Origin of the sequence: Kitasatospora sp. NPDC058444 (assembly GCF_042721415.1) — a bacterium.
Taxonomy (GTDB): Bacteria; Actinomycetota; Actinomycetes; order Streptomycetales; family Streptomycetaceae; genus Kitasatospora.
Map to the genome: position 1 here is coordinate 1 of NZ_JBHXLL010000010.1, position 52,525 is coordinate 52,525.

A 52,525-nucleotide genomic window follows, 5' to 3' on the forward strand; every position below is an offset into this window, starting at 1 on the left:
CCTCCGGGGCGGTCCCCCGGAGGAGCCCGGCCGCCCCGCGGCATGCGAAAGCCGAGCCCGGGACGCTGCCAACTCCCGGACTCGGCGGTAACGGTGACGAGCCGTCAGCAGACTACAGGCACATCCACCGTGGCCGGCACCTGGCCGCTCCAGAAGCCCTCGACGTCGAAGGAGACGTGCACGGTGGAACCGCAGGACACGGTGGCCGAGATGCCGTCGACCCGCACCGTGGACACCTGGAACACGGTGCGGCCGTTCACCGCGCCGAGCGAGGCGCCGCCGGCCACGTTGGCCGACAGGTGGGTCACCAGCTCCTTCGGCGCCGGCGGCCACGGGGTGCCCGGGGAGGGCGGGCCGGCCAGGCCGATCTTGCCGTAGATCGCGACGCTGTCACCGGTCACGTCGGCGCAGGCGTAGGTGGCCAGGCCGGCCTGGAGGCTGGAGTAGCCGCAGGTGGTGACGGTGGTGGCGGCCGGGGCCGGGGCCGCGGCGAACGCGGGAACGGGGGCCGAGAGCAGGGCGGCGGCACCGACGGCGCCGGCGGCGATCCGGGCTATCCGGTTCATGGGGTTCCTCCTTGAAGGGGGACGGGACGGACTGGGACAGGTGGTGTGGCACATATGACATTTCATAGGTCCACGACAGGAACTTTGCCATGCGATTCCTGTGTCCTGACCCCGGTTTACCCTTGGAAGCGAGGCCTCGACTGAAATCAGACCTTCAATGGCGCAATCACCCTGGACCGGCAGAACTTCCGCACCCGCGCGGGCAACGCCCACGTGGAGGCCGGGTGAACCGCATCCGAACCGTCCGGCCGGGCCCGCGTCCCCGACGGCCCGGGCGGACCCCGGCCGGCTCAGCCCAGCGCACCGCGCAGGGCGTCGACCCGGGCGACGGCCTCGGTGAAGGCGTGCCGGTCCAGGCGGCCGTCGTCCAGGGCGGCGGCCAGGGCCTCGGTGGCCTCCTGGGCCTGCCGGGGGTCGCGGGCGGAGCAGAGCAGCAGGTCCATCCCGGCGCCGGCGGCGGCCAGGGCGCGGTCGCCGGTGCCGCCGTACGGGGCGAGCGCCTCGGCCTCCATGGCGTCGGTGACGGTCACGCCGTCGAAGCCGAGCCGGCCGCGCAGCTCGCCCTGGATGATCGTGGGCGAGAACCCGGCCGGGTGGTCCGGGTCCAGCGCCGGGTAGACCGCCCACGAGGCCATCACCAGCCGTACGCCCGCCGCGATGGCCGCCCGGTACGGGGCCTCGCCCCGGGAGCGGAGCTGCGACAGCGGGACGTTCAGGGTGACGGGGCGCTCGTCGGTGTTCTCCCCCCGGGGCGCGGCACCGAGGCCGGGGAAGTGCTTGGCGGTCGCGGCCACGCCGAGGCCCTGCTGGGCGGCGAGGAAGGCACTGCCCGACTCCGCGACCTTGGCCGGGTCCTGGCTGTAGGAACGCTCGGAGTGGTCGATGAAGTTGTCCGGCTTGTCGTAGACGTCGAGCACCGGGGCGAGGTTGAGGTTCAGCCCGGCGTCGGCGAGGGTCCGCGCGGCGCCGGCCCCGGAGTCCGCGGCCGCGAAGACCGGGTCCGACGCCAACCCGACGCGGCGGGCGGAGAGTTCGGGCGCACCGGGCAGCCGGCGGACCTTGCCGCCCTCCTGGTCGGTCATCAGCAGCAGCGTGCGCGGGTGCGGCGCCTCGGCCGCTGCCTGCTTCAACTCCGCTACCGCCTGGGCGAGTTGCTCCGGACTGGTGACGTTCTCGCCGAACAGGATCACCCCGGCGGCCCGCCCCTCCCGGATCGTCCGGAGCACCTCGGCGGGCGGTGTCGGCCCGGAGTACGACAGCACGATCCGCCGCCCGGCGAGCGTCCGGGAGTCCTCCTGCTCCTGGCCGGCCATCGTCGTGTTCCTCTCGTTCGCCGTGCCCGGAGCGTCCGGGCCTCCCGGACCTCCCGGGGTTCCCTGAGCACCCGGAGTTCCCGGAGTGTTCGAAGCGCTCGGAGCGCCGTGCGGCCGGGCGGGCGAGCCGACCGGCACCGGGCCGAGCGCGATCCCCATGACGGCCAGCACCACCCCGAACTGGGCGAGACTTCGGAACGGGGCCATTCGGCCTCCCGGGTCGACAGGTGACTTCGGCATGTCAACGTACCCAGGGGTCCGGCGGGGCACTCCCCCGCACACCGGATTCATCCGATAGTCAGCCTTAATATCCTCAAGCCGACACCCCCGAACGCCGGACCAGTCGCCCCAGGACGGCGACCCCCTCCGCGATCTCCGCCGCCGAACCCGCCGCGTACCCGAGCACCAGGCCGGGCGGGTACGGAAGCCGGGCGTGCCAGGACAACGGCTGCACCTTGACCCCCTCGGCCAGGGCGGCGGCGGCCAGCTCGGTGTCGCCGCGGCCGGGTTCCTCCGGAAGCGTCAGCATCAGGTGAAGGCCCGCCGCCGCGCCGTGCACGGTGGCTCGCGGCAGGTGGGTGCGGATCGCGGCGATCATGGCGTCCCGGCGGCGCCGGTGGCGGCGGCGCAGCAGCCGCAGGTGGCGGTCGAGCTCGCCGGACTCCATCAGTCGGGCGAGGACCAGCTGGGGCAGCACCGGGTTGCCGAGATCCGCGAAGCGCTTGGCGTCCAGGACGGCCTCCCGCAGCCGGGCCGGGACCAGCAGCCACCCGGTGCGCAGCGCCGGAGCGAGCAGCTTGGAGATGCTGCCCGCGTAGCAGACCCGGTCCGGCAGGGCGGCGCGCAGGGCCGGGACGGGCGGACGGTCGTAGCGGTGCTCGGCGTCGTAGTCGTCCTCGATGACCAGGCCGCCCTCCTCCGCCCAGCGCAGCAGTTCGCGCCGCCGGTCGCCGCCGAGCACGACGCCGGTCGGGTACTGGTGGGCGGGAGTGAGCAGGACGGCCGGGGCGCCGGTGGCGCGCAGCGCGTCGGCCCGGATGCCCTCGGCGTCGACCGGGACCGGCGGGGTGGCGGAGAGCCAGTGGGCGAGGTGCTGCCGGGCGCCGAGCGAGCCCGGGTCCTCGACCGCGACCTCGTCGATGCCCGCCCGCCCGAGGGCGCGGCCGAGCAGCGCGAGCGCCTGGGCCGTGCCGGCGACGATCAGCACCTCGTCCGGATCGGCGCGGATGCCCCGGTTGCGGGCCAGCCAGTGGGCGACGGCCCGGCGCAGGGCCGGGGTGCCGCGCACGTCGCCGTAGCCGAGGTCGGACGCGGCGAGGCCGTCGAGGACGGCGCGTTCGGCGCGCAGCCAGGCGGTGCGGGGGAATGCCGCGAGGTCGGGCACGCCCGGGGTGAGGTCGATCCGGGCGGGGGTGCCGCGCAGCAGGTCGAAGACCTCGGGGGCGGGATCGGCCCGGAACAGCGCGGACGCCGGGCGGGGCGGTTCCGCCAGCGGTGCCACGGGCGCGTCCGCCGGTGCCGCGGGGGCCGCGACCACGACCGTGCCGCCCCGCCCGCGGCCGGCGACCTGCCCCTCCTCGGCAAGGCGCCGGTAGGCGTCGGTCACCACCCCGCGGGAGACACCGAGTTCGGCCGCCAGCACCCGGCCGGCGGGCAGCCGGGTGCCGACCGGGAGCCGCCCGTCGGCGACGGCCGCGCGCAGCCGGCCGGTCAGCCAGTCGGTGAGTCCGCCGGGCGGGGCGTCGGCGGTGTCGAGCTGCAGGAAGTCGGCGCCGGCCTCTTTGGACCGGTCGGGTTCCGTCACTTTGGACCTGTTCACCGGACCATAGTGGCGGCGAGGGTGGGGCCATGACCACGGAAACGCCCAGGCCCACGGAAACGCCCAGGCCCACGGAATCGGCCGCACCGGAGCACCCCGACGGCCACGACGACCACGAGGGCCACCACGACTACGTCCACGGCTACTCGCAGACCGAGGCGCGGCGCCTCGGCGACCAGGCCGACACCCTCGCCGAACTGCTGCACGCCGGCACCGCGTACCCGGCCGGCAGCCGGGTGCTGGAGGCGGGCTGCGGAGTGGGGGCGCAGACCGTGCACCTGTTGGCCGCCAACCCGGGGATCCGGCTGACGGCGGCGGACCTCTCGGCGGAGTCGCTGGACCGGGCCCGCGCCCGGGTCGCCGCGCAGGCGCCCGCCGCGGACGTCACCTGGCACCACGGCGACCTGCACCGACTGCCGTTCCCGGACGCCTCGTTCGACCACGTCTTCCTGTGCTTCGTGCTGGAGCACCTGCCTGACCCGGCGGCCGGGCTGGCGGCGCTGCGCCGGGTGCTGCGGCCGGGCGGGACGATCACCGTGGTCGAGGGCGACCACGGCTCGGCCTTCTTCCACCCCGAGGGCCCGGCGGCCCGGCGCACCATCGACCACCTGGTCCGACTGCAGGCACGGGCGGGCGGCGACGGCCTGCTCGGGCGCCGCCTCCACCCGCTGCTGACCGCGGCCGGCTTCGCCCGGGTGTCGGTCCGGCCGCGCACGGTCTACGCCGACGAGGCCCGCCCGGCGCTGGTGGAGGGCTTCACCCTGCGGACCTTCGTCGCGATGGTCGAGTCCGTCCGGAGCGAGGCGCTGGCCGCCGGGCTGACCACCCCGGAGGCCTTCGACCAGGGCATCGCGGAGCTGCGCCGCGCGGCCGGGCCGGGCGGGACCTTCCACTACGCCTTCTTCAAGGCGGTGGCGGTCAGGCCGTAGTCCTGACGCAAGGCCGCCTGGGTCGGGGCGGGGCGGGACGGTCTCCGACGGGCGCGGAGCCCGCGGGCGGGGTGGTGGACGGGGGTCTCGACCGCGCCCGCGGGAGCCGCCGACGCGGCGTCTCGGCGACCCACCGGCCACCGGCCCACCGGCGCGCCGACCTGCCGACCTGCCGGGCACAGGCGCGGACCGGACTACTCCGGGCTGTCCCCGAGGTCAGCCAGCAGGGTGCGCATCACCTCGACGAGCGCGGTCCGCTGCCCCTCGCCGAGGCCCGCCAGCATGCGGTGCTCGGTGGCGAGGTGGTCCGGCAGCGCGCGGTCGATCAGGGCGTGTCCCTCGGGGGTGAGGGCGACCTCGCGACTGCGGCCGTCCTGGTCGCTGCGGGTGCGGGTGACCAGGCCGCGGGCCTCCAGCCGGTCCAGGCGCTGGGTGATGGCGCCGGAGGTGACCATCGCGGACTGCATCAGTCCGGTGGGGGTGAGGCGGTACGGCGGGCCGCTGCGCTTGAGGGTGGCGAGGACGTCGAAGGAGGCGGCGTCCAGTCCGTGCTCGGCGAAGGTGCGGTTGAGTTCCGCGTCCACCAGCCGGTAGAGGCGTTTGAGCCGGCCGAACACCTCCATCGGGGAGACGTCCAGGTCGGGGCGCTCGGCGCCCCACTGCGCGACGATGCGGTCCACATGATCTGCCACGGGTTCAGGGTAGCGATCCCGACCAGATTCCTTAGCGATGAGGTAACTGTGAGCCACATCACTCACCCGATCCGGCGAAGAATGTCTTAGCGCTGAGATACATTGCCTTAGTGCTAAGAAATCGCCTCGCCCTCGTCCTGATGACGGCCCTCGCCCCGGCGGTCTGGGGCACGACCTACCTGGCCACCACCGAACTCCTGCCGCCCGGCCGCCCGCTGCTCGCCGCCGTCATCCGCTGCCTGCCCGCAGGGCTGCTCCTCGTCGCCCTCACCCGCCGCCTGCCGCAGGGCAGTTGGTGGTGGCGCTCGCTGATCCTCGGCGCCCTCAACATCGGGGTGTTCCAGGCGCTGCTCTTCATCGCCGCCTACCGTCTGCCCGGCGGCATCGCGGCCACCGTCGGTGCCGTCCAGCCACTGGTCACCGCCGGGCTCTCGGCCCTGGTCCTCGGCGACCGGCTCACCCTGCGCACCGTGCTGGCCGGCATCGCGGGCGTCGCGGGCGTCAGCCTGCTGGTGCTGCGGGCCAATGCCGAGCTGGACGCCGTCGGGGTGCTCGCCGCGCTCGGCGGCGCCGTGGTGATGGCCGCCGGCATCGTCCTCTCCAAGCGCTGGGTCTCCCCCGCGCCGATGCTCGCCACCACCGGCTGGCAGCTCACCGCCGGCGGACTGCTGCTGGTACCGGTCACGCTGCTCACCGAGGGCGCGCCACCGTCCCACTACACCCTCGCCAATGTGCTCGGCTACACCTACCTCTGCCTGATCGGCGCGGCCGTCACCTATGCGCTCTGGTTCCGGGGGCTCCGCGAGCTGCCGCCGACCTCGGTCTCCTTCCTCTCACTGCTCAGCCCGGTGGTCGCCACCCTGCTCGGCTGGCTCGCGCTCGGCCAGGACCTCAGCCCGCTCCAGGCACTCGGCGCGCTGGTCGTGCTCGGCTCGCTGATCGCCGCCCAGACCCAACGGCCGCGCACCGCACCGGAGTCGGCGCCCGAAGCCGATCCGGCCGGCACCGCTCAGCCCGTCCGCACGGCCGTCTGACCCCGTCCCGCCACCACCGTTCACACCACCGTTCCCAGCACCACGAATTCCTCGGGGAGTACCACCATGCGCATCACCGTGTTCGGCGCCACCGGCAACGTCGGCAGCCGGGTCGTGGCCGAGGCCCTGGCCCGCGGCCACCAGGTCACCGCCGTCGTACGGGACCCGGCCAAGCCTCACGGACTGCCGTCCGCCGCCGACGTGGTCGTCGGCGACGCCCGCAACCCCGAGGACGTCGCCCGGATCGCGGCCGGACAGGACGTGGTGGTCACCGCCACCCGTCCGGTGCCCGGCAGCGAGCACGAGTTGGCCATCGCCACCAAGGGCCTGCTGGCCGGGATCGCCGGCACCGGCGTGCGGCTGCTGGCCGTCGGCGGCGCGGGCAGCCTGCTCGTCCCTGGCGGCGGCGGAACCACCCTGGTCGACAGCCCCGGGTTCCCCGACGAGATCCGGCCGATCGCCCTGGCCTGCGGCGAGCAGCTCGATCACTACCGCGCCGCGGGCCCGGACGTCGACTGGACGTACCTGAGCCCGGCCGCACTGCTGGAGCCCGGCGTGCGCACCGGACGGTACCGGACCGGCCGCGACGAGTTGCTGGTCGACGCCGAGGGCGACTCGGCGATCTCCATGGAGGACCTCTCCGTCGCGCTCCTCGACGAGGTCGAGCGGCCCGCTCACCGCGGGGCCCGCTTCACCGCCGCCTACTGAGCGCCTGGCCGCCTGGCTACCCGGTCGCCGGCCACCTCCGCCACCCGGTCACCTGGTCACCCGGTCACCCGGTCACCCGGTCACCTGGAGCCGCCATCCCGGCGGGGGTGTACCCAGCACCACCCCGAAGACGGCAGTGGGGATGATCGATCATCAGCCCGGAGCCGGACAGGATCGTTCCCGTGACCAAAACCGCAGCCCCCGGCACCACCTCGAGCACCGCCCACGCCGGCTCAGCCCCGCAGGAAGCAGCCGCGGCGGCCGGGCGCGCACCCCGCGCCCGGCACGCCCGCCGCGCCCGCCGCGCCGCCCTGGCCGTCGCCGCCGCCGTCCTGGCCGGCCTGGCCGCGCCCACCACCGCGGGCGCGGCCACCGGCCGCGACCCGGGCGACGCCGACCCCGTGCCCGCCCGCTACACCCACCAGACCCTCGACTGGCAGCCCTGCGCCAAGAAGCCCGCCCTGGACTGCGCCACCATGACCGCCCCGCGCGACTGGCACCACGCCGGCGTCGGGGCCGATCTGACCATCGCCGTCTCCCGGCACCGCGCCACCGACCCGGCCTCGCGCAAGGGCACCCTGCTGATGGCGGCCGGCGGACCCGGCGGCACCGGCCTGCTGCGCCCGGCCAATCTGGCCGGCGGCGCCCCGGCGGTCGCCGCCGCGTACGACATCGTCGGCTTCGACCAGCGCGGGGTCGGCGAGAGCACCAAGGCGGTCTGCCAGACCCAGGAGGAGTTCCAGGACTTCCTGGCCGGCGACTACCGCGATCAGTCACCCGCCGCGGTCGACCGAGTCATCGCCAACTCCAGGAAGCTGGCAGCCAGTTGCCAGGAGCGCAGCGGCGATCTGATCCCCTACCTCACCACCGAGCAGACCGCCCACGACATCGACCTCTTCCGCGGCCTGCTCGGCGAGCGCAAGCTCAGCTACTACGGCCCCTCCTACGCCTCGATGATCGGCGCCTACTACGCGACGCTCTTCCCGCACCGGGTCGAACGGATGGTGCTGGACAGCAACATCGGCTTCGACGGCACCTGGGAGACCTTCGAGCTGGGACAGCCGATGAGCTTCCAGCGCCGCTTCGACGAGGACTTCGTGCCCTGGCTCGCGGCCCGGGACGCCACCTACCACTGGGGCTCGACGCCGGAGCAGGTGCGGGCGCACTGGGAGCAGCGGCGTGCCGCGCTGCACGACTCCCCGATCGTCGAGGGCTCGGTGACGATCGGCCCGAACCAGCTGGACAGCCTCGCCATGTCGGCGATCTACCGGGCGTCCGACTTCCCGGACCTGGCCCGGATCCTGGCCGCCGTCGACAACTGGCCGAGCGTCGACCCGGCGACCAGGACGGCGGCCGCGCAGGCCTTCGCCGGCTACCTCAGCCCGCAGTTCCTCGCCGAGTACTTCGCGGTGACCTGCAACGACACCCCGTGGACCAGGGACCTGGACGTCTGGATCGAGCGCGGCGCCGAGAACACCGCCCGCTGGCCGCTGGCCGGCGCCCGGACGCTCGCCTTCAGCGCGGTCTGCGCCTCGTGGCCGGTCGCCCCGGCGCCCGAGGTCAAGGTGACCGGCGCCCGTCTGCCGGCCACGCTGATGCTCAACTCGGTGCACGATCCGGCGACGTACTACGAGGCGGCGCTCGGCGCCCATCGCGCGCTGCGCGGCTCCAGGCTGGTCACCGTCACCGGGAACGGCGACCACGGCCAGTACCCCACGTCCAACACCTGCGTCAGCGGGGTGGTCGAGCGCTACCTGCTGGACGACAAGGCACCCGCTCGCGACCTCACCTGCCCGTCTCCGCAGGCGGGTTGACCGACCCCTTCGGTCAACTCCCGCTCCGGGCCCGGAGCCTGGTCCGGAGCCAGGAGAATCCGACGGCCAGCCCGACGAAGCCCCCGACGGCGAGCTTGATCCCGGCCTTGGCGACGATCCAGCCGATCCCCGGCGCGGACCAGCCCAGCCAGTGGAACACCGCCAGCAGCACCGCGGCGCCGCAGAGCGCCACGAGCACGGTGATCGCGACGGCCGCGGCCCGCGGGAGCTCCCGCGGGCCGTCGGCGTGCTCCCCCGCAGGCGTCTCGTCCGCGCCGGCGGTCGGACCGTTCACCACGTCGTTCGTACCCCCCTCAGTCATGGGGGCGATCATACGGCGTCAGCGGCGGGCGTGGTGGGTGTCGCCGAGGTGCTCGCCGGTCTCTCCGTCGGCGAAGCTGACGGCCAGGGTGACGCGGTACTCGTGGACGTCCTCCCGGTGGCCCGGCACCCGCGCCCACGCCAGCGAGTGCACCTCGGCCTCGGGGGCCTGCCGACACCAGGCGGCGGCCTCCTCCAGGGCGGTGGCGGCCGACCGCCCGGTGCACACCACCGCGGTGTACGCGGCGACCGCGACGTCCCCACCGGAGCGGCGGGTGCGCGACACCGCCCGGACGGCCGCGGCGGCCTGGGTCAGGTCACGGGCCAGGTCGTCCACCACCCGAGGGGGCGCCGGCAGGACGACCGCCCCCTCGGCGAGGGTCTCCGGCAGGTTGGCGCTCACGGTCTGGACCTCCATCCGCATCATCACGCGGCACAGCATGCAGGGCGGTGATTCCTGGCATGCCCATTTTCACCAGAACGTCACCCGTCCAGGGCGTAGTCGGTGCCATCATCTGGCGCCCCTGCGCCCGGCCTGGTAGGGGGCGCCACCCCCAGCCGCCGACGTTCCGGCAGGTCAGGAGGGTGGACGACGGGCGGCGCCGGGGAGCCCGAAACACCGCGCACGCACCACCCCTGTGCTCCGAACCGCCGGTTCGGCGCCGGGGTGCGCCCGTCCCACCGCCGTTGTCCTCTCAGTCAACTTCTCGTACCGACAGGCGAGTTGGTTCCGGACGACAGTCGGGGAAGCGGCATTCGACGAAGGCTCCGAAACGGCACGGGGCCCGGCCGCACCCCCACTGAGGTGCCGAGTTAACCCCTCGGGGGGCTCCGGTCCGCCTCCCGGTCACCCTGTCCCTGTCAGATCGTCGTGATACTAATCGTCCCGGCGGCGGGCCTGGTCCACAGCTGGACGGGCACGATGACGACAGCTCAACCGTTCCGGGAGGGTCCGGGCGGCAACGGGGAGGGGTAGCGGATGACGGTGCGGATCGGCAAGGCCAGGGGCGGGCGGAAGCTCCGGATCGGCAAGCGGCTCACGGGCACGGCGGCGGCCTTCGTCGCGCTCGCCGCGCTGACCGGCTCCCAGGTGACGGGCATCGGGCTCGCCCCGGTCGCGGTCGCCGACGCCGGTGCGGCCGGTGGCGCCGACGGCCAGGACGTCGGCCGCTCGCTTCCCGGAGGCCCCTCAACCGACCTTCCCGGCACCTTCGGCACCGGCGTTCCGGCCGACGGCGGCGGCACCGTCCAGCTCCCGCAGCCGCCCGGCTCGCTGCCCGGCCTGCCCTCGGCCGGTCCGTTCGCGGCCACCGGGCCCGCGCTGCCCGCCACCGTCCTCGCCGCCTACCACCGGGCCGAGGCCTCGCTGGCGCAGCGCTCGCCGGGCTGCCACCTGCCCTGGCAGCTGCTCGCCGCGATCGGCCAGGTCGAGTCCGGCCAGGCCAACGGCGGTCAGGTGGACGCCGCGGGCACGACCCTGACGCCGATTCTCGGCCCGGCGCTGGACGGCAACGGCTTCGCCGCGATAGCCGACACCGACGGCGGCCGCTACGACGGCGACTCCCGCTGGGACCGCGCCGTCGGGCCGATGCAGTTCATCCCCTCCACCTGGGCCTCCTGGGGCGCGGACGCCAACGGCGACGGCAAGGCCGACCCGAACAACGTCTTCGACGCCACCGAGACCGCCGGCCGTTACCTCTGCGCGGGCGGCCGCGACCTCGCCGACCCGGCGCAGCTCGACCGGGCGGTGCTCAGCTACAACAACTCGGGCGAGTACCTGCGGACGGTGCGCAACTGGATGGCGCACTACGGCAGCGGCACGGTGACCAGCGTCCCGAACCGCCCCGGATCCCCGGCGTCGCCCGTCGCGCCGTCCACGCCGAACCTGCCGGGTGCCCCGAGCCTCCCGGGCGGCGGTGGCGCGACCACGACGCCGCCCACCGCGGAGCCGCAGCCGACCACCCCGGTCACGCCGACCCCGGACCAGTCGCCGAGCCCCCAGCCGACGACGACCCCGAGCGCCACCGCCACGCCCACGCCCGGCGGTTCGACCTCGCCCTCCGCGACGCCGACGACCACCCCGAGCGGCGGCACCTCCCCGACGGCGACCCCGACCGGCACGCCCACGGGCACCCCGACCGGTACGCCCACCGCCTGCCCGGACCCGACGGCCACGCCCACCGGCACGCCCACCCCGACGGGCTCGCCGTCCCCGACGGCCACGCCCACCGGCACCCCGACGGCGACGCCCCTCCCGGGCTGCCCCACCCCCACCCCGACCGCGACGCAGACCCCGGGGGCGGCGCCCAGCACCATCCCCAGCCCGGCGTTCTCGCCGTCGGCGGCCCCGACGAAGTGAGCTGAGGGGCGCGGTTCCCTCCCCGGAACCGCGCCCCACCGCTTGTCACGGCCCTCCGCCGTCCCACGGGCCCGACTTTTCACGGGCCCCAACTCTTCGCGGGCGCCGACTCTTCACGGGCGCCGACTCTTCGCGGCCGCTACGGCGCCTGGGCCGCGCGGTGCTCGCGCCAGCGGCCCAGCATCCCGTGCAGTTCGTCGATCATGAACTCGAAGAAGGCGGCGCTCTCCGCCAGCCGCTCCCCCGCCACCGTGCCGGCGCCGACGGTGGCCTCGCCGTCCCGCAGCACCCGGATCCAGCGCAGCATGTTCTCGTCACGCCGGGTCAGCGACTCGAACCAGACGTCGTCGAGCACCCGGTAGCGGTCCCGCCGGGAACCGGGCTCGCGCTCCTTGGCGACCAGGCCGACCTGGATGAGGTAGCGCATCGCGCCGGAGACGGCCGCCGGGCTGATCCGCAGCCGCTGGGAGAGCTCGGCGGAGGTGAGCACCCCGCTCTCCTCCGCCATCAGGCAGGAGAAGATCCGGGACGGCATCCGGCCCATGCCCGCGACCACCAGCTCCGCGGCGAAGCGCTCGACGAAGTCCGACACCGGCGTGTCCTCGCGCTGCTCCTCGGGCTTCCCCGGCCCCTTCGTTCCCCGCACCACCCTGAGCCCCTTTCCGATGATCACTCATGATCACTCACCCGTGGTCGAACTTTAAACGCTTCCCAATCTTCACGCTTTTCTGAAACTACGGTAGCTTCACAAGCATGACCAAGGCCATCACCCTGTCCGGCCTGCGCAAGACCTTCGGCCGGACCACCGCCCTGGACGGCCTCGACCTGACCGTCGAGGCCGGCGAGGTCCACGGCTTCCTCGGGCCCAACGGCTCCGGGAAGTCCACGACCATCCGCGTCCTGCTCGGCCTGCTGCGCGCCGACGGCGGCAGCGCCCGGATGCTCGGCAAGGACCCGTGGCACGACGCCGTCGAGCTGCACCGCCGCCTCGCCTACGTGCCCGGCGACGTCGAGCTCTGGCCCAACCTCACCGGGGGCGAGGCCATCGACCTGCTCTCCCGGCTGCGCGGCCGGCCCGACCGCCACCGCCGCGACGAGCTGATCGAGCGCTTCGACCTCGACCCGACCAAGAAGGGCCGCAGCTACTCCAAGGGCAACCGGCAGAAGGTCGCCATCGTCGCCGCGCTCGCCTCCGACGCCGAACTGCTGCTGCTCGACGAGCCGACCTCCGGCCTCGACCCGCTGATGGAGGTGGTCTTCCAGGACGTCGTGCGCCAGGCCAAGCGGGAGGGCCGCACCGTCCTGCTCTCCAGTCACATCCTGGACGAGGTGGAGAAGCTGGGCGACCGGGTCAGCATCATCCGGCACGGCAGGGTCGTGCAGAGCGGCACCCTCGACGAGCTGCGCCACCTCACCCGCACCACCGTCGAGGCCCGGACCCTTCGCCCGGTCACCGGACTGGAGGCGCTGACCGGCGTGCACGGCCTGCACACCGAAGGCGACCTGGTCCGGTTCTCCGTGGACGGCGCCCAACTCGACGCCGCCGTGCGGCTCCTGAGCGCGGCCGGACTGCGCGCCCTGCTCAGCCACCCGCCCACGCTGGAGGAGCTCATGCTGCGCCACTACGGCGACGAGCTGGCCGCCAACGGGCACCGCGTCGACGGCGAGGCCCTGCGATGACCGCCACCGCCGCCGGACCGGCCGCCGGCCGCACCGCCGCACCCCGCCGCCCGGCGACCCGGACCACCCTGGCCGGCACCGCCGCGCTGCTCCGCTTCGCCCTGCGCCGCGACCGGCTGCGGCTGTCCGCCTGGGTGCTCGGCCTCTGGCTGACCACCCTGGCCAGCGCGAACAGCGTCCACACCGTCTACCCGAGCGCCGCCGACCGCGCCGCCATCGCCCACGGCTCGGCCAACCCGGCGATGCTCGCGATGAGCGGACCGGCCCACTACCTGACCGACTACACCTGGGGCGCCATGCTCAGCCACCGGCTGCTCGGCCTGCTGGCCGTCCTGGCCGGGCTGCTGAGCATCCTGACCGTCACCCGGCACACCCGGGCCGAGGAGGAGAGCGGCCGCGCCGAACTGCTCCGCTCCGCCGCCGTCGGCCGGCACGCCCCGCTCGCCGCCGCCCTGGCCACCGCCGCTGTCGCCGACCTCGCGCTCGGCCTACTGCTCGCGGCCGGCCTGCCCGCCCTCGGCATCCCCGGCCTCACCGCCGCCGGATCCGCGCTGTACGGCGCCGCGACCGCCCTCGCCGGGCTGCTGTTCGCCGCGGTGGCCGCGGTCACCGTCCAGCTCAGCGCGCACGCCCGGACCGCGTCCGGGCTCGCCCTCGCCGTGCTCGGCGGCGCCTACGCGCTGCGCGCCGCCGGGGACGCCGGCTCGGGCGCGCTCTCCTGGGCCTCCCCGATCGGCTGGCTCCAGCGCAGCTACCCCTTCGTCGACGACCGCTGGTGGCCGCTGCTGCCCGCGCTCGCCCTGACCGCCGCGACCGCCGCCGCCGGGTTCGCGCTCAGCGGCCGCCGGGACCACGGCGCCGGCCTGCGCGCCGCCCGTCCCGGCCCGCCCACCGGCAGCCCGGCCCTGGGCACCCCGTTCGGTCTCGCGCTGCGCCTGCACCGCGGCCTGCTCGGCGGCTTCGCGGTCGCCCTGCTGCTGGTCGGCGCGATGTACGGCTCGCTGCTCGGCGACGCCGAATCGATGCTGGGCGACGTCGACCGGATCCGGGAGGCGCTGGACCGGCTCGGCGGGCAGACCCTCGCCGACTCCTACGCCGCGCTGACCATGCTGGTGGTCGCCGTGGTCGGCGGCGTGTACGCGGTGCTGGCCACGCTGCGCCCGCGCGGCGAGGAGAGCGCCGGACGGGCGGTGCCGGTGCTGGCCACCGGCGTGTCACGGTCCGCCTGGCTCGGCGGGCACCTGGCGGCGGCCCTGCTCGGCTCTACCGCCGTCCTGCTCGCGGCGGGCGTGGGCTTCGGCCTGGCCGGGGCGCTGTCCAGCGGCGACGCGGGCGCGTTCCCGCGGCTGACCGGCGCGGCACTGGCCTTCGCGCCCGCCCAGTGGGTGACGGTGGGTTTCGCCGCCGCGGTGTACGGCTGGCTGCCCCGGGCCATGCCGCTGGCCTGGCTGGTGCCCGGGTACGCGTTCGTGATCGGCTACCTGGGCCCGCTGCTCGGCCTCCCCGCGGGCCTGGAGCGGCTCTCCCCGTACGGGCAGGTGCCCCGGCTCCCGGCGGCCGCGATGGACTGGACGCCGCTCGCCGTGCTCACCCTGGTCGCGGCCGCCCTGATCGTCCTGGCCCTGGCCGGGTTCCGGCGCCGCGACGTCGACTGACGCCGGGACGCCGGAGTGGTGGGGCACCGAAGCGCGGGAGCGCCGGACCCCGTCGCGGGTGGTCAGAGGTGCTTGACCAGCTCCGGCATCAGGTCCTGGAAGGTCCGCCCGCTGGCCGGCTGGCCGATCGCGGCCATCTGCCAGCCGGTCGCCGTGCGCTGCACCTTCGCCATGATCTGCGCGGTGTACGGGCCGCCGCCGGTGAGCGTGTAGCGCGCCAGCTCGACGCCGGTGGTCTCGTCCACGAGCCGGCAGAAGGCCGCCTCGACCTCCTGGAAGGTCTGCCCGGTGAAGGAGTTGACGGTGAAGAGGATCTGGTCGACCTCGGCGGAGACGGTGGCCAGGTCGACCGTGATCGACTCGTCGTCGGTCGCGTCGCCCGCGCCGCCGACCAGGTTGTCCCCGCTGTGCCGCACCGAACCGTCGTTGCTGTTGAGGTGCTGGAAGAACACCACGTCCACCGGCCGCCCCTGGGCGAACAGCACCGCGGAGGCGTCCAGGTCGATCTCCCGGCCGGCGGCGAGCAGCTTGGCGAAGAAGCCCTTGCGCTCCGCCGCCTTCCAGCCGAGGCCCATCCGGACGAGGCTCAGTTGCCCGCCCCCCGGCTTCTCCAGGCTGATCTTCTGCCCCTTGGCCAGCGAAACGCTCATCGCGTCCTCCTCGTTCTGCCACCGCCCGTGCCGCGAATCTACAGCACTGTAGAGAATTTATGATCATCGACGGTGTCCTGCGAGCACCTCTACCCCGTATTGCCCCGGGCCTCACCCCGACAACGGTCCGCACACTGAGGGAACCGGCGGTCCGACGTCTGGCGTAGCCGCGGGCCGCGACCGGCCGACCGGGGCGGCGCACCGTCTAGGGTCGGCCCCGCAACGCTCACGACTCGCAGTGCTCACGACCGTTCCCGGGCCGTGCCGACGCGCGCCGGCCCGCTCTCGCTGGGGGGACCACCATGCCCGAGCAGCACGAAGGAACCGAACAGCACGCAACGCCGCGGCGGCCGGAGGGATCCCGCCTCGGCCGCCGCCGACTGCTCCGGGCCGGCCTCGGCGCCGGCGGCGCGCTGGCCACCGTCCGACTGCTGCCCGGCGGCGCGGCCTGGGCCGCCGCCGCACCGGACACCGACCACGGCACCGCGCAGTACGACGGCCTCTGGCCCTCGTCCACGCGGGCCGCCGGGCTGCGCGCCACCGCCGCCCAGACCTGGCCGGACTGGACCCGCTACGCCCGCATCGCCGACGGCACCTTCAACGAGCCCGCCGACATGCAGAGCGCCGTGGACGCGCTCAAGGCGCAGGAGGTCAGCGTCATCGAGCTGGACACCCTGCTCTCCGACTGGCTCACCGACGCCCAGTTCGCCGCCCACATGGCCGAGGTGAAGACGTTCACCGGCCTGGCCCACGCCGCCGGCCTCAAGGTCGTCATGTACTACCCGTCGCTGGAGCTGATCTCCCCCGGCGGCGAGAAGGGCCGCTCCTTCTACAAGAACGACCAGGGCAAGAACTGGGTCCAGCGCGACCTCGCCGGAAAGCCCAACGTGTTCTACGGCAGCGTGGTGGTCTGGGTCGACCCGGGCGACGAGAGCGTCTGGCTCAGCCCCAACTCGCCCTGGCGGGACTACTACCTCAACCGGATCAAGGGCGTGGCCGCGACCGGCGTGGACGGCATCTGGCCGGACGTCCCGATCTACTTCGACGGCGTGCTCTCCTGGTGCGACGCCTCCACCTGGGGCGCGGCCGCGTTCAAGGCCGACACCGGCCTCGCCCTGCCCAAGGCCGCGAACTTCGCCGACCCGGTCTTCCGCCGCTACGTCGAGTGGCGCCACCGCAACCTGCTCCGGTTCCAGCTGGACATCGCCGACGCGGGCCGCTCGGTCAACCCCGACCTGGTCACCTTCGTCGAGACCGTGTCGATGGACTACCGCTACGCCACCTCGATCGGCCTGGACGGCGGCTACCTGCGACAGGCCCCCGGCGCCGTCAGCCAGGTCTGGGAGGTGGACATCCTCGGCAACTACGACGGCATGCGGCACGCCACCGCCTCGGACTGGGTCTGCCTGATCTCCATGTACAAGTACGCCCGCGCCGCCAGCGGCACCAAGCCGGCCTGGGCGTTCTCCTACGGCTGGCAGGCCGACGACGCCTCGCTGGTGATGTCCCAGCTGATCGCGGCCGGCTGCAACCCGTACGAGGTGAAGACCCCGTTCAAGAACGACACCGTGGACGCCGCGATGCGCACCCGGATGTACCGCTTCGTGCGCACCAACCAGACGAAGCTCTACGACCCGGTCTCGATCGCGCGGGTCGGCGTCTACCACTCCGCCCCGTCCCGGGACTACGTGGGCCCCGGCGAGGGCAACGGGATGTACGTCAACGCCACGGCCCCGGCCGGGATCACCGACTGGTGGGGCGGCGACGACCCCGGGATGAGCTGCGCCTCGCTCTCCTGGCTCGGCGAGTTCCGGGGCACCGTCAAGGCGCTGGTCTACGCCCACGTCCCCTTCGACACCGTGCCCAGCCCCGGCCTGACCGCCGACGACCTGGCCCGGTTCAAGGTCCTCCTGCTGCCCAACCTCCAGGCGGTCTCGGACACCGAGGCGGCGCTGCTGCGCGGCTTCGTCTCGGCCGGCGGGACGATCGTGATCACCGGCCCGGCACCCACCGCGCTCGACGAACTGGGCGGCCAGCGAACCGAGTTCGCACTCTCCGACGTGCTGGGCCTGCGCAAGGCCGACCCGCTGCCCGCAACGAAGACGAACTCCTACGGCAGCGGCAGCTGTTGGTACGTCAAGACCCTGCCCGGGCTGAGCTACCTCACCAAGACCGACCAGGCCTCGGCGGACCAACTGCTCACCGCTGTCCGGCAGTCCGCCCCGCCGGAGGTCACCCTGGCCGGGGACCGCCGGATCTTCCTGGACGCCCGGCGGCTCGGCGCCGACACCGTCGTCCACCTGGTGAACTTCACCAACTTCGGCGACACCCCGGCCGCTTTCCGCAGCGCGCCCGCCAACTGCACGCTCTCCTGGGCCCTTCCGGCCGGGGCGAGCGTCTCCGCCGTCACCGTCGCCAGTCCGGACGGCACCGACCCGGCGCCCAAGGCGGTCCCGTACACCGTCACCGGCGGAACGGTCAGCGTGCCGCTGACCGTCGCGCAGTACTCGGTGGTGACGATCAGCGCCGGCTAGCGGCGGCCAGGCGGGGCGCCGGGATGCGCCAGAGGGCGGCGGGAGCGGACTCGCCGCCCGGGGCGGACTCGAAGGCGATCCACCGCCCGTCCGGGGACCAGCTCGGCGCGCCGTCGTAGGCGCCGTCGTCGCCGGTCACCCGGACGGGGGTGCCGCCGGCCGCCTCCAGCACGAAGACCTGGGCGTGCGGCAGCTCGCCCAGGGTGGAGGAGAAGACCAGGAAGCGGCCGTCCGGGGACCAGCTCGGGTCGGTGTGCTCGCCCGGCGCCCCGGTGACCTGCCGCGGCCTGCCGCCGTCCGCGTCCACCGTCCACAGCGACCAGTCCTCACGGCCAGCGCCGCGGCGCTGGAAAACGATCCGGTCGCCCGTCGGGGACCAGTTCGGCTGCCGGTTGTCGGTGCCGGTACCCCGGCCGTCCACCAGCAGGACGGGAGCACCGCCGCTGCGGCGGACCTTCCAGAGCGAGTCCTGTTCGGCCGCGTCGCCCTGCGCGGCGGCGTGCTCCGGCTCCCAGCTCTGCTGGAAGACGATCCACTCGCCGTCCGGGGAGAAGCTCGGCTCGCTGTAGCCGCTGCCGTCGGCATGCCTGGTGACCCGCTCGGGGGCGCCGCCCGGCCGCATCAGCCAGATCTCGTCGTGTCCGGACTCCCGGTCGGTGGCGAAGGCGAAGGCATCGGCGGCGGCGTTCCAGCTGGTGCCCGGGAGGTTGACGGCCGCCCGGTCGGGGTCCGCCAGCACCGTGCGCGGGGCGCCGCCGTCCAGCGGCAGGATGCCGAGGGCGGCGTCGCCCTTGTTGTAGCCCCCGCTGAACTCGGTCAGCAGGAGGGAACGGCCGTCCGGGGCGAAGGCCGGGTTCTGCGCGCTGCGGCCGCCCCCGGCGCGGTAGAGCAACCGGGCGCCGTCGGCGCGGCGCTCGGCACCAGCCGAGGGCGCTTCGGCCTCGGGTGTGCTGGTCGACGGCGTGCTGGTCGGTGGCGGCCCGGTGGGCGACGTGCCGGTCGGTCCGGGCCCCGGCCGCTCCTGGTCGGCGGAGCCGGAGCCCGGGCCCGAACCACCGCATCCGGTCAGCAGCAGCGCGGCGGCGGCCAGGGCCACCGGGAGCATGCGAGTCCTCATGCCCCGCAGGCTAGTTGACGTCGCGTCAGCCGTCGTCCGCCGCCAGGCGGATCAGGCGCCGCCGACCGGCAGGTACCTCCCACCGGCAGGTGCCGCCGCGGCCGGCCCGCAGGCCGCGCGTCACCCGGCGCCGCGCTCCAGCCGCACCAGCGCGTCCACCGCGACCCGTCCCCCCGCGCCGGCGTCGCCGCCCTCGCCGCCCTTGTGTCCGGGCTCGCCGCCGACCGTGCGGTGCACCCGCTCGGCGCGGACGGAGCGCAGCCCGCGGTCGGCGAGGTCGGCCAGGACGTCCTCGGGAGTGAAGAGCACGGCCGGGTCCTGCGGGCCGCCGACGCCCTCGGTGAGGTTGCTCAGGTCGTGCCCGATGACCAGCAGGGTGCCGCCGGGGGCGAGCGCGTCGGCGGCCCGGCGCAGCGCGGCCCGGCGGTCCGGGGCCGGGATCTGCAGGTAGGCGACCAGGACGAGGTCGTAGCCGGCGGCGGGGGCCTCGAAGGAGCGGGCGTCGCCGTGGCGCCAGGTGAGCCGGTCGGCGACCTCGTCGGGCAGTTCGGCGGTGAGCCGTTCGGCGCGTTCCAGGGCGACGGCGGAGAAGTCCAGTCCGGTGACGTCCCAGCCCTGGGCTGCCAGCCAGATGGCGTTGCGGCCTTCGCCGGCGGCCAGGTCGAGGGCGTGGCCGGGGGTGCGGCCGGTCAGTTCGCGGACCACCCACTGGTTGGGCGCGGCGCCCCACACCAGCTCGCTCGCGGCGTAGCGGTCGTCCCAGTCCTGGCTGTCCATCGCGCGTCCTCCGTTCGACGGGCCTGCTCGTACCGGCCAACCTACCGGCCCGCCGCCGGGCCGGCCGCCGCTCCCCCGGGGCCGGAGGCGGCCCTGCGGGGGCGGTCGTGCGGGCGGCGGCTCCGACGTGCCGGAGGCCGTCCAGCGGGCGGACACCCTTGACGGCGAATATTGGTCCAGTCCAATCTGTTCAGTCGTGACGTGCACGGGTCGGCCGCCCGTCGTGTCCGCGCACCGCTCGTCAGCACGTGTCACCAGCCCGCGCGCCCCCACCGCGCCCGGGCCGGCTCCCTCGGCCCACCCGGGCCACCGCACCGCCGGAACCCCCCACACATCCGGAGGACCCACCGCATGCACGACCGCGTCATGCCCGCACGGCCCGCCCACCCCGCCGGGGAGCGCGCCGGCCGCCGGGCCGCCCACCGCAGAAGGGCCACCGCACTGGCCCTGGCCGCCACCCTGACCACCAGCGGCGCCGCCCTCGCCCTGACCTTCGGCTCCGCCTCGGCCTCCCCGGTCAACCTGCTGGCCAACGGCGACTTCGAGACCGGCACCCTGGCCGGCTGGACCTGCTCCAACGGATCGGTCGTCACCACCCCGGTGCACGGCGGGAGCCGCGCGCTCAGCGGCGCCGCCTCGGCCTCCGACACCGCGCAGTGCCAGCAGACCGTCGCCGTCCAGCCGAACACCACGTACACCCTGGCCGGCTGGGTCCAGGGCAGCTACGTCTACCTGGGCGCCACCGGCACCGGCGTCAACTCCTCGGCCTGGACCCCGGGTGGGACCGGCTGGAACCAGCTGAGCACCACCTTCACCACCGGTGCCACCACGAGCTCCGTCACCGTCTTCACCCACGGCTGGTACGGCACGGGCGCGTACTACGCGGACGACCTCACGCTGACCGGCCCGGCCGGCCCCACCGCGACCACCAGCCCTACGGCCACCACCAGCCCCACGGCCAGCGCCAGTCCGACCGCCACGGCCAGCCCGACGGCGACCGCGAGCCCCACCGCGACCGGCGGCCCGACCGCGACCAACAGCCCGACGGGCACCCCCACGACCACCACGCCGACCCCGACGGCCACCGCGAGCGGCCCGGCCGGGGACGGCAAGGTCACCACCCCGACCGGCTTCGCGGTCACCCGGACGACGTCCAACGCGGTGGTGCTCAGCTGGCAGCCCTCCACCCTCACCAGCGGGGACGGCGCGGTCGCCTACAAGGTGTGGTCCAACGGCCAGCTCGTCGCCACCTCGATGGGCACCTCCGTCGCGGTCAGCTCGCTGCTGCCGGGCCGGAGCTACACCTTCAGCGTCCAGGGCTACTCCGGCAGCCACGCCTCCGCCCAGTCCGCGCCGGTGAGCACCACGACCGCGGCCGCCCCCGCCCAACAGCCGGTCCGCTCGGCCTACTTCGACCAGTGGGGCGTCTACGAGAACGCGTACAACGCGAAGAACGTCGACACCAGTGGCGCGGCGGCCAAGCTGGACGTCATCCACTACGCGTTCGCCAACATCGACCCCACCAGGTTCACCTGCTTCCAGGCGGTGAAGGCCTCCGACTCGGCCAACGAGTCCAACCCGAACGCCGGTGACGGCGCGGGCGACGCCTACGCCGACTACCAGGCCGACTACAACGCCGGCACCAGCGTGGACGGCAGCGGCGACACCTGGGAGCAGCCGCTCAAGGGCAACTTCAACCAGCTCCGGCAGCTGAAGGCCAAGTACCCGAACCTGCGCTACACCATCTCGATCGGCGGCTGGACGTACTCCAAGTACTTCTCCGACGCGGCGGCCACCGACTCCTCCCGGAAGGCCTTCGTCTCCTCGTGCGTCGACATGTTCCTCAAGGGGAACCTGCCGACCGGCGTGGCCGGTGACGCCTCCGGCGGTCCGGCCTCGGCCGCGGGCCTCTTCGACGGCATCGACCTCGACTGGGAGTACCCGGGCTCGGCCGGCGGCCACACCGGCAACCACTACTCCGCGGCCGACAAGCAGAACTTCACCCTGCTGCTCAAGGAGTTCCGCACCCAGCTGGACGCCCTCGGCACCGCCCAGGGCAAGCGGTACCTGCTGACCGCCGCACTGCCCAGCGGCCAGGACAAGATCACCCAGCTGGAGACCGACAAGATCGGCGCCTACCTGGACTACGCCGACGTGATGTCCTACGACATGCACGGCGCGTGGGACGCCACCGGCCCGACCAACCACCAGGACCCGCTGCACGACAGCCCGGCCGACCCGACCACGCCGATCACCCCGGGCACCCGCAAGTACAACGTGGACACCACGCTCGCCGCGTACACCACCGGCCTGCCCGAGTACGGCATCCCCGGCGGCTTCCCGGCGAACAAGATCGTGCTGGGCATCCCGTTCTACTGGCGCGGCTGGACCGGAGTCCCGGCCGGCTCCGACTACGGCCTGTACCAGAGCGCGACCGGCCCGACGGCGAAGAAGCCGCTGAGCCAGGAGGCCGGTCTGGCCGCCTGGAAGGAGCTCAACCCGACCCCGGCCCAGACCCACTGGGACCCGGTCACCGAGAGCAGCTGGGTCTACGACGGCACCAACTTCTGGACCGGCGACACCCCGCAGGCCGTCCAGGCGCGCGGGGCCTACGCCAGGAGCAAGGGCCTGGGCGGGCTGTTCGCCTTCTCCCTGGAGAACGACGACGCCTCGGCCACGATGCTCAACGCGATGGACAGCAGCCTTCGCTGACGCCCCGTCGGCAAGGAGTGACGGCCCGCGCGGAGCTCCGCGCGGGCCGTTCGTGGCTCTGCCGTTCCGGCGAGCCGACTCTCCGTGGCTCAGCGCGACTCGGTGTGGCTCCGCGCGACTCGGCGTGGCTCAGCGCGGCGGCACCGGGTCCGTCCCGCCCGCGCCCGGGCGGCAGCGCAGCAGCCGTCCGGCCGTCAGCCGGGCCCCGCGCAGCGCGCCGTGCCGGTGCAGCGCCTGCACCGCGTAGGTCGAGCAGGACGGCGTGTACGGGCAGCAGGCCGGACGGCGGGGGCTGACCTCGGTGCGGTAGTAGCGCACCGCGCCGTACAGCACCCCGGCCGCGAACCCGCGCGGGGCGGGGGCCGACGGGTCGGCCGGCCGGCGCCCGCGCGCTCCGGTGAGGGCGAACCGGACGCCGGAGACCATCATCACCGGGATCAGGGCGATCAGGCAGGGATCGGCGAACTCGCAGCAGCCGTCGAGGCAGCAGTCGGCGCCCTCCCTCCGGAGGTGCTTGCGCCGCTGGGCCTTGGCGTGCTCCTCCGTCCGGTAGCGCTTCCGGTACTCCTCCCAGATCCGGCGCTGCTTCTTCCGCCGTAGCCGCTCCGAGGCGGGCAGCCACAGCCAGGCACGCTCCGGGCGGGCCGGCGGGAAGTGGGCGCCGAGATCCGGCGTCGGGTCGGACACTGCTGACGATCCCCTCGTTCTCTCCGCCGAGGCCGACCCCGACGATCCGGGCAAGATTATCCGAAGATCACCTGCCCGGATCCCGAGTGAAGCCGCCTGGGCGGAGCCCGGCCGCTCAGCCGCCGAGGTTGAGCGAGGGGAAGAGGTCCTCGAACGGCTGGGTGGTCACCGACACGCTCCGGGAGAACGGATTGTCGAAGTCCCAGATCATGAACAGCAGGAAGGCGATCAGCACGCTGAAGCAGAGCGCCAGGGTCAACTCCCGTGGCGTGCGCCGGATCTGCAGCGCGAACAGCATGCCGACGGTCACCACCGCACCACCGATCAGGCCGAGCCAGACCACCCCGGGCATCGTCGGCCCGGCGTTCTGCCCACGCGAGTTGCGGGCCTCCGAGGCCTGGCTGATCCGGTCCATGATCGGCTGGTAGGACTGCGACTCCAGGTCGGAGGCGGGCGCCCGGGTGGCGACGTCGTTCTGGAGCTTCTGGAGCAGCTGGTCGCCCTTCTCGGTGATCGCCCCGTTCTCCTTCATGTAGTCCCACTCGGTGTTCACCACGTACGTGACGTAGGCGTCCACGTCGGCCCGGACCTGGTCCCGGAACTCCACCGGGTAGACCACCGCGCGGTCGCTCACCTCGCGCAGCGACTGCGCCTCGCGGAACAGGTCGTCCTGTGCGGCACCGCGCGCCTCCCAGACACCCGCGATGGCGAGACCGAGGACGATCGCGTAGACCACCCCGATCATCATCGTGATGTACTCGATGACGTCCGGGGTCTCGTCGGTGCTCTCCTCGATCGGTCGGCGCTGCCTCAGCACCACCACCGCCACGACGACGGCACAGGCCGACGCCATGGCGATGATCAACGCCACCCACTCGGACATGGGAACTCCTCTCTCTGGCTTGGCTTGTGACGGAACGGAAAAAGTCGGGAGGGCGGCCACGGGCCGTGGGGACGGGCCCACCGCCGGGAAGGAACCGGGAGGGAACCGGTCGGCGGGCCCGTCAGGCGCCCGTCAGGACTTGTTCGCGCGGCCACCGCGACCTCGGCCGCCATGGCCCGGCCGCAGGGCCGCCGCCGCGATCACAGCGGGGACCATGATCATCAGCATCGTGGTGGTCATCGAGATGCCCTGGTGGTGCCGGGCCAGCGGCATGGGCTTCGTCGCCTGGACGCGGAACACCGGTTGTGCCGACGGGGTCGGCCACAGCGGGCTCGGACGCGCCGCGCTCGGCGAGGCCACGGGGCTGGGGGCCGCCGGGCTCGGGGCCGGCGGACTGGGCGCGGCCGGGCTCTGGGCCGCCGGCGCGGGAACCACTGGGGCCGGGGCGGGCGGAGCCGGCACCGGGGCAGGTGGCGGTGCGGGAGCGGGCGACGCCGGGGGCGCGGGTGAAGCGGGCGCCGGGGTGGGCGCCGGCGTCGGGCTGGGGGTCTGACTCGGGCTCGGAGTGGGGCTCGGGCTCGGCGTCGGCGTGGACGTCGGTGTCGGGCTCGGACTCGGACTCGGGCTCGGACTCGAAGTCGGGGTGGGGCTCGGAGTCGGCGTCGGCGTAGGGCTCTGCGACGGCGTGGAGGTGGGGGTCGGAGTCGGGGTGGGCGTGGGGCTCGGCGTGGACGTCGGAGTCGGAGTCGGCGTCGGCGTCGGCGTCGGGCTCGGCGTGGACGTCGGAGTCGGCGTCGGCGTCGGCGTCGGCGTCGGCGTCGGGCTCGGCGTCGGGCTCGGCGTGGACGTCGGTGTCGGGCTCAGCGTCGGAGTCGGAGTGGGGCTCGGCGACGGCGTGCGCGTCGGCGTTCGAGTCGGCGTAGGAGTGGGAGTGCGCGTGGGAGTAGGCGTGGGCGTCGGACTGGGGCAGGGATGCGGGTGGTGGTGCCAGCCGTGGTCCCCGTACCAGTCGTCCTCGTCTCCGTCGTCGTAGTCGTCACCCTCATGGCCGGGCCCGACCTGGCCCGGCCCGGTCGGTCCCAGCCCGATCTGTCCCTCGACCGGCCGCCCGGACTCGCTCCGCAGTCCCGCCGGGCGCGAGGGCGAGGAGAGGGGCGTCGACGGGAAGGGCGGGGAGGGGACGGGAAGCGAGGTCACGGGCGGCAGGGAGAAGGGCGGCGAGGTGGGCTTGACGGTCGGCTTCGCAGTCGGCTTCGCGGTGGGCTTGTGCGTGTGGCAGGGGTGGTGCCAGTGCGGCGGCCAGGGCCAGTGGTGCCCCGGACCGGCGCTCGGCGCGACGGTGACCCCGACCTGGACGTCCACGTCCACATCGACGCTCACCTGCCCGCCCGGCCGGACCGACATCGACACGTCGGTCTCGTCGCAGACGCAGGTCTCCACCACCGGGCCGTGCGGGTACCCGCCGGGGCTCCCGGCGCCGGAGGCGGTCGCTCCGCCGACCAGTGCGCAGATCGCGACCACGCTTGCCGCCGCGCCGGTCAGCCGTGCCCGTCGCCCGGGCGCGGCGCCCCCGCCGCCGGGCGGTATCCGGCGGATCTGCCGACGCTGGGGCATGGGCTCCACGCACCTCTCGGGTCGTCGTCCGGGGAGGACGGAACGGGCTCGGGCCGACCGGCCTGGTAGGAAGGGGCAGAACGGTTGGAACGGGAAGAGGGGTCGAATACGGTCGCATCTCCGACAGAAGGCCCATCGGGTACGACCAAAAGTGATCAGACGTGGTCAGGCGGACGGCCCGCCTTCGCGGGCGGGCCGTCCGCCATCAGGTCAAACGATCTTCGAGCCGGCCGGTTACGGCCCGCGCCCGCTGTTCTCCGCGCTCAGCTGCGACGGTGCGCGATCTCCACGTTCTCCAGCACGCCGACCGCGTCCGGCACCAGGATGGCGGCCGAGTAGTAGGCGCTGACCAGGTACGAGATGATCGCCTTCTCGTCGATGCCCATGAAGCGGACCGAGAGCGACGGCTGATACTCGTCCGGGATGCCGGTCTGGTGCAGGCCGATGACGCCCTGGTTGTCCTCGCCGGTACGGATCACCAGGATCGAGCTCGTGTTCTCCTTGGTGATCGGGATCTTGTTGCACGGCAGGATCGGTACGCCGCGCCAGGCCGGCACCTGCTGCCCGCCGAGGTCGACGTGGGTGGGGTACAGCCCGCGGGCGTTGAACTCCCGGCCGATCGCGGCGATGGTCCGCGGGTGGGCGAGCAGGTAGTCGGGGTCACGGCGGCGGTTGAGCAGCTCGTCCAGGTCGTCCGGGGTGGGCGGGCCGGAGTGGGTCTGGATGCGCTGGTCGAAGTCGGCGTTGTTGAGCAGGCCGAACTCCGGGTTGTTGACGATCTCGTGCTCCTGGCGCTCGCGCAGGGCCTCGATGGTCAGCCGCAGCTGGTGCTCGGTCTGGTTCATCGGCTGATTGTAGAGGTCCGCGACGCGAGTGTGGACCTTCAGGACGGTCTGCGCGACGCTCAGCTCGTACTCACGGGGCTTGAGCTCGTAGTCCACGAAGGCGCCCGGCAGCTCGAACTCGCCGTGGTGGCCGGCCGACATGGCGATCTCGGCCTCGCCGCGCTCGTTCTGCGCCTGGAGCGGCAGGGCCAGGAAGGCCTGGAGGTGCTCCTGGAGGCTGGGCGCGTTGTCCCGGATGGCGGCGAACTCCGCCCGGCTCAGCGTCAGGGCGACACCGGCGGTGGCGGTCTTCGCGGTGAACTCCCAGGTGGCGTCCGGGTTCAGCAGCGCGTCCTCGCCGAAGCGGTCGCCGTCGCCGGCCACGCCGACCACGGTCTCGTCACCGTACTTGCCGGTGCCGATCTTGTTGACCTTGCCGTGCGCGATCAGGAAGATCTTGTCGGCGGCCTCTCCCTGGGTGGTGAGCACCTCACCGGGGCCGAAGTCCCGCTGCTGGCAGCGGTCGGCCAGGGCGGTGAGGACGTCCTCGTCCTCGTAGCCGCGCAGCAGCGCCAGCTCGCCCAGCTCCGCCGGGATCACCCGGACCTGGGAGCCGGTCTTGATGAACTCCACCACCCCGTTGCCGACGGCGTAGGTGAGCCGGCGGTTGACGCGGTAGGCGCCACCGGCCGCCTGGACCCAGGGAAGCACCTTGAGCAGCCAGCGGGAGGTGATCTCCTGCATCTGCGGTGCGGACTTGGTCGTGGTGGCAAGGTTCCGGGCAGCGGCCGTCGCAAGGCTCTGCTGCTTGGCCTGCACTGCCTCCGGGCTCGTGTCCACGGTCATCGGCAGGGCTCTCCATTCCTGTGATCGGGTCACGCGTCCAGGGGCATAACGGCCCATCCTGGCGCATGCTATGACGGATCATCAGATCCGCTTACCGGTGGGGTCGTTGGCGCATTGCGCGAAGTGCGGCCGCCGTCTCCCGGCGGCCCATCCGGAACCCTAGATCACCAGAACCCGACCGGGCTCGCACGGAGGCCGACTACCCCCCGATAGGGTGAATCTCGCCCAGTCCGCCCCCATCGCCCCATGAACTCCGGGAACATCCGTTCGCCCCGGCGATCCCCTTGCTGCCAACGGCGTTCCAGCCCCGGCCCGGGCCTGCCCGGCAGCCCGGGGACCGTCGCCGGTCGTCAACCCGGCACACCGTTGCGGCATCCGGCGCGGCCCGGCCGCGGGGAGTGTGCGAACCGCCCCGGGAACGCGAAGGGCCCGCCAGGCGCCGGCACGGGGGAAGCCGGCGACCTGACGGGTGTACGGGGGGTTCGCGGTGCGGGCAGGCCGGTCAGGCGCAGGCGACCTGGGTACCGGGGACGCCGACGATGCCCGAGTTGTTGGCCTCACCGCCGTTGTACTCGTAGTACAGGTAGGAGTAGAAGTCGATCCGGGTGTCCGGGCCGCAGGCCGAATCGGGGGCCACGGTGTACGTCACCGTGAAGGCACTGCTGGCCCCCGGGGCGAGCGGAACGTTGTAGCGGGCGATGCCGCCGTGGACGTTGTCACTGCACCCGTTGGTCTGGGTGCCGCACGCGGTCGCGGTGAACTTGAGCCCGGGCTCCAGACTGGTGGCGTAGGTCTCCTGGACGCTCTGGTAGACGAACTGGATCGGGGTGTCGTACGGATTGGTGAGTGTCAGGGAGAGGGTGAACTCGCCGCCCCGCACGGTCGTCTGCTTGTCGGAGACGACCGTGAGCGGCAGCCGGCTGTCGGCCCGGGCGGCGGGGGCGGCGGAGAGGAGCAGACCGACCACGAGGGCCGGACACGCGGCGAGCGCGACGCGACTCGGATGTGTTCTGCGCATGACCGAGAAGCGTAGGCGCCGCCTCCACCGGGGTTGTGTTCCTCGGCCCTGGTCCGTACCGACGCAGGAGCGGCGAGCGGACACCGCGCACCCGACGCCCGCGTTCCGACCCCACGCGCCCGCCCGGGGGCCTATGCTTCGCCGGCCCTCCCCCACCTCCTTCGCCCGCACGCCCCTTCACCCGCACGGCGGCAGGATGTCGCAGAGCGCGCCGAGCGCCGCCGGGTAGGCGTGGTCCGGCGGCGTGGCGTAGCCGACCACCAGGCCGTCGACGGCGGGCATCGCCTCCTCGCCGATCGCCGGGTGCCGGTAGTCCGCGAGCCCCTCGACGGCCAGGCCCCGGTAGGCGGCGGCCTTGAGCACCGAACGCTCGGTGCCCGGCTCCAGCCGCAGCACCGCGTGCAGGCCGGCCGCGATGCCGGAGACCTCGATGTGCGGAGCGCGGGCGGCGAGCGCGGCCACCAGCTCGTCGCGGCGCTCCCGGTAGCGGCGGCGCATCCGGCGCACGTGCCGGTCGTAGCCGCCGGAGTCGATGAACTCGGCGAGGGTGAGCTGGTCCAGGGCGCTGGCCCAGCCCTCGCGTTCGCCCTTGGCGGCGAGCGCGCGGTCCACCAGGTGGTCGGGCAGCACCATCCAGCCGAGCCGCAGCGCGGGGGTCAGGCTCTTGCTGGTACTGCCGAGGTAGACCACCCGTTCGGGGTCGAGCCCCTGGAGGGCGCCGACCGGCTGGCGGTCGTACCGGAACTCCCCGTCGTAGTCGTCCTCCAGGAGCAGCCCGCCGCGCCCGCGCGCCCAGTCGACCACGGCCGCGCGACGGGCCGGGTGCAGCGGCCCGCCGGTCGGGAACTGGTGGGCGGGGGCGAGCAGGGCCGTCCGGACCTCCGGGTGTCGCGCCAACTCGCCCGCCCGGGCGCCCTGTTCGTCGATCGGCAGCGGAACGGTGGGGACGCCGGCGGCGGCCAGCAGCCCGCGGTGGAAGCCCAGCCCGTACGCCTCGACGGCCAGCGCGCCGTGCTCGGCGGGCGGCAGGACGGGCGCGGCTCCGTCGAAGAGCAGCCGCAGGGCGTGGGCGAAGCCGGAGCAGACCACGATCCGGTCGGGGTCGGTGCGCACCCCCCGGGCGCGGGCGAGGTAGTCGGCGAGGACGGTGCGCAGTTCGCGCCGGCCCTGGGGATCGCCGGGCCCGAAGGCCTCGTTGGGGGCGCCGGTGAGGGCCCGGCGGGCGGCGGCGAGCCAGGCGGTGCGCGGGAAGGAGGCGGCGTCGGGCTGGCCCTGCCGCAGGTCGTGGGTGGGGCCGGGGCGGCGGACGGGCCGGCGGGCCCGGGTGCGCGGGACGGGTTCGGCCCGTTCGGCGACGGCGGTGCCGGAGCCCTGGCGGGCGGTGAGCCAGCCCTCGGCGACGAGTTCGGCGTAGGCCTCGGCGGCGGTGTTGCGGGCCAGGCCGAGGTCGGCGGCGAGGGCGCGGTAGGGCGGCAGCCGGGTGCCGGGGGCGAGTCTCCCGCTGCGGATCGCCTCGCGCAGCGCCGCCATCAGCGCGGCGCGCCGGCCCCCGGCGGCGGGGAGGTCGAGGTGCAGGTCGTTGCCGGTCGGGTGGGCGGGCTCGGAGGGGTGCGTGCCCCGCGTGTCCGTCATGGTCACGCACCCTACCGGCCGCCTCCCGGCACCCCTCGGGCGCCTGCCCGACCGCGGGCACCGACCCGACCGCGGGCATGGGCACCGGCCATCGGGCACCGGCTACCGCACGGCTACGGCTACGGCTACGGCTACGGCACGACGGTGACCGGCCAGCGGCCGGCCTTCACCAGCCGGACGGCCACCGAACCGATCACCTTGTGCCCCGCCTGCTCGGAGGCCCCGACCACCACGGCATCAGCGCGCAGCTCGTCCGCGAGCTTGGCGAGGCCGGTGTACGGTTCGCCGCGCATGGTCAGGAAGCGCCACTCCACCTTCCACACCTCGCGCACCCGGTGCTCGGCCTCGCGCAGCGCGGACAGCAGTTCCTCGGCGATCTCCTGGGTAGTCTCCTCCACCGCGGCCCCGGCCAGGGCGGTCGCGGCGCCGAGGATCGGCTGGATGTACGCCACCGCGAGGACGGCGCCCTGCCGGCGGGCCAGTCCGGCGGCGTAGGCGGTGGCCCGCCAGGAGGAGTCGGAGCCGTCCAGGCCGGCCAGGATCACGGTGGGGCCGTCGGTGCCCAGCTCGAAGCCCGCGGGTGCGGCGGCCGCCTCGTGCCCGGGGGTGCCGATCGGCGCCCCGGCCGTGGCGGCCCCTTCCGTACCGGCGTCCGCCGCCCCACCCGTACCGGCGGCCACCTCTCCCGGGTCCGCCGTGTCCGCTGCATCGCTCTCGTTGCTCATGGGGTGAGGCTATGCCTGCCACCGGGAGTGACGACCGGGGGCACTCCGGGTGAGGGCTGTGGCCCGGGCCACCCGGGGAGGCGGCCGGGGCTTCGCCGTCGGCACCGGCGGCTGGCCGGCCGTCACGCACTGTCGACCGTGTGGGCGGCCTCACAGCGGTTCCGGGGCGCTTCCGGAGTGGCCCGGGCCACTTCCAGAGGCTATTTGATCTTGGAAATGGGGGGAAATCGGGCGAAATCGCCATGATTCCTTGATCTTTACCCTCGGTAACAGCCCTCTGACGTGGCTAAACCTTCGAATCCTTGAAACCGCCACGACCACCCCCGTAACTTCGAACCCGTTGCACCGAGCGATCCGCTCCGGCCGGGCCCTCCGCCCCCGAGCAGAACGGTGCAGGCCACGCGAGTGACGTGTCCCCGAAACCGACGGCCTTCCGAAGGCCTGGTTCCGCGTGCTCGCAGAAACCTCCGAAAGGAACTCCATGACCTTCCGTAACGAGACCGCCGCTGCCACCACCACTGCCACCCCGAAGCGCCGCAACCGCGTCCGGATGGCTCTGATGGCCGGGGCGCTCACCGCCCTGCCGGTGGCCGGCCTCGTCACGGCCACCAGCGCCTCCGCCGCGCCGGCTTCGGTCTGGGACAAGGTCGCCGCCTGTGAGGCGACCGGCAACTGGGCCGTCAACTCCGGCAACGGCTTCTACGGCGGCCTGCAGTTCACCTCCAGCACCTGGGCCGCCTTCGGTGGCACCGCCTACGCCCCGCAGGCCCACCAGGCCACCAAGGCGCAGCAGATCGCCATCGGCGAGAAGGTCCTCGCCGCCCAGGGCCCCGGCGCCTGGCCGGTCTGCTCCGTCAAGGCCGGTCTGACCAAGTAAGACCGCACGCCACGAGGCCGCCGCACCCCACCCCGGGGTGCGGCGGCCTCGTCGTGTCCGGAGCCGGAACCTCAGGGACCCGGAACCTCGGGGCCCGGAACCTCGGAGCCCGGAACCTCGGCCCCGGTGCGGGTCAGGCCGGCCGGGGCGGGAGCGGCAGCGGGAGGGCCGGCAGGCCGTCGATGCTGGTGCCGACCAGCGGCTTGCGCTCGCAGTAGGCGCCGAACTCCTCCTCGTCCTTGCGGTCGAAGTACCGGGCGTGCAGGTCCCGGTCGGCCCGGTAGTCCATGAACGGCACCGCGTACCCGCAGGAGTCGCTGACCCGCTCGGCCACGACCAGCACGATCGCCCGCAGGCCGGAGCCGTCCGCGGCCGGGTCGAAGTGGCGGAGCAGTCCGGCGAACCGCGGGTCGTCCCGGAAGACCGGCTCGCCGCGCCCGTGCACCCGCACCACGGTCGGCGGGCCGTCGAAGGCGCACCACATCAGCGTGATCCGGCCGTTCTCCCGCAGATGCGCGACGGTCTCGGCCTGCGAGCCGCCGAAGTCCAGGTAGGCGAGCGTGAGTTCGTCGATCACCGCGAGCGTCCCGGCGCGGCCCTTGGGCGACAGGTTGACGTGCCCGTCGGCCGCCAGCGGGGCAGTGGCGACGAAGTAGACCGGCTGGCGCTCGATGAAGCCGCGCAGCCGCCCGTCGATGCCTTCGTACTGCTTTCCCATGCCCGCAAGTCTGCCCGCATCCCGACCACCGGGAAAGCGGGATCCGCCCCCTGAGACGGCGCGACCCGCCGAAGGCCGGGCCGCGCCGCTTACGATGGTCCGGGCACCTGTCACCTGCCAGGCCGAGCACGGGAGTTGTGATGACCCGGAGCACCCTCGCCGCCACCGCTCCCGGGACGGTCCTCGGCATCCCCGCCGCGCCGCTGCGCCCGTACGTCCTCGGCTACCGCGGCTACCGGGTGGCCCTGCGGCAGCCGCTGCGACGGCTGGAGGTGCCGACGGACGTGGTCACCGTGGCGCTCGCCTTCGAAGGCACGATGAGCCTCACCGACGCCGTCTCCCCCGCGCCCGCCACCGCCTTCGGCTCGGTCGCGGCCGGCCTGCGCCGCACCGCGACGATCGCCGAACACGCGGGCGTGCTGCACGGGTTGGCCGTCTCGCTCACTCCGCAGGGGGCCTTCCGGGCGTTCGGTCCGATGGCCGGGGAGCTCGGCGGGCACTGGGCCGAGGCCGGGGACGTGCTGGGCCCCCGGCTGCGGGCGCTGACCGACCGGCTGGCCCACGCGCCGAGCTGGCCGGCCCGGTTCGCCATGCTGGACGGCTACTTCGGTGCGCTGTTCGCGTACGGGCCGGACTGGGATCCGTCCGTGCACTGGGTCTGGCGGCAACTGCGGTACTCGCACGGGCTGGTGCCGATCGGCGCCCTGGTCGAGGGGACCGGCTGGAGCCGCCGCCGGCTGGAGCTGCGCTTCCGCGAGCAGCTCGGGCTGGCCCCCAAGCAGGCGGCCGGCATCCTGCGGCTCCAACGCACCCTCCACCTCCTGACCGCCCACGAGGAGCGGACCGCCGGGGCACCGACCGCCGGGCCGCGGACCACCGGCGCCGACCTGGCCACGCGCTGCGGCTACTACGACCAGTCCCACCTCGACCGGAACTTCCGCGCCATGGTCGGCCGCTCGCCGAGCGCGTTCCTCGCCTCCCGGCGCACCGCCGCCCTGACCGAGCCCGCCGGCCGGGTCACCGACCGGGTCTCCGGGCGGGTGACCAGCACGCTCCTGGAGGTCGGAGGCTGATCGGAGGCCGAGGCATGCGCCTTCGCGACGCGGGCGGTCAAGGCATGCGCCCTCGCGAGGCGGGCGGTCAAGGCATGCGCCTTCGCGAGGCGGGCGGTCGTCGAGGGTGCGCATTCGTACAAGACGCGCCGGTGCCCCGCCCGGCACGCTGAGGGAGCCCGGCCGGTACGGGGGACCGGCCGGTCACCGGGGGCGGGCAGGCACGGGGCACGCGGGGTGTCGGCCGGTCAGTGCTTCATGTAGACGCTGTCCATGAACTCGATGATCTGCTGATCGGTCAGCCGCTGGCCGTCCCGGTGCCCCATCGCCAGGTCGGCCTCGCTGATCATGCCCACCAGCCGCTCCCCGTCGATCACCGGGATGCGCCGGATCTGGTGCTGCTCCATCTTGCGCAGCACCGCCTCCATGCTGTCCTCGGCACGCACGCAGTGCAGGTGGCCGGAGAGTTCCATGGCCGTCATGGTGGCCGGGTCCTTGCCCTCCGCGATACATCGCAGCACGATGTCGCGATCGGTGATGATGCCCTTCAGCTTCTGGTCGTCGCCGCAGATCGGCAGCGCGCCCACGTTCTTGTCGCGCATCATCTTCGCGGCCTCGGCCAGCGTCTGGTGGGCGCCGATGCACTGGGCACCGGTGTGCATGATGTCTCGGGCAGTGGTCACGGGGACTCCTTCGTCGGTGGTTCCCCCCGCTGGTCCCCCCGCATCCCCCCGGCGGCGCTCCCGGGCTCCCGCCGTCGGAGCGGAAGCGGTGTGACCGCGCCCTCACCATAAGCAACCCGGCCCCCGCCCGCGACCCCGACCGGACGCCCGGCGCCCGGCGGTCGGCGGCCGGGTGCCGCCCGAGGTCGGCCGGGCCTGGCAGGCGCTGCGGCGCAGCCACGGCGCGCCGCCGGTGGCGGGGCCGGCCCGGGAGAGCGGCTGGAGCGCCCGGCACCTCCAGGACCGGTTCCGCCGGGAGACCGGACTGCCCCCGAAAACCGCCGCCCGGGTGATGCGCGTCGACCGCGCCCGGCGCCCGCCCGGCGCCCGCCCGGCGCCCGCTCGCCGCCACCGAGCCGCCTCCCGGCTCGCCGAACCGGCCGTGCGCTGCGGGTAGTTCGACCAGGCGCACCCGGCCCGCGGGTTCCGGGCGCCGGCCGGGGTCGCGCCCGGCGCCTGGCCGGCGGCGGAGGGCCCGGAGCAGGCGAGGTTCCGAAACGTCCGAGGCGGGGCGCCGGGGGCGGCCGCAGAGTGGGAGACGGAACGACCCGCACGACCACCCGCGTCTCCCGAGGAGTGAGCGAGCCATGGACGCCACCGAGACCCCCGCCCCGCAGGTCTGGCCCAGCCTGCGCGCCACCGACGCCCGCGCCCTGATCCGCTTCCTGGTGGAGGCCTTCGGCTTCCAGGAGGTCGTCACCTACGGTGAGGGCGAGGTCGTCACCCACGCCGAACTCGCCTGGCCCGAGGGCGGCGGCGTGATGCTCGGCTCCGACCGGGAGACGCCCGAGGGCGCCGACCCCTGGCCGGGCCGGCCGGGCGGCTTCACCGCGTACGTGGTCACCGCCGACCCGGACGGTGTGCACGCCCGCGCGGTGGCCGCCGGGGCCCGGATCACCGCCGGGCCGCACGAGACCGACTACGGCTCGCGCGACTTCGCCGCCGCCGACCCGGAGGGCAACCGCTGGTACTTCGGCACCTACCCGGGCGCGCCCCGGCCGGTCGCCCGACCGCGGGGGTGACGCGGTGCGCACACCGGTGGAGCGGCTGCGCGCCCTGGGACTGGCGCTGCCGGGGGTCGAGGAGCGGGTCAGCCACAGGGAGCCGAGCCGGTTCGCGGACCTGGTCGCGGACGCCCGCGCGCTGGTCGGCCCGTCCCGGTAGCGGCCCTCGGGGCGGTCGCCGCCGAACCAGGGCAGACTGGCCTCGGGGGCAGCCCCGGAGACATCGGAGGCACCGCAGGCATCGGAGGCGGACCGTGCCGCAGATGACCGTGGACGGGCGCACCCTCGCGCTCTCCCACCTCGACAAGGTGTACTACCCGCGCACCGGCACCCCCAAGGGCGAGGTGCTGCGCTACTACGCCGCCGTGCACACCGCCCTGCTCCCCCACCTGCGCGACCGCCCGGTGTCCTTCCTGCGCTGCCCGGACGGCGTCGAGGCGGAGGTGTTCGTCGCCAAGAACCCGCCGCCCGGCACCCCGGACTGGGTGCGCGCCGTCGACGTGCCGAGCAACACCGGCGAACTGCGGCAACTGGTGCTGGAGGACGGCGCGGCACTGCTGGCGGTCGCCAACCTGGGCTGTCTGGAGCTGCACGTCCCGCAGTGGCACGCGGCCGCGCCCGCCCTCGCCGACCGGCTGGTGCTGGACCTCGACCCCGGCGAGGGCGCCGACGTGCTCACCTGCCGCACGGTCGCGCTGCTGCTGCGCGAGCGGCTCGCGGCGGACGGCCTGGCGGCGTGGGTGAAGACCTCCGGCTCCAAGGGCCTGCACCTGCTCGTCCCGATCGAGCCCACGCCGAGCACCCGGGTCTCCGGGTACGCGAAGGCGCTGGCCGCCGCCCTGGAGGCCGAGCGCCCGGAGCTGGTGGTGCACACCATGGCCAAGGCCCGCCGCCGGGGCCGGGTGCTGGTGGACTGGTCGCAGAACAACGCCAAGAAGACCACCGCCGCGCCGTACACCCTGCGGGCCCGGCCGCTGCCGACCGTCTCCACCCCGCTGGCCTGGGAGGAGCTGGAACGGGCCGGCCACGAGCGGGACCTGGTCTTCACCCTCGCCGAGGTGCCGGACCGGCTGGCCGCGCACGGCGACCTGCTCGCCCCGCTGCTGGACCCGCGGCGGGCCCGGCCGCTGCCCGGCGCGCCCTCGGCGACCGCTGCGTCCGCCGCTGCGTCCGCGATCGCCTCGTCCGGAGCACCCTCGGCGTCCGGAGCGCGAGCGCCCGCACGCCAGGTGCTGCGCCCGCCCGTCGAGGTGATGCGCCCGGCCGCCGTGACCGCCGTCCCGCCCGCCGACGGCCTGGGCGGCGGGGGCGTCCAGTACGAGCTGAAGCTGGACGGCTTCCGCTGCGTCGCCTTCGCCCGGGGCGAGCGGCCCGCCTACCTCCAGTCCCGCAGCGGCCGGGACCTCGCGCCCGAGTTCCCGCCGATCGCCGCCGCCGTCGCCCGGCTGCCGGAGGGGCTGGTGCTGGACGCCGAACTGGTCGCCTGGCGCGGCGGCCGGTTCGCCTTCGACGAGCTGCTGCACACCCGCCAGGCCCGGGCCGCCGCCCCCGGGGTGGCGCTCGGGCTGATCGCCTTCGACCTGCTGGCGCTGCCCGGCCGCGACGTCCGCCGGCTGCCGCTCACCGACCGCCGCCGACTGCTGCTCGCCGCCCTCGCCGACGTCCCGCCGCCGGTCCAGCCGGTCATGGCCACCACGGACCGGGCGGAGGCGCTGGAGTGGATGGAGCGGCTCGCCGACACCGGGGTCGAGGGCCTGGTCTGCAAAGCCGCCGCCGCCCCGTACCGGCCGCGCGGCGCGGGCCGGGTCTGGGTGAAGTACCGCCGCAGCGACACCCTCGACGCCACCGTCCGCGCCGTCACCGGCCCGGCGGCCCGTCCGCACGCGCTGATCCTCCAGCTCGACGACGACCGGGTGTTCCTGACCGTCCCGCGGCTCACCCCGGTCCAGTCCCGCGAGGTCGCCGAGGTGGTCCGCCCCCTGCTCGGCCCGCCCACCAGCGACCCCGACCACGGCCCGGTCCACCCGCTGACCTCCCCGCTGCGCGCCGAACTCACCCTCACCGGCCGCCCGCCCACCGCCACCTTCGTCCGCCTCCGGGGCGACTGACGGCCGGCCGCGACGGCGCTCCGCGCCCACCTCGATCGGCTCACCGCTGCCCGCGTACCCGGGCCCCCGCGGCCCCCACCTCCGCCGGCTCACCCCTGCCCGCGCGCGCTCACTTCCGCCCCCTCGCCGTCGCGTGGGCGAACTCCGTCACGAAGGCGTCGTCGAACACCGGCAGGTCGGCGGGCTTGCGGCTGGTGATCAGCGGACCGGGGCCGTCGTGGCAGACGTGCACCGGCTCGTCCACCCAGTGCGCGCCGGCGTTGACCAGGTCGGTGCGCAGGCTGGGCCAGGAGGTGAGGGTGCGGCCGCGGACGGCGTCGGCCTCGATGAGCGTCCAGGCCGCGTGGCAGATCGCCGCGACCGGACGGCCGGCGGCGCAGCAGGCGTGGACGAAGGCGACCGCGGGGCGGTCCAGGCGCAGCCGGTCGGGGTTGGCGACGCCGCCGGGGAGGACCAGCCCGTCGTAGTCGGCCGGGTCCGCCTCGGCGACCGGGACGTCCACGGCGAAGGTGTCGCCCTCGGCGTGGTGCCGGACGGTCCGGACCCGCCCCTGGGCGGTGGACAGCAGCCGCGGGGTGCCGCCGGACTCGGCGACCGCCTGCCACGGGTCGGTCAGTTCGACCTGCTCGGCCCCGTACGGCGCGACCAGGAACGCGATCGTCCGGCCGGTGAGCGTGGTGGACGGCCAGCCCATGGCGGGGTCCGCTCAGCCCGGGTGCGGGTCGGTCAGGTCGACGGCCGCGGCCGCGGGCGGGGCGGTGCTGAGCCGGGCGCGCGGGCAGTCCAGGTGGACGGCGCGGTCGAGGTGGTCGAGCCGGGCGACGAGTCCGGCCGGGACGAGCACCCGGGTGCCCGGCACCCAGGGGTCGGCGTCGACCAGCAGGTGGTCCCCGGCGTCCTGTTCGACCCGGCCGACCGGGCCGTCGGTGGCGTGCACCTCGTACCCGACCAGCGTGAGGTCGGCGGCGGGATGGGAGCCCGGGCGGTACTCCCACAGGTCGGTGGTCATGGTGATCAGGCCTCCGGACGGTTCCAGGGGCGCCGCTCGCGGCGCTCCCGGCGTTCCCGGAACTCCGCCGGGTCCACCGGTTCGATTCCGCCGCGGGCCTCACGCCGGCGGCGCAGCAGCTCGGAGGCGGCGACCGCGGCCGCCACCGTGGCCACCCAGACCACGCCGAGCGCGACCAGTACGGCGGTGGCCGGGGTCCGTACGCCCACGCCGAGACAGATCGCCGTCATCATCAGGGCGGTCAGCACCACCCCCGCCGAGGTCCTGCGCCCGACCCCGCGGCACACCCGCCGGACCCGACCGGGCGCTTTGGCGCCCATCGTGCTCAGCTTGCGGTCGAGCCGTGTGTCCTGGCGCAGATCGGACTCGATCTCCTCGAGGAGCCGCCGCTCCCATCCGCTCAACGCGGGTCCGTCCATCTCGGTCACCTCCGACACTCCGGTGACGTGCTCGCACCCGGCGGTTGCCGGGTACGGGCCGGCACTAACCGTTCCGGGCCCCGCCTGTCCCGGCGCCGACGGGTCCGAAGGCCCGGGGGCGGGCGAGCAGGCTGTCGTCCAGGACGCTCAACAGGGCGGCGGCGTCGCGGTGGACCTCGGCCGCGCCCGCCGCCCGCAGCTCCGGGCCGGTGTCGCGGCCGGCGGTCAGGGCGACGCACGGCACCCAGGCCCGCCGGGCGGCCCGTACCTCGCGCACGCTCCCGGCGACGGCCACGGCGTGCCAGGGCCTGCCGTCCACCAGGTCCAGCGCGGCCCGCACCGGGTCGCCCCCGGGATCGGCCACGGTGAGCGCCGGAGCCCCGGCGGGCCCTGGGCCGGTCAGCACCACCGTCCACCCCCGGGCCGCGCACTCGTGCAGCAACTCGGCACCGCCGGGGAGCGCGGGCTGCCACCAGTCGGTACCGAAGAGAGCCGCCGAGACCACCGTCATGACCACCGCTTCCGTTCGCGGGCGACACACCGAACCCTCCCCCTCCAGGTTAGGTCGCTCCCCCGCCGCGCGCGCAGCCTGCGCTCCGGATCCGTCCGGGCGGACCGGTGACGCACCGTGCCGTTCCACCGGTCCGAGGTGGGAAGAGGAGGTGGGAAGAGGAGGCGGGGAGAGGAGGCGGGGGGAAGCGCCTGGAACGGGGTTCGCCCGGCACCGCCGAAGGCCGGAAAATGGGCTGGTCACGGATGACCGGCTGGCCCTAGGGTAGCGCTCCGTCACATTGGTCCAGTCCAGGAGTCCGGTCCCCGATGCCTTCGCCCGCCGTGTACGGCTCGCCGAGAACGAGCGCCACCGCCGCCACCGTCCTACTCTCCGTCTGCGGCGCCACGACCCTCGCCTCGCTCGGTGTCGGCGTCAGCCTGTACGCGGAGGCCGGCGCGCTCGCCACCGGCACCGAGTCCGACGGGTCCGCGCTGATGGACACGGCGCTGCTCTACGACAACGTCGGCCTCCTCCAGCTGGTGGCCATGGCCGCGTCCGCGGTCGCGTTCGTCACCTGGTTCCACCGGGTCCGGGTGAACGCCGAGGTCTTCGACCCGAACGGGCACCGGTTCAAGCGAGGCTGGGCGATCGGCGGCTGGATCACCCCCGTGGTCAACCTCTGGTTCCCCCGGCAGATCGCGGGCGACATCTGGCAGGCCGGTGCGCGGCCGGACGCCTCGGGAGTGCGCCCGCAGCTCCCGCAGACGCTGCTCACCCTCTGGTGGGCCGCGTTCTGGATCTCCAACGCGACCGCCCGGATCGGCTCCCAGTACCTCGACTCGGCCTCGGCGCAGTTCGCGGACGGCTACCAGCAGGCCGTCGCCTGGCTGCTCGCTTCCGACCTGCTGTCGGTGGTGGCCGCGGTCCTCGCCGTCCTGGTGGTCCGCCGGCTGACGGCCATGCAGGAGGAGCGCTTCGCCGCGGCCGCCGCCCCCGCGTACGGGGTCCACGGCGGGACCGTCCGGGGCTGAGAGCCCGCGCCGCCCTGACTCGGGGCCTGTCCGGCGGATCGTCGCCGGACGGGCCGTGGGGCGGGTCCGACGACTCCCGCCGGGTGTGCGGCGTCGGGGCACGCACCCCGACGCCGCGCCCTGATCCGGCGCGAACCGTCGGACCCGCCCTACTCCGTGAACGGGTCGGAGGCGAGCCGGGCGTGCAGGTGCTCGTCCACGTAGACGCCCCCGCCGTAGGTGTAGGAGGCGCGCAGGGTGCCCTCGTACGGGAAGCCGGCGCGCTCGGCGACCCGGCAGGAGGCCTCGTTGCCGACGGCGTGGTACAGCTCGATGCGGCGGACGTCGGCGTGCTCGACCGCCCAGCGGGTGACGGCGGTGGTGGCCCGGGCGGCCAGGCCCCGGCCGCGGGCGGCGGCGAGCACCCAGTAGCCGACCATGGCCACGCCGTCGTCCCGGTTGGTCCATCCCAGGTAGGCGTTGCCGCACAGGCTGTCGTCGGTGGCGTCGACGGCGGCGAAGGCGGCGGCACTGCCCTCGGCCCAGCCGGTCTCGCAGCGGTCGAGGTAGGCCTCGGGGTCGATCGGGCCGGAGGAGCTGAGCGGGGTCCAGCGGGCGATGGCCGGGTCCGCCGCGGCGGCGACCAGGGCGGGCCCGATGCCGCCGGGCACGTCGAGGGCGCGCCCCCACGGGCGGAGCACGACGTCGCCGAGGTCGAGCACGGTGGGGTGGAAGACGCGCCGGCCGGTGCCGGGATCGCTGATGGTCATTCCGTCTTCCTATCCCCCGCTTCGCCGCGCCCGCCAGCGAATTTCCCGGGGCCCGACCGGGTCCGCGCGTCCGCGGCGTCCGGGGCCCGGACGCCGCGGACACGCGGAGCGCGGTGCGGGGTCAGATCCGGGCCAGGTAGCCGTTGTCGACCAGCCAGAGCACGTTCAGCCTGGCCGGGCCGCCGGGCAGCAGGGTGCCGTCGAGCTGGTACTGCAGGCCCCAGCCGGGCTGGTTGAACCACGGTGCGATCGGGCCGGCGTGCACCGTGAAGGCCTTGACCACCTTGTAGTCGTGGTAGTTGCAGGCGGCGGGCGGGTTGCCGTCCAGGCTCTGCGGCGGGATCGCGCGGTTGGCGTACGGGAGGCCCTCGGGGGCGAGGAAGGCGCCGTACTCGCTGCCGTAGCGGTCGATGTTCTGGTTCGGGTACAGCGTGAGGTCGAACTCGATCGGGCTGCCGTCGGGCAGGGTGACGTAGCCGTCGGCCGGCGGGTATATCCAGCCGCCCTTGCCGCCGTTGCCGGCCGGGTCGTAGTACTGGGCCAGGAAGGCCTGGTCGCTCGCGCCGCCGGTGCGCTGGTAGCCGGCGAGCTGGCGGCCGACCGGTCCGGTGGTGGGGAGGTCGGCGGGGCCGAGCCGGGCGTCGTCGTGGCGGAACGCCGCGGAGCACTGGTCGGAGGGGGTGGCCGCCGGGGCCGCGAGGGCGGCGGGGGTGCTCACGGCGGTGAGGGCGGCGGCCGCGGCGAGCGGCGCGACGAGCAGGCGAAGGCGAAGGCGCACGGTGTCTCCGTCGAACGGTCAGCAGTCGAGGTGGGAGCCGCGGAGGGACGCTGTGCTCACCCTCCGTGGCTGGTTCGACACCAGGCAATCGGATCTTCTGATCATTCGTCAAGATGATCCGTATGACTGCTCGTTCGAGGCCGCGGATTCGGCCGAACCCGGGACGGCGGGACCGCCCGTCCGGGAGGATGGGCGGTCCGGCCTCGTCGGGTCACTTCCCCGGGGCGACCCGCCCGAGCAGGTGGAGCAGCCGGTCCAGGGCGTCCTTGGAGTTCGGCTCGGTCAGGTTGACCATCAGCCGGAACGCCACCTTCAGCAGCGCCGGGTGGCCGAGCCCGGCGGCCCCGGCCGCGCCGAGCAGCCTCGGGCGGCCCAGCAGGTCGGCGGCCAGGCGGCCGAGCGCGAAGTAGCCCGCGTACGCGGAGCGCAGCGCCTGCGGGTAGGCCCGCAGGGCGAGTTCGCGGCCCCGGTCGGTGCGGCGGGCCAGGGCCTGGACGATGGTCTCGGCGGCGAAGCGGCCGGACTCCATCGCGTAGGCGATGCCCTCGCCGGTGCCCGGGCTGACCGTGCCGCCCGCGTCGCCGACCAGCAGCAGGCCGTCGGCGTAGTGGGGCCGGCGGTTGAGGCCCATCGGCAGGGCGGCGCCGCGGATCGGCTCGGTGACCCCGTCGGGGGTGTAGCCGTACTCCGGGGGCAGGCCCTCGCACCAGCGGCGCAGCAGTTCCCGCCAGTCCACCTCGGTCCTGGCGGTGTCCAGGACGCCGAGGCCGACGTTGGCGGTGCCGTCGCCCATGCCGAACACCCAGGCGTAGCCCGGCAGCAGGCGCCGGGCCCGGTCGTCGGGGTCGCGCAGGTCGAGCCAGGCCTCCAGGTAGCGGTCGTCGTGGCGCGGGGTGGTGAAGTACGTCCGGTACGCGACGCCCATCGCACGGTCGGTACGGCGGTAGCGCTTCATCGCCACCGACAGCCGGGTGGAGTTGCCGTCGGCGGCGACCACCACCGGGGCCCGGTAGACGACCGGCCGGCGCTCCTCCCCCGACTTGGCGGTGACGCCGGTGATCCGGCCGGTCCGCTCGTCCAGCAGCGGGCCCGTCACATTGGCGCGTTCGACCAGCCGGGCGCCGGCCGAGGCGGCCTTGCGGGCGAGCAGTTCGTCGAAGTCGGCGCGGCGCCGGACCAGTCCGTAGCCGGGGTAGGCGGAGAGCTCGGGCCAGTCGAACTCGATCGAGCGGTGTCCGGAGATCAGCCGCAACCCCCGGTTGTGCAGCCAGCCGGCCTCCTCGGAGACGTCGATGCCGAGGTCGGTCAGCTGCTTGACGGCGCGCGGGGTGAGGCCGTCGCCGCAGACCTTCTCGCGCGGGAAGGCGGACTTCTCCAGCAGTAGGACGTCCAGGCCGGTCCGGGCGAGGTGGGCGGCGGCGGTGGAGCCCGCCGGCCCGGCGCCGACCACGATGACGTCGGCGCTCTCCGCGGCCTGGACATCCTCCTCGCCCCTGTCGGTCTCCTCGGGCCGGACGGTCCGCTCGGGCCGGACGGTCTGCTCTGGGCCGGGCATCGCACTCTCCCACGGGTCGGATCGGCTGTTCACGCGACGGATTCCTCGGACTGGGCGGTTCCGGACGGACGATAGAGAACCCCGGCACCCGCCCGCCGCCCCGACACGCAGGCCGTCGCCGCGAACCGGTCAATACCGGCCACCGCCGCCGCCCCGGTTCACCCGCCGGACCGGGGCCCGGAGTTGACCCTCCGAGCGGCTCGATGGCACACGGAACCATGACAACCGGGTGATCAGATCGTTATAGCGAACTAGTCGGACCAATCGCCTGGAGCGATGCATTTCGGCCAAACCTCCCTTGCGTCAGGTTTCCCACTGCGGGAACTTTTGTGCCCCTCCCGTCGCACGAAACCGGCTCCCGCCGAACACCGACCAGAGGCTCCCGCCCACCGCGCGGGCCCGTCCCGGCCTGCCGTACCCGATGGAACCCCGATGCACCTGCGCTCCACCGCCGCGCGCTCCCTGGTGGCCGTCCCGACCGCCGCCGCACTCATGCTGCTCGCCCCCGCCGCGCACGCCGTCTCAGGCGGCAAGGGCGGCGCCCCCGGCAACAACGGCACCGTCAAGATCCACGACGCCGCCACCGGCCAGGAGGACGTGCGCAACGAGCCCAAGGTTTGCACCTTCTACCTGGACTCCTTCGGCTTCGACGCCAACCAGGACGTGATCTGGGCGATCGCCACCGTCGGCCCCAAGGGCGAGACGCTCGCCGCGTGGGGCGACATCCCGGTCGACCCGCACGGGCACGTGCGGACCGAGGACATCCACCTGCCGGACGGCCACTACAAGCTCTACTGGCAGTCGGTCGAGCTGGTGGACGGCGAGCTGCCGAAGAAGCCGGACCTCAACAACCCCAAGCACAAGGTGTTCAAGGTCGACTGCGGCGGGCAGAGCCCGGCCCCGACCGGCAAGCCCTCGCCGACCGTGCCGCCGACCCCGGTGAAGACGCCGTCGGCGAGCCCCACCACGGTGCCCTCGCACACCCCGTCGGCCCCGGCCACCACGCCCGCGACGACCCCGGCGACTCCGCCCGCGACGACCCCGGCCTCGCCGAGCGCGAGCCCGAGCACGAGCACGAGCACGAAGCCCACCGAGACGCCGAAGCCCCCGGTGCCGCCGACCGCCACCCCGACCACCCCGGCGGCGACCGCTCCGGTGACGCCTCCGGCCACCACGCCCGCCACCACCCCGGCGACCACCCCGGCGACGGCCCCGGCGACGACCCCGGCCGGCGGGAAGCCCACCGAGGAGCCCACCGGCGCCCCGAGCCCGGCCCCGTCGAGCGCGCCGACCGCCACCGTCCCGGTGCACGTCCCGACCACCGAGACCCCGGTCAACCCGGAGCAGCCGCTGATCATGCCCGAGAAGGTCAGCGTGCCCACCCCGATCCCGGGCGCCGCGTCGGACGGCAAGAAGCTGGCCACCACCGGTAGCGACGGCACCCTGCTCTACGCCGGCGCCGGCACCGTGCTGCTGCTGGGCGGCGCGGGCGCGGTGGTCTACGCCCGCCGTCGTCGCACCAGCTCCTGAGCACCGGCCCGGGTGCGTCCCGGGCAGCGCGCCGCGGCTGAGCCGCGGCGCCACTGAGCCCCTGGCCCGCGAGCAGCTGCGGGACCAGGGGCTCCCTGTCGTTCCACGGCGCGCACCCCCTCGGAGGTTCACCGACCCCGGGGGGTTCACCGGCGGTCGCACCGGAATCGACGAGGGGCCCTGGCCACGGGGGCGGGCCAGGGCCCTCATCCGGAACCACGGCCACCGCCCCGTCCCGGGTTCACCGGCGCCCCCGTGAGCCTCGGCTCCACCAGCCCCACGGGCCCGTCCGATCCGGCCCCGGGAACGCCGGAAGCCCCTGGCCGCACGGGGGGACGGACCAGGGGCTTCCACTCTCGACTACGGACGGCGGGCCCTCACGGGTTCAACGCCAGCACCACGTACCCCGCCAGCACCGCCAGGTGCACCGCGCCCTGCAGCGGGGTCGCCCGGCGCGGGATGACCGTGAGGGTGAGCAGCACGATCGTCAGGGCCAGCAGCACCATGTGCGCCGGGCCGAGGCCGAGGACGAGGGGGCCGGAGAGCCAGCTGGAGGCGATCGCGACCGCCGGGATGGTCAGGCCGATGCTGGCGAGCGCCGAGCCGAGGGCGAGGTTGAGGCTGGTCTGCACCCGGTTGCGGATGGCCGAGCGCAGCGCCGCGATGGTCTCCGGCAGCAGCACCATCATGGCGATCACGACGCCGACCACGGCGTGCGGGAGCCCGGCGTCGTCCACCGCCTTCTCGATGGTCGGCGACACGCCCTTGGCCAGGCCCACCACCGACACCAGGGCGACGGCGAGCAGCAGCAGGCTGACCCCGGCCGCCCGGAGGGTGGGCGGGGAGGCGTGCTCCTCCTCGGCCAGCACCCGGCCCTCGGGGGTGACGGGCAGGAAGTAGTCCCGGTGCCGGACGGTCTGGGTGGCCACGAACAGCCCGTAGACCACCAGCGAGGCGGTGGCCGCGAAGGTGAGCTGGGTGGTGGAGAACTGCGGGCCGGGCGAACTGGTGGTGAAGGTCGGCAGCACGAGGCTGAGGGTCGCGAGGGTGGCGATGCAGGCGAGCGCGGCGCCGGTGCCCTCGGCGTTGAACACGGCGGTCCGGTACTTGACGGCGGCGACCAGGATGGACAGTCCGAGGATGCCGTTGCAGGTGATCATCACGGCGGCGAAGACGGTGTCCCGGGCCAGCGTGGCGGACTTCTCCCCGCCGTCGGCCATCAGCGTCACGATCAGCGCGACCTCGATCACGGTGACCGCCACCGCGAGGACCAGTGATCCGAAGGGCTCCCCCGACCAGTGCGCGATGACCTCGGCGTGGTGCACGGCGGACAGCACGGCGGCCACCAGGAAGCAGGCGACCACCGCCACCACCCAGCCGGGCAGTTCCTTGTGCCAGGTCAGGGCGAGGACGAGGAACGACACCACCGGGACGACGACGGTCCATTGCGCGGCAGCGGCGCGGAGCTTCGTGATCATGCGGCCGAGGATTCCAGACCGGAGGTCCGCCACCCGGGTGCCCGCGCCGGGATACGTATGGATGTGGCATAACTCATCCCGTTTCGCCCGGTGACCCACCGTAGTCGCGAAGGTACTGAAGCACTTTGTCGACATGGTGCCGAACCCGCTCCGGGACGCCCCCGGCGGCCGCCACGGTCTTGTCGCTGGTGCGGTAGGCCGCCGCGACCAGGGCGGGCAGGTCGCGGGTGAAGCCGTGGTGCTTCATCCGCTGGTCGAGCCAGCAGGCGTAGTTGCCCATCGCGGCGATCGCGTCGCCCGGGTCCCAGTACGACGTGGCGCCGGGGTGGGTCGCGGCCCTGCCCCAGGCCTCGAAGACCGAGGGCGTCCACATCGCGATGCCGTACTCGCCGGTCTCCGGGCGGGCGGCGTTCGGGTCGAAGCCGCTCTCGGCCTTCAGCATGGCGGCCAGCAGCGCCGGGGTGACCTCCGGCTCGGGGCAGCGTCGCGCCGTCGTCTCGATCACGCCCCGGTACGCCACCGGGACGTCCGAGCCGACCGGGATCGCGCCGGGCAGCGGGGGCACCGCGCGGTGGGCGGCGCCCCGCCCGCCCGGCTCCGCTCCGCCGGCCAGCGCGAGGACGGCGAGCCCGCAGGCCAGCAGGCGCGCGCCGGCCCGGACGGCGGCACGGCGGCGCCGGACCGGCGGGGCGGCGGCCCGGGCGACCAGCACGGCCAGCTCGGTCCGGGTCCGTTCCTCCCGCCCGGGGGCGAGGCAGGCGGTGACCGCGGACCGCCAGCGCACCGGCAGCGCCTCGTCCAGCCGCAGCGGCGCGGCGCCGCGCGCGTACGCCTGCGCGGCCAGCGAGCGGGCCCGGGCGGTCGCGCCGAGGAAGGGGTGCAGTCCGCCGGTGAGCGCCTGGTGGGCGATCACGCCGAAGGCCCAGACGTCGGCGCTGGGGCGCACCGCGACGCCGCGGGCGCCGGTGCGCTCGGACCACCACTCGGGCGGCACGTGGTCGGGCGAGCCGAGCGGCGGGGCGTAGGCGTGGGTGCCCTCCAGCTCGGCGGTGAGGCCGAAGTCGGCGATCTTCGCGGTGCCGTCGGGCATCAGCAGCACATTGGCCGGTTTCAGGTCCCCGTGGACCCAGCCGGTCCGGTGCATGTGGGCCAGTCCGGCGCAGACCTCGGTCAGGATTCGCTCGGCGCCGGGCACCGCCGAACCGGGGCGGGCCTCGGCCAGCAGGTCCTGGAGACTGCGGGCGGCGCGTTCCATCACCAGGGCGACGGCGCCGTCGAGCGCCGGGTGGTCCGGGTCCTCGACGGTGACCACGACGAGGGTGCGGATCAGGTGGGGGTGGTCGGCGCGGCGGCTGAAGCGCTGCTCGCTGCGGGCCATCTGGGCCACGGTCCGGCGCTGGCCGGGGCTGAACCGGGCGGCACCGAGGATCTTGACGGCGGCCGGGCTGCCGTCGGGGCCCTCGGCGGCGTGCACGCTTCCCCAGGCGCCCGCGCCGAGGAAGGCGCCGAGGCGGTAGCCGGCGATCGGGTAGCCCGCCGGGACCTCGAACGGCGGGCCGCCGGGCCCGGGAGCGTCACCGGGCGAGGCGGACTCGGGCCCGGGGGCGTCACCGAGCGGGGCGGGCTCGGGCCCGGGGGCGTCACCGGACGGGGCGGGCTCCGGCCCGGCACCGTCGCCGGTCCGTTCGGGCTCCGGCCCGGGCGGGGTGCAGGACGTCACGGCCGGGCGGCCGGGCGCCGGGGCGGGAGCAGGGCCAGGTGCTCCTCCCGGACGAGGTCGAACCTCAGCGCCAGTGCCACCAGCTCCTCGCGCTTGCCGCCATTCGCGCCCTCCTCGTACGGCTCGCGCAGCCGCAGCTTGGTCTCCACCAGGTAGTCGATGTGGTAGTTCACCGCCGAGCGGCTCAGCGCCCGGCAGGCCGGCAGGGCCCGCAGCCGGGCGAGCACCTCGGTCACCCCGGGGACGGCCGCGGCGGAGGGCGAGCGCAGCCGGGGCTCGCAGAGCGCGAGCAGGACCAGGAAGTACTTGGCGGTCGGATCCAGGGCGAACGGGCTGACGGTGCGTTCGCCGCCGGTGCCGCCGGGCCGGCCGTCGAGGTAGGCGTGCTGCGGGGCGAAGACCTTGAAGGCGACCGGCTCGCCGAGGGCGGGCAGCAGCACCCGGGAGAGTTCGAACGGGACGGGCGCGCCGATCCGGCCGGGCGCGACCTTGACGTGCTCGCCCGCGCCCTCCAGGTTCTCCACCACGTAGGTGGCCGAGGCGCTGAAGTTGGACAGCCGCCAGTAGTCCTCGGCCGCGACCACCTCGCCCGCCCGACGGGAGACGCCCTGGTCGGGCAGCGCGATGGGGACCGGACGGCCGGGCTCCCCGCGTCCGAACACCGCGGCCTCGCCCGGCCCCATCCGCAGCAGGGCAGGGGTCTCGCCGGGCACCATCTCGGGCCCCGGGCAGGGAAGTTGCACGATGACCGTGTCCACGCGGCACCTCCGTGGGATCGGGTCGATGCTATCCGTCCGATTCGCCCCGCAGGCAACCCGCCACCCGGACGGGTGAGCCGCCACCCACGAACTGATCATCCGTCAGGACTGGAGTTGTCCGTGTGCTGAACGCATGGCAAATGGTTGCAGGATGTAGTTGAACCATCACCATGAGTGTGACGCAACGCACATGCGCCAGGTTCACAATGTGTGCAAGACTCATCTCAAGGAGTGAGATTCCCTTAATTTCCAAGGAGGTTCGCATCATGCGCGCTCGGATCGCAGCTGTGGCGCTGGTGACGGCAGGGATAGCCGGCCTGACGGCGGCCCCGGCCATGGCGGCCACAGCGACGTCCGGCACCGACGCCGCGGCCTGCGCCGCGGTGCTCAACCAGCCCTGCGTCTCGCACCAGGCCGACGGCGGGGGCATCGTGGGCGTCGCCCAGGTCAGCGCCGCCCCGGGCCAGTTGACGATGGTTCGGGTCGAGATCCGCACCCAGGCCGCCTGGGGCAGCCCGTGGGCGGCCGTCGCCACCGCGACCACCGTGCAGTTCGGCTCCGCCAAGGCGGTCACTCCGCGGGTGACCGCCACCGCCCCCCGCATGATCTGCGCGACGGCCGGCCCGGCGCTGGACGTCACCCAGCAGGTCACCACCTGTACCAACCCGTTCTGATCGCGGAGCCGCCGAGGCACCGCACCCGCCACCCCCACACCGTCCGTACGACCGGGCAGCCGTCCGGACGAGCCGGGGGCCGGAAGCGGTAGTCGGCACGAACACCGGGCCGGCCGCCGGGGCATCCCGCCCCGACGGCCGGCCCTCGCCGTCCCCACCAGGCGCGAGAGGCGGCGGCGGAAGATCGTCCGGGACCCGGACCCGGGTGGACCTGGGGCACTCCTTCACGGCAAACTGGTCTAGACCTCGGAGGTCTAGACCTCAGACTCGCCTCAGACTCGCCTCAGAACGGTGGACCCAGTATGGAAATCGTGATCGTCCCTGACGCCCGTGCGGCCGGCGACCTCATCGCCGCGGCGATCACCGATCTGCTGACCGACAAGCCCGACGCCCTGCTCGGCGTGGCGACCGGCTCGACCCCGCTGCCGATCTACCAGGCCCTGGCCGAGCGGGTCCGCGACGGCCGACTGGACGCCACCAGGGCGCGCATCTGCCAGCTGGACGAGTACGTCGGCCTGCCCGCCGGCCACCCCGAGTCCTACCGTTCGGTGGTGCTGCGCGAGGTCGTGGAGCCGCTCGGCCTGACCGAGGACTCCTTCCTGGGCCCGGACGGCAACGCCCCCGACATCGCCGCGGCGGCCATCGCCTACGACCGCGCCCTGGCCGAGGCCGGCGGCGTCGACCTCCAGCTGCTCGGCATCGGCACGGACGGCCACATCGGCTTCAACGAGCCCTGCTCCTCGCTCGCCTCCCGCACCCGGATCAAGACCCTCACCCGGCAGACCCGCGTGGACAACGCCCGCTTCTTCGACAGCATCGACGAGGTCCCGCACCACGTCATCACCCAGGGCATCGGCACCATCCTGGAGGCCCGCCACCTGGTCCTGCTCGCCACCGGCGAGGCCAAGGCCGAGGCCGTCGCGCTCGCCGTCGAGGGCCCGCTGTCCGCGGTCGTCCCCGCCTCGGCGCTCCAGCTGCACCCGCACGCCACCGTGGTGGTGGACGAGGCGGCCGCCTCCCGCCTCAAGCTCGCCGACTACTTCCGCGACACCTACGCGGCCAAGCCGGCCTGGCAGAAGCTCTGAGCGGCTCCGATCGGCTCCGGCCCCGGCCGTTCGCCGTGCGGCGACGCCGGGCCCGCCGAAGGGTCCCCGCGGGTCGGACACTCCGCGTGGCGGTCCCACGCGCCGGGCCCCGCCGCAAGGTCTCGGCGGGGCCCGGCGCGGCTTCCCGTGCGCGGCGGACGGGCGCTACTTGCAGGTGATCAGCAGCCCGAGGACCGCGGAGCAGCTGCGGGTGGCCCGGCTGGTGGCGGGCGACGGGTCGGCGGGTGCTCCGGCGGTGCGGGCCACGGTGACGTCCCAGCTGCGGAGCAGCGAGAACAGGCCGACCTGGACGGAGAAGTGCCGGGTGGTGCTCGCGCCCTTGGCCAGCGGCGCGGTCAGCGCGCAGCCGAGCTTCCCGGCGGCGATGGTGCAGTCGCCGGAGGTGGCCGTCAGTCCGGCGGGCAGGTCGGCGGCGACGGTGGCCGTGGCGACCGGGTCGGGGCCCTGGCCGGTGAGGGTGACGGTGTAGTCGACCCGGCTGGAGAACAGTCCGGTCACCGGGGTCGCGGTGAGCGCGACGCCCAGGTGGGCGGCGGGGGCGGTGTAGGTGAAGCGGTCGGCGGCGACGGCCGCGCTGGTGCCGCCGGGCCCGGTGACCCGGACGTCCACCGGCCCGGTCACGGTGGTGGCGGGAGCGGTCGCGGTGCAGCTCGCCCTGGTGCAGCTGAACGAGGTGGCGGCGCCGGCCGCGCCGAAGGTGACGGCGGTGGCGCCGGCCAGGTCGGTGCCGGTGATGGTCACCGTGGTGCCGCCCGTCCCGGAGCCGCCGTTCGGGCTGATCGCGGTGACGTCCGGCACCGGCAGCGGGAAGTCCACCACGTCGACGGCGTTGCCGGTGAAGTCGGCGAGGTAGCCGCGCCGCCCGTCGGCGGTCAGGGCCAGGCTGTACGGGGCGGCGCCCACGGGGACGGTCGCGGTGACCGTCCGGCTCGCGGTGTCCACCACGCTCAGGGTGTTGTCGGCGTAGTTGGAGACGTAGGCCGCCGCGCCGTCCGGGGAGAGGGCCACGGCGTAGGGCCCGGAGCCGACCGCGACGGTGCCGAGGAGGCTGCCGGCCGCGGTGTCGATCACCGCGGCGGTGCCGTCGTCGCCGTCGGCGGCCCACAGCCGGGTGCCGTCCGGGCTGAGCGCGAGCCCGAAGGCGCTGTGGCCGACCGCGACGGTGCCGCTCGCCGTGCCGCTCACGGTGTCGACCACGGTGACGGCCTTGTCCCCGGAGGCGGCGACGTACAGCCGCTTGCCGTCCGGGGAGACGGCCAGCCCGTGCGGTTCGGCGCCGACCGGCACGGTCGCGGTCACGGCGTTGGTCGCGGTGTCCAGCACGCTGACCGTGTTGGCGGCGGCATTGCTCACGTAGGCGCGGGAGCCGTCCGGCGCGAGGGCGAGGCCCCAGGGCTGGGCGCCGACCGGGACGGTCGCGGTGACGGTGTTGTTCGCGGTGTCCACGACGCTGACGGTGTTGTCCAGGTGGTGCGTCAGGTAGGCCCGGTGCCCGTCGGGCGACACGGCGACGGCGTAGGAGCCCGTCCCGGCGGTGAAGCCGCCGGAGACGGTGTTGCTCGCGGTGTCCAGCACGCTGACGGCGCCGCTGCTCTGGCTGGTCACGTAGGCGTGGCCGCCGTCCGGCGTGAGCGCGACGCCCGCCGGGTAGGGCGCGACCGCCACGTGCGCGGCGACGGCGGGCGGTGGTGTGACGGCCTCGGCCGTGGCGGGCAGCGACAGCAGTGCGGCCGTGGGGGGGGGGGGGGGGGGCCCCCCCCCAGGCAGACCCCCGGTGAGCGGGGGTGCATGTGGTTTTAAACGTCTAAAAAAAAAAAAACGAACAACCGGCAGTG

50 protein-coding genes and 1 pseudogene are annotated in these 52,525 nt (G+C 74.6%); 22 read left to right on the forward strand and 29 right to left on the reverse strand.

What is annotated here, in order from left to right:
- Window positions 1–104 precede the first annotated feature (104 nt).
- The 3 genes from ACFWP2_RS13730 to ACFWP2_RS13740 form a co-directional block, all read right to left on the reverse strand.
- Window positions 105–566, reverse strand: a complete 462-nt coding sequence (locus ACFWP2_RS13730; RefSeq protein WP_380450570.1) for a hypothetical protein — start codon at window positions 564–566, stop codon at window positions 105–107.
- A gap of 290 nt (window positions 567–856) precedes the next feature.
- A complete protein-coding gene (locus tag ACFWP2_RS13735) occupies window positions 857–1,879 on the reverse strand; it encodes a glycoside hydrolase family 3 N-terminal domain-containing protein (RefSeq protein ID WP_380450571.1) in 1,023 nt (340 codons plus the stop codon).
- A 313-nt stretch (window positions 1,880–2,192) separates the two neighbouring features.
- Window positions 2,193–3,698 carry a PLP-dependent aminotransferase family protein gene (locus ACFWP2_RS13740; RefSeq protein ID WP_380450572.1) on the reverse strand — a complete coding sequence of 502 codons (1,506 nt, stop codon included), beginning with the start codon at window positions 3,696–3,698 and terminating at the stop codon, window positions 2,193–2,195.
- Window positions 3,699–3,727: 29 nt separating this feature from the next.
- On the opposite strand from ACFWP2_RS13740, the gene ACFWP2_RS13745 reads away from it, so the two are divergent.
- Complete coding sequence (locus ACFWP2_RS13745; protein ID WP_380450573.1) at window positions 3,728–4,627, forward strand: methyltransferase domain-containing protein; 900 nt, start codon at window positions 3,728–3,730, stop codon at window positions 4,625–4,627.
- 194 nt (window positions 4,628–4,821) lie between these two features.
- Here ACFWP2_RS13745 and ACFWP2_RS13750 read toward each other — a convergent pair whose 3' ends face one another.
- The gene (locus ACFWP2_RS13750; protein ID WP_380450574.1) at window positions 4,822–5,319 is read right to left on the reverse strand and encodes a MarR family winged helix-turn-helix transcriptional regulator; all 498 of its coding nucleotides are present in this window, start codon (window positions 5,317–5,319) and stop codon (window positions 4,822–4,824) included.
- Window positions 5,320–5,429: 110 nt separating this feature from the next.
- Here ACFWP2_RS13750 and ACFWP2_RS13755 point away from each other — a divergent pair, with 110 nt between their 5' ends.
- From ACFWP2_RS13755 to ACFWP2_RS13765, 3 genes are all read left to right on the forward strand, one after another.
- The gene (locus ACFWP2_RS13755; protein ID WP_380450575.1) at window positions 5,430–6,353 is read left to right on the forward strand and encodes an EamA family transporter; all 924 of its coding nucleotides are present in this window, start codon (window positions 5,430–5,432) and stop codon (window positions 6,351–6,353) included.
- Window positions 6,354–6,419: 66 nt separating this feature from the next.
- On the forward strand, window positions 6,420–7,061 hold the full coding sequence (locus ACFWP2_RS13760; RefSeq protein ID WP_380450576.1) for an NAD(P)-dependent oxidoreductase: 642 nt from the start codon (window positions 6,420–6,422) through the stop codon (window positions 7,059–7,061).
- Window positions 7,062–7,243: 182 nt separating this feature from the next.
- Window positions 7,244–8,875, forward strand: coding sequence for an alpha/beta hydrolase (locus ACFWP2_RS13765; RefSeq protein WP_380450577.1), 1,632 nt, complete (start codon window positions 7,244–7,246; stop codon window positions 8,873–8,875).
- A gap of 13 nt (window positions 8,876–8,888) precedes the next feature.
- On the opposite strand, the gene ACFWP2_RS13770 is transcribed toward ACFWP2_RS13765, so the two are convergent.
- Window positions 8,889–9,197 (reverse strand): hypothetical protein, encoded by a 309-nt coding sequence (locus ACFWP2_RS13770; RefSeq protein ID WP_380450578.1) that lies wholly within the window; start codon window positions 9,195–9,197, stop codon window positions 8,889–8,891.
- 18 nt (window positions 9,198–9,215) lie between these two features.
- A complete protein-coding gene (locus ACFWP2_RS13775; RefSeq protein WP_360345400.1) occupies window positions 9,216–9,626 on the reverse strand; it encodes a hypothetical protein in 411 nt (136 codons plus the stop codon).
- Between the two features lie 549 nt (window positions 9,627–10,175).
- Here ACFWP2_RS13775 and ACFWP2_RS13780 point away from each other — a divergent pair.
- The gene (locus ACFWP2_RS13780; RefSeq protein WP_380450579.1) at window positions 10,176–11,555 is read left to right on the forward strand and encodes a lytic transglycosylase domain-containing protein; all 1,380 of its coding nucleotides are present in this window, start codon (window positions 10,176–10,178) and stop codon (window positions 11,553–11,555) included.
- A gap of 139 nt (window positions 11,556–11,694) precedes the next feature.
- Here the strand turns inward: ACFWP2_RS13780 and ACFWP2_RS13785 are convergent, their stop codons facing one another.
- Window positions 11,695–12,201, reverse strand: a complete 507-nt coding sequence (locus ACFWP2_RS13785; protein ID WP_380450580.1) for a GbsR/MarR family transcriptional regulator — start codon at window positions 12,199–12,201, stop codon at window positions 11,695–11,697.
- 107 nt (window positions 12,202–12,308) lie between these two features.
- Here ACFWP2_RS13785 and ACFWP2_RS13790 point away from each other — a divergent pair, with 107 nt between their 5' ends.
- Window positions 12,309–13,235: an ABC transporter ATP-binding protein gene (locus ACFWP2_RS13790; RefSeq protein WP_380450582.1), complete on the forward strand. Its 927-nt coding sequence runs from the start codon at window positions 12,309–12,311 to the stop codon at window positions 13,233–13,235.
- Entirely contained in the window at window positions 13,232–14,890 is a 1,659-nt protein-coding gene (locus tag ACFWP2_RS13795; protein ID WP_380450583.1) for an ABC transporter permease, read from the forward strand. Before ACFWP2_RS13790 ends, ACFWP2_RS13795 begins: the two co-directional genes overlap by 4 nt.
- A 62-nt stretch (window positions 14,891–14,952) precedes the next feature.
- Here the strand turns inward: ACFWP2_RS13795 and ACFWP2_RS13800 are convergent, their stop codons facing one another.
- Entirely contained in the window at window positions 14,953–15,540 is a 588-nt protein-coding gene (locus ACFWP2_RS13800) for a TerD family protein (protein ID WP_380450585.1), read from the reverse strand.
- 302 nt (window positions 15,541–15,842) lie between these two features.
- Here ACFWP2_RS13800 and ACFWP2_RS13805 point away from each other — a divergent pair, with 302 nt between their 5' ends.
- Complete coding sequence (locus tag ACFWP2_RS13805; RefSeq protein WP_380450586.1) at window positions 15,843–18,074, forward strand: hypothetical protein; 2,232 nt, start codon at window positions 15,843–15,845, stop codon at window positions 18,072–18,074.
- Here ACFWP2_RS13805 and ACFWP2_RS13810 read toward each other — a convergent pair.
- Window positions 18,061–19,191 carry a hypothetical protein gene (locus ACFWP2_RS13810; RefSeq protein WP_380450587.1) on the reverse strand — a complete coding sequence of 377 codons (1,131 nt, stop codon included), beginning with the start codon at window positions 19,189–19,191 and terminating at the stop codon, window positions 18,061–18,063. The genes ACFWP2_RS13805 and ACFWP2_RS13810 overlap by 14 nt on opposite strands.
- Before the next feature lie 120 nt (window positions 19,192–19,311).
- On the reverse strand, window positions 19,312–19,968 hold the full coding sequence (locus ACFWP2_RS13815) for a class I SAM-dependent methyltransferase (RefSeq protein WP_380450589.1): 657 nt from the start codon (window positions 19,966–19,968) through the stop codon (window positions 19,312–19,314).
- Window positions 19,969–20,319: 351 nt separating this feature from the next.
- Here ACFWP2_RS13815 and ACFWP2_RS13820 point away from each other — a divergent pair, with 351 nt between their 5' ends.
- Entirely contained in the window at window positions 20,320–22,680 is a 2,361-nt protein-coding gene (locus ACFWP2_RS13820; RefSeq protein ID WP_380450590.1) for a glycosyl hydrolase family 18 protein, read from the forward strand.
- Window positions 22,681–22,809: 129 nt separating this feature from the next.
- Here the strand turns inward: ACFWP2_RS13820 and yidD are convergent, their stop codons facing one another.
- Together yidD and ACFWP2_RS13830 are read right to left on the reverse strand one after the other, a co-directional pair.
- Window positions 22,810–23,367 (reverse strand): membrane protein insertion efficiency factor YidD, encoded by a 558-nt coding sequence (gene yidD, locus ACFWP2_RS13825; RefSeq protein ID WP_380450592.1) that lies wholly within the window; start codon window positions 23,365–23,367, stop codon window positions 22,810–22,812.
- Window positions 23,368–23,482: 115 nt separating this feature from the next.
- Window positions 23,483–24,250 carry a hypothetical protein gene (locus ACFWP2_RS13830; RefSeq protein ID WP_380450594.1) on the reverse strand — a complete coding sequence of 256 codons (768 nt, stop codon included), beginning with the start codon at window positions 24,248–24,250 and terminating at the stop codon, window positions 23,483–23,485.
- 214 nt (window positions 24,251–24,464) lie between these two features.
- On the opposite strand from ACFWP2_RS13830, the gene ACFWP2_RS13835 reads away from it, so the two are divergent.
- Together ACFWP2_RS13835 and ACFWP2_RS13840 are read left to right on the forward strand one after the other, a co-directional pair.
- Window positions 24,465–24,803, forward strand: a complete 339-nt coding sequence (locus tag ACFWP2_RS13835) for a hypothetical protein (RefSeq protein ID WP_380450596.1) — start codon at window positions 24,465–24,467, stop codon at window positions 24,801–24,803.
- 36 nt (window positions 24,804–24,839) lie between these two features.
- Window positions 24,840–25,283 (forward strand): hypothetical protein, encoded by a 444-nt coding sequence (locus ACFWP2_RS13840; RefSeq protein WP_380450597.1) that lies wholly within the window; start codon window positions 24,840–24,842, stop codon window positions 25,281–25,283.
- 844 nt (window positions 25,284–26,127) lie between these two features.
- On the opposite strand, the gene ACFWP2_RS13845 is transcribed toward ACFWP2_RS13840, so the two are convergent.
- From ACFWP2_RS13845 to ACFWP2_RS13860, 4 genes are all read right to left on the reverse strand, one after another.
- A complete protein-coding gene (locus ACFWP2_RS13845) occupies window positions 26,128–27,534 on the reverse strand; it encodes a family 2B encapsulin nanocompartment shell protein (protein ID WP_380450598.1) in 1,407 nt (468 codons plus the stop codon).
- Window positions 27,535–28,036: 502 nt separating this feature from the next.
- Window positions 28,037–28,552 carry a hypothetical protein gene (locus ACFWP2_RS13850; protein ID WP_380450600.1) on the reverse strand — a complete coding sequence of 172 codons (516 nt, stop codon included), beginning with the start codon at window positions 28,550–28,552 and terminating at the stop codon, window positions 28,037–28,039.
- Between the two features lie 177 nt (window positions 28,553–28,729).
- Window positions 28,730–30,184, reverse strand: coding sequence for a PLP-dependent aminotransferase family protein (locus tag ACFWP2_RS13855; protein ID WP_380450601.1), 1,455 nt, complete (start codon window positions 30,182–30,184; stop codon window positions 28,730–28,732).
- 131 nt (window positions 30,185–30,315) lie between these two features.
- The gene (locus tag ACFWP2_RS13860; RefSeq protein ID WP_380450602.1) at window positions 30,316–30,909 is read right to left on the reverse strand and encodes a universal stress protein; all 594 of its coding nucleotides are present in this window, start codon (window positions 30,907–30,909) and stop codon (window positions 30,316–30,318) included.
- Window positions 30,910–31,390: 481 nt separating this feature from the next.
- Between ACFWP2_RS13860 and ACFWP2_RS13865 the strand changes: the two genes are divergently transcribed.
- The gene (locus ACFWP2_RS13865; RefSeq protein ID WP_380450603.1) at window positions 31,391–31,786 is read left to right on the forward strand and encodes a transglycosylase family protein; all 396 of its coding nucleotides are present in this window, start codon (window positions 31,391–31,393) and stop codon (window positions 31,784–31,786) included.
- A 133-nt stretch (window positions 31,787–31,919) separates the two neighbouring features.
- Here ACFWP2_RS13865 and ACFWP2_RS13870 read toward each other — a convergent pair whose 3' ends face one another.
- Window positions 31,920–32,504 carry a pyridoxamine 5'-phosphate oxidase family protein gene (locus ACFWP2_RS13870; protein ID WP_380450604.1) on the reverse strand — a complete coding sequence of 195 codons (585 nt, stop codon included), beginning with the start codon at window positions 32,502–32,504 and terminating at the stop codon, window positions 31,920–31,922.
- 140 nt (window positions 32,505–32,644) lie between these two features.
- Here ACFWP2_RS13870 and ACFWP2_RS13875 point away from each other — a divergent pair, with 140 nt between their 5' ends.
- Window positions 32,645–33,577, forward strand: a complete 933-nt coding sequence (locus ACFWP2_RS13875) for a helix-turn-helix domain-containing protein (RefSeq protein WP_380450605.1) — start codon at window positions 32,645–32,647, stop codon at window positions 33,575–33,577.
- Window positions 33,578–33,804: 227 nt separating this feature from the next.
- On the opposite strand, the gene ACFWP2_RS13880 is transcribed toward ACFWP2_RS13875, so the two are convergent.
- On the reverse strand, window positions 33,805–34,239 hold the full coding sequence (locus ACFWP2_RS13880; protein WP_360345367.1) for a CBS domain-containing protein: 435 nt from the start codon (window positions 34,237–34,239) through the stop codon (window positions 33,805–33,807).
- 172 nt (window positions 34,240–34,411) lie between these two features.
- Between ACFWP2_RS13880 and ACFWP2_RS13885 the strand changes: the two genes are divergently transcribed.
- The 5 genes and pseudogenes from ACFWP2_RS13885 to ACFWP2_RS13905 all read left to right on the forward strand — a co-directional run bounded on the left by ACFWP2_RS13885 (window position 34,412) and on the right by ACFWP2_RS13905 (window position 37,390).
- Window positions 34,412–34,675: a hypothetical protein gene (locus tag ACFWP2_RS13885; protein ID WP_380450607.1), complete on the forward strand. Its 264-nt coding sequence runs from the start codon at window positions 34,412–34,414 to the stop codon at window positions 34,673–34,675.
- 190 nt (window positions 34,676–34,865) lie between these two features.
- Window positions 34,866–35,300: a VOC family protein gene (locus ACFWP2_RS13890; RefSeq protein ID WP_380450608.1), complete on the forward strand. Its 435-nt coding sequence runs from the start codon at window positions 34,866–34,868 to the stop codon at window positions 35,298–35,300.
- Between the two features lie 4 nt (window positions 35,301–35,304).
- On the forward strand, window positions 35,305–35,442 hold the full coding sequence (locus ACFWP2_RS13895; RefSeq protein WP_380450609.1) for a hypothetical protein: 138 nt from the start codon (window positions 35,305–35,307) through the stop codon (window positions 35,440–35,442).
- 103 nt (window positions 35,443–35,545) lie between these two features.
- Window positions 35,546–36,415 (forward strand): annotated as a pseudogene (ligD, locus tag ACFWP2_RS13900) (non-homologous end-joining DNA ligase); the annotation flags it as partial.
- A 120-nt stretch (window positions 36,416–36,535) separates the two neighbouring features.
- Window positions 36,536–37,390: a DNA ligase gene (locus ACFWP2_RS13905; RefSeq protein ID WP_380450835.1), complete on the forward strand. Its 855-nt coding sequence runs from the start codon at window positions 36,536–36,538 to the stop codon at window positions 37,388–37,390.
- 109 nt (window positions 37,391–37,499) lie between these two features.
- Here the strand turns inward: ACFWP2_RS13905 and ACFWP2_RS13910 are convergent, their stop codons facing one another.
- The 4 genes from ACFWP2_RS13910 to ACFWP2_RS13925 all read right to left on the reverse strand — a co-directional run bounded on the left by ACFWP2_RS13910 (window position 37,500) and on the right by ACFWP2_RS13925 (window position 39,329).
- Window positions 37,500–38,084, reverse strand: coding sequence for a type 1 glutamine amidotransferase domain-containing protein (locus tag ACFWP2_RS13910; protein ID WP_380450610.1), 585 nt, complete (start codon window positions 38,082–38,084; stop codon window positions 37,500–37,502).
- Between the two features lie 12 nt (window positions 38,085–38,096).
- Entirely contained in the window at window positions 38,097–38,399 is a 303-nt protein-coding gene (locus ACFWP2_RS13915) for a PRC-barrel domain containing protein (RefSeq protein ID WP_380450611.1), read from the reverse strand.
- Between the two features lie 5 nt (window positions 38,400–38,404).
- Window positions 38,405–38,818 carry a hypothetical protein gene (locus ACFWP2_RS13920; protein ID WP_380450613.1) on the reverse strand — a complete coding sequence of 138 codons (414 nt, stop codon included), beginning with the start codon at window positions 38,816–38,818 and terminating at the stop codon, window positions 38,405–38,407.
- Between the two features lie 64 nt (window positions 38,819–38,882).
- Window positions 38,883–39,329: a hypothetical protein gene (locus tag ACFWP2_RS13925; protein WP_380450614.1), complete on the reverse strand. Its 447-nt coding sequence runs from the start codon at window positions 39,327–39,329 to the stop codon at window positions 38,883–38,885.
- Between the two features lie 308 nt (window positions 39,330–39,637).
- Between ACFWP2_RS13925 and ACFWP2_RS13930 the strand changes: the two genes are divergently transcribed.
- Window positions 39,638–40,342, forward strand: a complete 705-nt coding sequence (locus tag ACFWP2_RS13930) for a DUF4328 domain-containing protein (protein WP_380450615.1) — start codon at window positions 39,638–39,640, stop codon at window positions 40,340–40,342.
- Window positions 40,343–40,491: 149 nt separating this feature from the next.
- On the opposite strand, the gene ACFWP2_RS13935 is transcribed toward ACFWP2_RS13930, so the two are convergent.
- From ACFWP2_RS13935 to ACFWP2_RS13945, 3 genes are all read right to left on the reverse strand, one after another.
- A complete protein-coding gene (locus ACFWP2_RS13935; RefSeq protein WP_380450617.1) occupies window positions 40,492–41,091 on the reverse strand; it encodes a GNAT family N-acetyltransferase in 600 nt (199 codons plus the stop codon).
- Between the two features lie 121 nt (window positions 41,092–41,212).
- Window positions 41,213–41,869 carry a TNT domain-containing protein gene (locus tag ACFWP2_RS13940; RefSeq protein ID WP_380450619.1) on the reverse strand — a complete coding sequence of 219 codons (657 nt, stop codon included), beginning with the start codon at window positions 41,867–41,869 and terminating at the stop codon, window positions 41,213–41,215.
- Window positions 41,870–42,080: 211 nt separating this feature from the next.
- Window positions 42,081–43,457: a geranylgeranyl reductase family protein gene (locus ACFWP2_RS13945; RefSeq protein ID WP_380450621.1), complete on the reverse strand. Its 1,377-nt coding sequence runs from the start codon at window positions 43,455–43,457 to the stop codon at window positions 42,081–42,083.
- Between the two features lie 399 nt (window positions 43,458–43,856).
- On the opposite strand from ACFWP2_RS13945, the gene ACFWP2_RS13950 reads away from it, so the two are divergent.
- Complete coding sequence (locus tag ACFWP2_RS13950) at window positions 43,857–44,954, forward strand: LPXTG cell wall anchor domain-containing protein (RefSeq protein WP_380450623.1); 1,098 nt, start codon at window positions 43,857–43,859, stop codon at window positions 44,952–44,954.
- Window positions 44,955–45,331: 377 nt separating this feature from the next.
- Here ACFWP2_RS13950 and ACFWP2_RS13955 read toward each other — a convergent pair whose 3' ends face one another.
- The 3 genes from ACFWP2_RS13955 to ACFWP2_RS13965 all read right to left on the reverse strand — a co-directional run bounded on the left by ACFWP2_RS13955 (window position 45,332) and on the right by ACFWP2_RS13965 (window position 48,910).
- Window positions 45,332–46,432, reverse strand: a complete 1,101-nt coding sequence (locus ACFWP2_RS13955; protein ID WP_380450625.1) for a calcium:proton antiporter — start codon at window positions 46,430–46,432, stop codon at window positions 45,332–45,334.
- Window positions 46,433–46,505: 73 nt separating this feature from the next.
- Window positions 46,506–48,152 (reverse strand): serine/threonine-protein kinase, encoded by a 1,647-nt coding sequence (locus tag ACFWP2_RS13960; protein ID WP_380450627.1) that lies wholly within the window; start codon window positions 48,150–48,152, stop codon window positions 46,506–46,508.
- Entirely contained in the window at window positions 48,149–48,910 is a 762-nt protein-coding gene (locus ACFWP2_RS13965; protein ID WP_380450629.1) for a serine/threonine protein kinase, read from the reverse strand. The genes ACFWP2_RS13960 and ACFWP2_RS13965 overlap by 4 nt, the downstream gene beginning before the upstream one ends.
- Before the next feature lie 266 nt (window positions 48,911–49,176).
- Between ACFWP2_RS13965 and ACFWP2_RS13970 the strand changes: the two genes are divergently transcribed.
- The gene (locus ACFWP2_RS13970; protein ID WP_380450631.1) at window positions 49,177–49,584 is read left to right on the forward strand and encodes a hypothetical protein; all 408 of its coding nucleotides are present in this window, start codon (window positions 49,177–49,179) and stop codon (window positions 49,582–49,584) included.
- 302 nt (window positions 49,585–49,886) lie between these two features.
- The gene (nagB, locus tag ACFWP2_RS13975; protein WP_380450632.1) at window positions 49,887–50,669 is read left to right on the forward strand and encodes a glucosamine-6-phosphate deaminase; all 783 of its coding nucleotides are present in this window, start codon (window positions 49,887–49,889) and stop codon (window positions 50,667–50,669) included.
- Between the two features lie 165 nt (window positions 50,670–50,834).
- Here the strand turns inward: nagB and ACFWP2_RS13980 are convergent, their stop codons facing one another.
- Complete coding sequence (locus ACFWP2_RS13980; protein WP_380450634.1) at window positions 50,835–52,355, reverse strand: beta-propeller fold lactonase family protein; 1,521 nt, start codon at window positions 52,353–52,355, stop codon at window positions 50,835–50,837.
- Window positions 52,356–52,525: the final 170 nt, after the last annotated feature.

Coding starts and splice junctions, on each gene's coding strand:
- ACFWP2_RS13770 (WP_380450578.1), bottom strand. CDS start 9,197: ATGACTGAGGGGGGTACGAACGACGTGGTGAACGGTCCGACCGCCGGC.
- ACFWP2_RS13855 (WP_380450601.1), bottom strand. CDS start 30,184: ATGACGGACACGCGGGGCACGCACCCCTCCGAGCCCGCCCACCCGACC.
- ACFWP2_RS13865 (WP_380450603.1), top strand. CDS start 31,391: ATGACCTTCCGTAACGAGACCGCCGCTGCCACCACCACTGCCACCCCG.
- ACFWP2_RS13780 (WP_380450579.1), top strand. CDS start 10,176: ATGACGGTGCGGATCGGCAAGGCCAGGGGCGGGCGGAAGCTCCGGATC.
- ACFWP2_RS13915 (WP_380450611.1), bottom strand. CDS start 38,399: ATGACCACCGACCTGTGGGAGTACCGCCCGGGCTCCCATCCCGCCGCC.
- ACFWP2_RS13795 (WP_380450583.1), top strand. CDS start 13,232: ATGACCGCCACCGCCGCCGGACCGGCCGCCGGCCGCACCGCCGCACCC.
- ACFWP2_RS13820 (WP_380450590.1), top strand. CDS start 20,320: ATGCACGACCGCGTCATGCCCGCACGGCCCGCCCACCCCGCCGGGGAG.
- ACFWP2_RS13815 (WP_380450589.1), bottom strand. CDS start 19,968: ATGGACAGCCAGGACTGGGACGACCGCTACGCCGCGAGCGAGCTGGTG.
- ACFWP2_RS13890 (WP_380450608.1), top strand. CDS start 34,866: ATGGACGCCACCGAGACCCCCGCCCCGCAGGTCTGGCCCAGCCTGCGC.
- nagB (WP_380450632.1), top strand. CDS start 49,887: ATGGAAATCGTGATCGTCCCTGACGCCCGTGCGGCCGGCGACCTCATC.
- ACFWP2_RS13860 (WP_380450602.1), bottom strand. CDS start 30,909: ATGAGCAACGAGAGCGATGCAGCGGACACGGCGGACCCGGGAGAGGTG.
- ACFWP2_RS13790 (WP_380450582.1), top strand. CDS start 12,309: ATGACCAAGGCCATCACCCTGTCCGGCCTGCGCAAGACCTTCGGCCGG.
- ACFWP2_RS13920 (WP_380450613.1), bottom strand. CDS start 38,818: ATGGACGGACCCGCGTTGAGCGGATGGGAGCGGCGGCTCCTCGAGGAG.
- ACFWP2_RS13935 (WP_380450617.1), bottom strand. CDS start 41,091: ATGACCATCAGCGATCCCGGCACCGGCCGGCGCGTCTTCCACCCCACC.
- ACFWP2_RS13745 (WP_380450573.1), top strand. CDS start 3,728: ATGACCACGGAAACGCCCAGGCCCACGGAAACGCCCAGGCCCACGGAA.
- ACFWP2_RS13800 (WP_380450585.1), bottom strand. CDS start 15,540: ATGAGCGTTTCGCTGGCCAAGGGGCAGAAGATCAGCCTGGAGAAGCCG.
- ACFWP2_RS13950 (WP_380450623.1), top strand. CDS start 43,857: ATGCACCTGCGCTCCACCGCCGCGCGCTCCCTGGTGGCCGTCCCGACC.
- ACFWP2_RS13760 (WP_380450576.1), top strand. CDS start 6,420: ATGCGCATCACCGTGTTCGGCGCCACCGGCAACGTCGGCAGCCGGGTC.
- ACFWP2_RS13730 (WP_380450570.1), bottom strand. CDS start 566: ATGAACCGGATAGCCCGGATCGCCGCCGGCGCCGTCGGTGCCGCCGCC.
- ACFWP2_RS13905 (WP_380450835.1), top strand. CDS start 36,536: ATGCGCCCGGCCGCCGTGACCGCCGTCCCGCCCGCCGACGGCCTGGGC.
- ACFWP2_RS13735 (WP_380450571.1), bottom strand. CDS start 1,879: ATGGCCGGCCAGGAGCAGGAGGACTCCCGGACGCTCGCCGGGCGGCGG.
- ACFWP2_RS13835 (WP_380450596.1), top strand. CDS start 24,465: ATGATCATCAGCATCGTGGTGGTCATCGAGATGCCCTGGTGGTGCCGG.
- ACFWP2_RS13870 (WP_380450604.1), bottom strand. CDS start 32,504: ATGGGAAAGCAGTACGAAGGCATCGACGGGCGGCTGCGCGGCTTCATC.
- ACFWP2_RS13955 (WP_380450625.1), bottom strand. CDS start 46,432: ATGATCACGAAGCTCCGCGCCGCTGCCGCGCAATGGACCGTCGTCGTC.
- ACFWP2_RS13925 (WP_380450614.1), bottom strand. CDS start 39,329: ATGACGGTGGTCTCGGCGGCTCTCTTCGGTACCGACTGGTGGCAGCCC.
- ACFWP2_RS13875 (WP_380450605.1), top strand. CDS start 32,645: ATGACCCGGAGCACCCTCGCCGCCACCGCTCCCGGGACGGTCCTCGGC.
- ACFWP2_RS13845 (WP_380450598.1), bottom strand. CDS start 27,534: ATGACCGTGGACACGAGCCCGGAGGCAGTGCAGGCCAAGCAGCAGAGC.
- ACFWP2_RS13850 (WP_380450600.1), bottom strand. CDS start 28,552: ATGCGCAGAACACATCCGAGTCGCGTCGCGCTCGCCGCGTGTCCGGCC.
- ACFWP2_RS13930 (WP_380450615.1), top strand. CDS start 39,638: ATGCCTTCGCCCGCCGTGTACGGCTCGCCGAGAACGAGCGCCACCGCC.
- ACFWP2_RS13970 (WP_380450631.1), top strand. CDS start 49,177: ATGCGCGCTCGGATCGCAGCTGTGGCGCTGGTGACGGCAGGGATAGCC.
- ACFWP2_RS13805 (WP_380450586.1), top strand. CDS start 15,843: ATGCCCGAGCAGCACGAAGGAACCGAACAGCACGCAACGCCGCGGCGG.
- ACFWP2_RS13810 (WP_380450587.1), bottom strand. CDS start 19,191: ATGAGGACTCGCATGCTCCCGGTGGCCCTGGCCGCCGCCGCGCTGCTG.
- ACFWP2_RS13910 (WP_380450610.1), bottom strand. CDS start 38,084: ATGGGCTGGCCGTCCACCACGCTCACCGGCCGGACGATCGCGTTCCTG.
- ACFWP2_RS13830 (WP_380450594.1), bottom strand. CDS start 24,250: ATGTCCGAGTGGGTGGCGTTGATCATCGCCATGGCGTCGGCCTGTGCC.